This is a genomic window from Pseudomonas sp. NFACC32-1 (assembly GCF_900101215.1).
In the GTDB taxonomy this organism is placed as follows: Bacteria; Pseudomonadota; Gammaproteobacteria; order Pseudomonadales; family Pseudomonadaceae; genus Aquipseudomonas.
Genome location: NZ_FMUL01000001.1, coordinates 459481 through 515888, shown reverse-complemented (window position 1 = coordinate 515888; position 56408 = coordinate 459481). Strand labels below are relative to the sequence as shown.

At 63.1% G+C, this 56408-nt stretch carries 55 protein-coding genes (2 of these 55 only partly in view); 36 read left to right on the top strand and 19 right to left on the bottom strand.

Features of this window, described 5'->3' with window-relative positions:
• Positions 1–645, bottom strand: partial view of a PhzF family phenazine biosynthesis protein gene (locus BLP99_RS02275; protein WP_072388770.1) — the 5' portion only. It extends 201 nt beyond the left edge of the window; 645 of the gene's 846 nt are visible here — the first part of the coding sequence; its start codon is at positions 643–645; its stop codon lies beyond the left edge, outside the window.
• Between the two features lie 8 nt (positions 646–653).
• On the bottom strand, positions 654–1352 hold the full coding sequence (locus BLP99_RS02270) for a glutathione binding-like protein (protein WP_072430567.1): 699 nt from the start codon (positions 1350–1352) through the stop codon (positions 654–656).
• 357 nt (positions 1353–1709) lie between these two features.
• Between BLP99_RS02270 and BLP99_RS02265 the strand changes: the two genes are divergently transcribed.
• Positions 1710–2384 carry a histidine phosphatase family protein gene (locus BLP99_RS02265; RefSeq protein ID WP_072388773.1) on the top strand — a complete coding sequence of 225 codons (675 nt, stop codon included), beginning with the start codon at positions 1710–1712 and terminating at the stop codon, positions 2382–2384.
• A 90-nt stretch (positions 2385–2474) separates the two neighbouring features.
• Complete coding sequence (locus tag BLP99_RS02260) at positions 2475–3527, top strand: permease (RefSeq protein ID WP_072458017.1); 1053 nt, start codon at positions 2475–2477, stop codon at positions 3525–3527.
• Between the two features lie 116 nt (positions 3528–3643).
• On the opposite strand, the gene mnmH is transcribed toward BLP99_RS02260, so the two are convergent.
• Both mnmH and selD read right to left on the bottom strand, forming a co-directional pair.
• Positions 3644–4747 (bottom strand): tRNA 2-selenouridine(34) synthase MnmH, encoded by a 1104-nt coding sequence (mnmH, locus tag BLP99_RS02255; protein ID WP_072388777.1) that lies wholly within the window; start codon positions 4745–4747, stop codon positions 3644–3646.
• Positions 4747–5781, bottom strand: a complete 1035-nt coding sequence (gene selD, locus BLP99_RS02250) for a selenide, water dikinase SelD (protein WP_072388779.1) — start codon at positions 5779–5781, stop codon at positions 4747–4749. Before selD ends, mnmH begins: the two co-directional genes overlap by 1 nt.
• Before the next feature lie 157 nt (positions 5782–5938).
• On the opposite strand from selD, the gene BLP99_RS02245 reads away from it, so the two are divergent.
• A complete protein-coding gene (locus tag BLP99_RS02245; protein ID WP_072430566.1) occupies positions 5939–6223 on the top strand; it encodes a hypothetical protein in 285 nt (94 codons plus the stop codon).
• A 101-nt stretch (positions 6224–6324) separates the two neighbouring features.
• Positions 6325–6912 carry a DcrB/PsbP domain-containing protein gene (locus BLP99_RS02240; RefSeq protein WP_072430412.1) on the top strand — a complete coding sequence of 196 codons (588 nt, stop codon included), beginning with the start codon at positions 6325–6327 and terminating at the stop codon, positions 6910–6912.
• 106 nt (positions 6913–7018) lie between these two features.
• Here BLP99_RS02240 and BLP99_RS02235 read toward each other — a convergent pair whose 3' ends face one another.
• From BLP99_RS02235 to BLP99_RS02220, 4 genes are all read right to left on the bottom strand, one after another.
• Positions 7019–7732, bottom strand: a complete 714-nt coding sequence (locus BLP99_RS02235) for an alpha/beta hydrolase (RefSeq protein WP_072458018.1) — start codon at positions 7730–7732, stop codon at positions 7019–7021.
• A gap of 65 nt (positions 7733–7797) precedes the next feature.
• On the bottom strand, positions 7798–8910 hold the full coding sequence (locus BLP99_RS02230) for a succinylglutamate desuccinylase/aspartoacylase family protein (RefSeq protein WP_072430410.1): 1113 nt from the start codon (positions 8908–8910) through the stop codon (positions 7798–7800).
• Between the two features lie 57 nt (positions 8911–8967).
• Positions 8968–9747 (bottom strand): ABC transporter substrate-binding protein, encoded by a 780-nt coding sequence (locus BLP99_RS02225; RefSeq protein ID WP_072388787.1) that lies wholly within the window; start codon positions 9745–9747, stop codon positions 8968–8970.
• Positions 9748–9995: 248 nt separating this feature from the next.
• On the bottom strand, positions 9996–10430 hold the full coding sequence (locus BLP99_RS02220; protein WP_072430409.1) for a rhodanese-like domain-containing protein: 435 nt from the start codon (positions 10428–10430) through the stop codon (positions 9996–9998).
• Positions 10431–10526: 96 nt separating this feature from the next.
• Between BLP99_RS02220 and ftrA the strand changes: the two genes are divergently transcribed.
• Both ftrA and BLP99_RS02210 read left to right on the top strand, forming a co-directional pair.
• A complete protein-coding gene (gene ftrA, locus BLP99_RS02215; protein ID WP_072388791.1) occupies positions 10527–11486 on the top strand; it encodes a transcriptional regulator FtrA in 960 nt (319 codons plus the stop codon).
• A gap of 350 nt (positions 11487–11836) precedes the next feature.
• A complete protein-coding gene (locus BLP99_RS02210; RefSeq protein WP_143007926.1) occupies positions 11837–12268 on the top strand; it encodes an FAD-dependent oxidoreductase in 432 nt (143 codons plus the stop codon).
• Here BLP99_RS02210 and cobF read toward each other — a convergent pair.
• Positions 12247–13002, bottom strand: a complete 756-nt coding sequence (cobF, locus tag BLP99_RS02205; protein ID WP_072388795.1) for a precorrin-6A synthase (deacetylating) — start codon at positions 13000–13002, stop codon at positions 12247–12249. The genes BLP99_RS02210 and cobF overlap by 22 nt on opposite strands.
• 2 nt (positions 13003–13004) lie before the next feature.
• Positions 13005–13577, bottom strand: a complete 573-nt coding sequence (locus BLP99_RS02200; protein WP_072388797.1) for a histidine phosphatase family protein — start codon at positions 13575–13577, stop codon at positions 13005–13007.
• A 298-nt stretch (positions 13578–13875) separates the two neighbouring features.
• Between BLP99_RS02200 and BLP99_RS02195 the strand changes: the two genes are divergently transcribed.
• The 8 genes from BLP99_RS02195 to BLP99_RS02160 all read left to right on the top strand — a co-directional run bounded on the left by BLP99_RS02195 (position 13876) and on the right by BLP99_RS02160 (position 22207).
• Positions 13876–14733, top strand: a complete 858-nt coding sequence (locus tag BLP99_RS02195; RefSeq protein WP_072458020.1) for a MurR/RpiR family transcriptional regulator — start codon at positions 13876–13878, stop codon at positions 14731–14733.
• 2 nt (positions 14734–14735) lie between these two features.
• Positions 14736–15380 carry a cysteine hydrolase family protein gene (locus BLP99_RS02190; RefSeq protein ID WP_072458021.1) on the top strand — a complete coding sequence of 215 codons (645 nt, stop codon included), beginning with the start codon at positions 14736–14738 and terminating at the stop codon, positions 15378–15380.
• Positions 15377–16729 carry a type I glutamate--ammonia ligase gene (locus tag BLP99_RS02185; protein ID WP_072388803.1) on the top strand — a complete coding sequence of 451 codons (1353 nt, stop codon included), beginning with the start codon at positions 15377–15379 and terminating at the stop codon, positions 16727–16729. The genes BLP99_RS02190 and BLP99_RS02185 overlap by 4 nt, the downstream gene beginning before the upstream one ends.
• Entirely contained in the window at positions 16713–17465 is a 753-nt protein-coding gene (locus BLP99_RS02180) for an N-formylglutamate amidohydrolase (RefSeq protein ID WP_072388805.1), read from the top strand. The genes BLP99_RS02185 and BLP99_RS02180 overlap by 17 nt, the downstream gene beginning before the upstream one ends.
• Positions 17466–17521: 56 nt before the next feature.
• Complete coding sequence (locus tag BLP99_RS02175; RefSeq protein ID WP_072458024.1) at positions 17522–18871, top strand: APC family permease; 1350 nt, start codon at positions 17522–17524, stop codon at positions 18869–18871.
• 130 nt (positions 18872–19001) lie between these two features.
• Positions 19002–20018, top strand: a complete 1017-nt coding sequence (locus tag BLP99_RS02170; RefSeq protein ID WP_072388809.1) for an arginine N-succinyltransferase — start codon at positions 19002–19004, stop codon at positions 20016–20018.
• A 61-nt stretch (positions 20019–20079) separates the two neighbouring features.
• Positions 20080–21114, top strand: a complete 1035-nt coding sequence (gene astA / locus BLP99_RS02165; RefSeq protein ID WP_072388811.1) for an arginine N-succinyltransferase — start codon at positions 20080–20082, stop codon at positions 21112–21114.
• A 223-nt stretch (positions 21115–21337) separates the two neighbouring features.
• Positions 21338–22207, top strand: a complete 870-nt coding sequence (locus tag BLP99_RS02160) for an isocitrate lyase/PEP mutase family protein (protein WP_072388815.1) — start codon at positions 21338–21340, stop codon at positions 22205–22207.
• 225 nt (positions 22208–22432) lie between these two features.
• Here BLP99_RS02160 and BLP99_RS02155 read toward each other — a convergent pair whose 3' ends face one another.
• Entirely contained in the window at positions 22433–23662 is a 1230-nt protein-coding gene (locus tag BLP99_RS02155) for an acyl-CoA dehydrogenase (protein WP_072430405.1), read from the bottom strand.
• A gap of 175 nt (positions 23663–23837) precedes the next feature.
• On the opposite strand from BLP99_RS02155, the gene BLP99_RS02150 reads away from it, so the two are divergent.
• The 3 genes from BLP99_RS02150 to BLP99_RS02140 all read left to right on the top strand — a co-directional run bounded on the left by BLP99_RS02150 (position 23838) and on the right by BLP99_RS02140 (position 26264).
• A complete protein-coding gene (locus BLP99_RS02150; protein WP_072388821.1) occupies positions 23838–24767 on the top strand; it encodes a LysR family transcriptional regulator in 930 nt (309 codons plus the stop codon).
• 132 nt (positions 24768–24899) lie between these two features.
• Positions 24900–25301 (top strand): MerR family transcriptional regulator, encoded by a 402-nt coding sequence (locus BLP99_RS02145; protein ID WP_072388823.1) that lies wholly within the window; start codon positions 24900–24902, stop codon positions 25299–25301.
• 63 nt (positions 25302–25364) lie between these two features.
• Positions 25365–26264 (top strand): hydroxymethylglutaryl-CoA lyase, encoded by a 900-nt coding sequence (locus tag BLP99_RS02140; protein ID WP_072430404.1) that lies wholly within the window; start codon positions 25365–25367, stop codon positions 26262–26264.
• 641 nt (positions 26265–26905) lie between these two features.
• On the opposite strand, the gene BLP99_RS02135 is transcribed toward BLP99_RS02140, so the two are convergent.
• Positions 26906–28603, bottom strand: coding sequence for an AMP-binding protein (locus BLP99_RS02135; RefSeq protein WP_092179594.1), 1698 nt, complete (start codon positions 28601–28603; stop codon positions 26906–26908).
• Positions 28604–28787: 184 nt separating this feature from the next.
• On the opposite strand from BLP99_RS02135, the gene BLP99_RS02130 reads away from it, so the two are divergent.
• The 4 genes from BLP99_RS02130 to BLP99_RS02115 all read left to right on the top strand — a co-directional run bounded on the left by BLP99_RS02130 (position 28788) and on the right by BLP99_RS02115 (position 34440).
• A complete protein-coding gene (locus BLP99_RS02130) occupies positions 28788–29951 on the top strand; it encodes an isovaleryl-CoA dehydrogenase (protein WP_072388829.1) in 1164 nt (387 codons plus the stop codon).
• 90 nt (positions 29952–30041) lie between these two features.
• Positions 30042–31646: a carboxyl transferase domain-containing protein gene (locus BLP99_RS02125; RefSeq protein WP_072430401.1), complete on the top strand. Its 1605-nt coding sequence runs from the start codon at positions 30042–30044 to the stop codon at positions 31644–31646.
• Between the two features lie 14 nt (positions 31647–31660).
• Entirely contained in the window at positions 31661–32494 is an 834-nt protein-coding gene (locus BLP99_RS02120) for a gamma-carboxygeranoyl-CoA hydratase (protein WP_092179592.1), read from the top strand.
• Positions 32491–34440, top strand: a complete 1950-nt coding sequence (locus BLP99_RS02115; RefSeq protein WP_072458031.1) for an acetyl/propionyl/methylcrotonyl-CoA carboxylase subunit alpha — start codon at positions 32491–32493, stop codon at positions 34438–34440. Before BLP99_RS02120 ends, BLP99_RS02115 begins: the two co-directional genes overlap by 4 nt.
• Before the next feature lie 28 nt (positions 34441–34468).
• Here BLP99_RS02115 and BLP99_RS02110 read toward each other — a convergent pair whose 3' ends face one another.
• The gene (locus tag BLP99_RS02110) at positions 34469–35116 is read right to left on the bottom strand and encodes a LexA family protein (RefSeq protein ID WP_092179590.1); all 648 of its coding nucleotides are present in this window, start codon (positions 35114–35116) and stop codon (positions 34469–34471) included.
• Positions 35117–35244: 128 nt separating this feature from the next.
• Here BLP99_RS02110 and BLP99_RS02105 point away from each other — a divergent pair, with 128 nt between their 5' ends.
• Complete coding sequence (locus BLP99_RS02105) at positions 35245–35592, top strand: DUF6124 family protein (RefSeq protein ID WP_072388839.1); 348 nt, start codon at positions 35245–35247, stop codon at positions 35590–35592.
• A 477-nt stretch (positions 35593–36069) separates the two neighbouring features.
• On the top strand, positions 36070–37221 hold the full coding sequence (locus tag BLP99_RS02100) for a M14 family metallopeptidase (RefSeq protein WP_092179588.1): 1152 nt from the start codon (positions 36070–36072) through the stop codon (positions 37219–37221).
• Positions 37222–37288: 67 nt separating this feature from the next.
• Here BLP99_RS02100 and BLP99_RS02095 read toward each other — a convergent pair whose 3' ends face one another.
• Entirely contained in the window at positions 37289–37831 is a 543-nt protein-coding gene (locus BLP99_RS02095; RefSeq protein ID WP_072388845.1) for a cytochrome b, read from the bottom strand.
• Positions 37828–38916 carry a catalase family peroxidase gene (locus BLP99_RS02090; protein WP_092179586.1) on the bottom strand — a complete coding sequence of 363 codons (1089 nt, stop codon included), beginning with the start codon at positions 38914–38916 and terminating at the stop codon, positions 37828–37830. The genes BLP99_RS02095 and BLP99_RS02090 overlap by 4 nt, the downstream gene beginning before the upstream one ends.
• Before the next feature lie 166 nt (positions 38917–39082).
• Between BLP99_RS02090 and BLP99_RS02085 the strand changes: the two genes are divergently transcribed.
• Both BLP99_RS02085 and BLP99_RS02080 read left to right on the top strand, forming a co-directional pair.
• A complete protein-coding gene (locus BLP99_RS02085) occupies positions 39083–39589 on the top strand; it encodes a sigma-70 family RNA polymerase sigma factor (RefSeq protein WP_072388849.1) in 507 nt (168 codons plus the stop codon).
• Entirely contained in the window at positions 39586–40338 is a 753-nt protein-coding gene (locus BLP99_RS02080; RefSeq protein ID WP_092179584.1) for an anti-sigma factor family protein, read from the top strand. The genes BLP99_RS02085 and BLP99_RS02080 overlap by 4 nt, the downstream gene beginning before the upstream one ends.
• A 51-nt stretch (positions 40339–40389) precedes the next feature.
• On the opposite strand, the gene BLP99_RS02075 is transcribed toward BLP99_RS02080, so the two are convergent.
• Positions 40390–41226 (bottom strand): IclR family transcriptional regulator, encoded by an 837-nt coding sequence (locus BLP99_RS02075; RefSeq protein ID WP_072430393.1) that lies wholly within the window; start codon positions 41224–41226, stop codon positions 40390–40392.
• 243 nt (positions 41227–41469) lie between these two features.
• On the opposite strand from BLP99_RS02075, the gene BLP99_RS02070 reads away from it, so the two are divergent.
• From BLP99_RS02070 to BLP99_RS02035, 8 genes are all read left to right on the top strand, one after another.
• A complete protein-coding gene (locus BLP99_RS02070; protein WP_092179582.1) occupies positions 41470–42495 on the top strand; it encodes an ABC transporter ATP-binding protein in 1026 nt (341 codons plus the stop codon).
• Complete coding sequence (locus tag BLP99_RS02065) at positions 42492–43361, top strand: ABC transporter permease (RefSeq protein WP_072388858.1); 870 nt, start codon at positions 42492–42494, stop codon at positions 43359–43361. Before BLP99_RS02070 ends, BLP99_RS02065 begins: the two co-directional genes overlap by 4 nt.
• A gap of 6 nt (positions 43362–43367) precedes the next feature.
• A complete protein-coding gene (locus BLP99_RS02060) occupies positions 43368–44162 on the top strand; it encodes an ABC transporter permease (protein WP_072388860.1) in 795 nt (264 codons plus the stop codon).
• 7 nt (positions 44163–44169) lie between these two features.
• Positions 44170–44460, top strand: coding sequence for a (2Fe-2S)-binding protein (locus tag BLP99_RS02055; RefSeq protein ID WP_072430391.1), 291 nt, complete (start codon positions 44170–44172; stop codon positions 44458–44460).
• 43 nt (positions 44461–44503) lie between these two features.
• A complete protein-coding gene (locus BLP99_RS02050) occupies positions 44504–45859 on the top strand; it encodes an FAD/NAD(P)-dependent oxidoreductase (protein ID WP_092179780.1) in 1356 nt (451 codons plus the stop codon).
• Positions 45856–46971: an NAD(P)/FAD-dependent oxidoreductase gene (locus BLP99_RS02045; protein ID WP_072430389.1), complete on the top strand. Its 1116-nt coding sequence runs from the start codon at positions 45856–45858 to the stop codon at positions 46969–46971. Before BLP99_RS02050 ends, BLP99_RS02045 begins: the two co-directional genes overlap by 4 nt.
• An 18-nt stretch (positions 46972–46989) precedes the next feature.
• A complete protein-coding gene (locus BLP99_RS02040; protein WP_072388867.1) occupies positions 46990–48036 on the top strand; it encodes an ABC transporter substrate-binding protein in 1047 nt (348 codons plus the stop codon).
• 223 nt (positions 48037–48259) lie between these two features.
• Positions 48260–49594, top strand: a complete 1335-nt coding sequence (locus BLP99_RS02035; RefSeq protein ID WP_092179580.1) for a leucine-rich repeat-containing protein kinase family protein — start codon at positions 48260–48262, stop codon at positions 49592–49594.
• A 175-nt stretch (positions 49595–49769) separates the two neighbouring features.
• Here BLP99_RS02035 and BLP99_RS02030 read toward each other — a convergent pair whose 3' ends face one another.
• Complete coding sequence (locus tag BLP99_RS02030) at positions 49770–50474, bottom strand: YebC/PmpR family DNA-binding transcriptional regulator (RefSeq protein WP_072388869.1); 705 nt, start codon at positions 50472–50474, stop codon at positions 49770–49772.
• Positions 50475–50692: 218 nt separating this feature from the next.
• Here BLP99_RS02030 and BLP99_RS02025 point away from each other — a divergent pair, with 218 nt between their 5' ends.
• Positions 50693–52096, top strand: a complete 1404-nt coding sequence (locus tag BLP99_RS02025; RefSeq protein WP_076407215.1) for a type VI secretion system Vgr family protein — start codon at positions 50693–50695, stop codon at positions 52094–52096.
• Positions 52097–52214: 118 nt separating this feature from the next.
• The gene (locus BLP99_RS02020) at positions 52215–52763 is read left to right on the top strand and encodes a cytochrome b (protein WP_072388873.1); all 549 of its coding nucleotides are present in this window, start codon (positions 52215–52217) and stop codon (positions 52761–52763) included.
• A 7-nt stretch (positions 52764–52770) separates the two neighbouring features.
• Here the strand turns inward: BLP99_RS02020 and BLP99_RS02015 are convergent, their stop codons facing one another.
• Positions 52771–53679, bottom strand: coding sequence for a 1-aminocyclopropane-1-carboxylate deaminase/D-cysteine desulfhydrase (locus tag BLP99_RS02015; RefSeq protein WP_072388875.1), 909 nt, complete (start codon positions 53677–53679; stop codon positions 52771–52773).
• Between the two features lie 181 nt (positions 53680–53860).
• Positions 53861–55900, bottom strand: a complete 2040-nt coding sequence (locus BLP99_RS02010; RefSeq protein ID WP_072430384.1) for an oxidoreductase — start codon at positions 55898–55900, stop codon at positions 53861–53863.
• Positions 55901–56290: 390 nt separating this feature from the next.
• On the opposite strand from BLP99_RS02010, the gene BLP99_RS02005 reads away from it, so the two are divergent.
• On the top strand, positions 56291–56408 hold the start of the coding sequence (locus tag BLP99_RS02005; RefSeq protein ID WP_072388879.1) for a carbon-nitrogen hydrolase family protein. 1013 nt of this gene lie beyond the right edge of the window; the window shows 118 of its 1131 coding nt (coding positions 1–118); the start codon lies at positions 56291–56293; its stop codon lies beyond the right edge, outside the window.

The window sequence follows — 56408 nt, the reverse complement described above, 5'->3', positions numbered from 1 at the left end:
CATGCCGTCGCCGGCGATGAAACCACGCACTTCGAATTGCGCAGCGTCGCCGTCCACGGCCCGGTCCCAAGGCGCGATGACCCCCACGGCCAGGTCCAGCAATTGGTGGTAATCCGGCTTGAGCGCCAAGACCTGTCGTCGGTCCTTGAGCATCAGGGCCAGCCAACCGGCGCCATTGTCGACCCACTGCGCGTCGACAATGGCGTCGGCCGTCAAGCCAAGCCCGTTGCGCACCCGCTCGAGCATATCGGCGTCCAGCGGGCCGGACCTGAGCAAGGGCGGCGCCAGGAACGCCAGGCCGTGTTCACTGCGGCGAATCCTGACCAGGCCGACGCCGCACTCTTGCAGGATCTCCTGCCCTTTCGGTACGCCTCCGGCCTGCAGCCAGGCATGGCAACTGCCCAGGGTCGGATGGCCGGCAAAGGGCAATTCGGTGGAGGTGCTGAAGATACGCAACCGGTAATCCGCCGCCGGATGCCGTGGAGCCAGCACAAAGGTGGTTTCGCTGAGGTTGGTCCAGTTGGCAAAGGCGATCATCTGCTCATCGCTGAGTCCATCGCCCCCCAGCACCACGGCCAGCGGGTTGCCCTTGAGCGGCACTTCGCTGAAGACATCCAGCTGCTTGAAATCGAATCGGCGCGTCATCGAGAGGGTCACTCCGGGATCTTCAGGCCGCGCACCACGGCCGGCCGCGCCAGGAAGCGCTCCAGTACCCGCGTTACATTGGGGAAATTCCGGATCCCCACCAGGTCGCCGGCCTCATAGAACCCGATCAGGTTACGCACCCATGGAAACGTCGCGATGTCGGCGATGGTGTAGCGCTCGCCCATGATCCAGTCCCGCCCTTGCAGGCGACCGTCGAGCACCTTGAGCAGGCGCTTGCTTTCCTCGACATAACGGTCGCGAGGCCGCTTGTCCTCATAGTCCTTGCCGGCGAACTTGTTGAAGAAACCCAACTGGCCGAACATCGGCCCGATCCCGCCCATCTGGAACATCAGCCACTGGATCGTCTCATAGCGTGCGGCCGATTCGTGGGCCAGCAACTGGCCACTTTTGTCCGCCAGGTAAATCAGGATCGCCCCGGACTCGAACAACGCCAAGGGCTGGTCTCCCGGCCCATGGGGGTCGAGGATCGCCGGGATCTTGTTGTTGGGGTTCAGAGAAAGGAACTCCGCGGACAACTGATCGTTGTTGCCAAAGTCCACCTTGTGGGGTTCGTAGGGCAGGCCGATCTCCTCCAGCATGATGGAGACCTTGACGCCGTTGGGGGTGGGCAGGGAATAGAGCTGGATCCACTCCGGGTACTGGGGGGGCCATTTCCGGGTGATGGGGAATGGGGTCAGGTTGGGCATGGGGCGCTCCGCAACGAATGGCAAATGCTGGAGCATAATTCAGGATGGTTCGGCAGGCATCAGCGAATCGTTCCTTGGTCGACTCCCTCAGTCGCGGGCCAGATGGGCGCGTCATGGGAATCACATCGGTTCTTCTTATATCCGCAACATCCTGTCGCTAACGTTTGCCCCAATCTCAAGGAAGATGCCGCGGCGCTATCGAACCAAAGGGTTCGAGGAGACTCTGAGCAATGCCCGGAGGATTCGAAGCGGGTATGTACGACAGGGAAAAACAACGCAGGCCCCAGGCTTCTGCGTTGCCAGGGTTTGTCAGCCCGGTTCGCAACCCGATTCGAGACAGCCCAGGACCATGATCCGATGACCCGTCCCTCGCGTTTCGCCCGGCATTTCAAACGCCGCCCATGGCTGCTGTTGCCGACACTGCTGGTCACCTGCGGCCTGGCGCTGTCGCTGGAGTCCAGCGTCAGCAGCGCCCAGCCGGCCGATGGGGTCCAGACCCTGGTATTCCTGCGCCACGCCGAGAAGCCCGCTGGCGGCCTGGGCCAACTCAACTGCCAGGGTCTCAATCGCGCCATTGACCTGGCGACTCTGTTGCCGGAAAGGTTCGGCGAGGCCGACTACGTGTTCGCCGCCAATCCCACCCGCAACGTCGAAGAAGGTGAGCTGGATCATTCCTATAGCTACATTCGGCCGCTGATGACCATCAGCCCCAGCGCCATCAAGCTCGGGCTACCCGTCAACATCGACTATTCGGCCAACGACACCAGTGACCTGGCGAGCGAGCTGATGGCCGACAAATACCACAACGCAACGATCTACACCGCCTGGTCCCATGGCTATCTGCCGGAACTGATCAACAAGGTGGCCGCCAAGGCCATGGGCAGGAAGCACACCATTACCGACGACTGGGCGTCAGGGGACTTCGATTCGTTGTACGTGCTGACCCTGACCTGGCACAACGGCAAGGCGAGCCTGTCCAGCCGCAGCTACAAGCAGGGCCTGGATAACGGGCAGAAGACCTGTCCCACCTGACCTGCCGGCATTTCCTGCAAACCGGGCCGATCACGAAATGGGCACGCTGAGGTATGATGCGCCCACTTTCCAACTCACCGGACTCTCTTCATGTCTCCAATCTCTGCCGCCCCCGACCGGAGCTGGTCGTTCTGGTGGAAACCCGCCCTGTTCCTGCTGGTGGCCTGCGTCGGCCTCTACTACGTCAAGTGGTCGCCTTATTACCTGAAGGCGTTCGTCGCCGCCGACAGCCACAACATCGGCAACTCCATCCTCAACGACGCCCAGACCGCGCCACTGATGGCCGCCCTCGCCTACGCCAAGGTGTATTTCCTGGCCATCTGGAAAGCGGCGGTACTGGCGGTGATCCTCGGTTCCCTGCTGCAGGTCTTGATTCCCCGTGACTGGCTGTTGCGCCTGTTCGGCCAGGCCGGCTTCGCCTCGACCTTGCGCGGCGGGCTGTTCGCCCTGCCCGGCATGATGTGCTCATGCTGCGCCGCACCGGTAGCGGCCAGCATGCGCCGGCAGAACGTCTCGGTGGGCGCGGCGCTGGCTTTCTGGATCGGCAACCCGGTGCTCAACCCTGCCACCCTGGTCTTCATGGGCTTCGTGCTGGGCTGGGGCTTCACGGCCCTGCGCCTCGTGGCGGGCATCGTCCTGGTGTTTGGCGTGTCGATGGTGGCCCAGCGCATCGCACGGCCTGAAGTCCTGCCCGAAGCCGCCGTGGAAGCGGTGGCCGAGGCCCGCACGATCGATGCCCAACCCTTCATGCTCCGCTGGGCCCGGACCCTGTGGCAGTTGTTCTGGAGCACCATTCCGATCTATGTGCTGGCGGTGCTGGTATTGGGCGCGGCGCGGGTCTGGCTGTTCCCCCATGTCGACGGCGCCATGGCCGACAGCCTGGTGTGGCTGATACCGCTGGCCATTGTCGGCACCTTGTTCGTGATCCCGACCGCGGCGGAAATCCCTATCGTCCAGACGATGATGTCCCTGGGCATGGGCACCGGCCCGGCCGTGGCATTGCTGATGACCCTGCCGAGCATCAGCCTGCCGTCGCTGCTGATGCTGCGCAAGGACTTCGACGCCCGCGTGCTGGTGACTGTGGCGCTGCTGACCATACTGGTGGGCATTGTCTTCGGGCTGATCGGGGCGGTGTTGCTCTAACCGGCCCCGCACTGCACTGCGCAATGACCGTGAGGGCCGGTTTGCCTGCCCTCACAGTCGTTCCGGGAGAGGGTTGTCATTCATGCCGGATGGCTTGAACGCATCCTCCGCCGAGCTCAGCCCTGGCGGGACGCCCGCTCACGCAGATATTCCAGCACCGCCGCCTGCTCCCCGGAAAACTCGATCCGCCCGCCCTTCTTCTCCCGCTGGAACACGTACATCGGGTCGTAGTACTCACGCAGCAAGCCTTCGATCCAGCCGCGATGCAGGTCGACGGCACCGCTATCGGCCTGCTCGGCCAGGGCTGCTTCCATGATCGCCATCAAGCGACGATGGCGATCGCCACCCAGGCGCTTGTGGATGTTGTCCAGGCTCGCCAGCAAGCGCTCGGAAAACAACGCAAACCCTTCTTCGCCATGCACGGCGACAAACTCGGCGCTCAAGTCGACGACGTAATCGCGCAGGATCCGCTCGACCCGCCGCTCCACGCTGTCTTCGAGCCAGACCATGGGAACCTGCTGCATGCGCTGGTACAAAGGCAGCGGCAAGGCACAACTGCCCACCATGCGGCTTTCATCTTCCACCACGAACTGGCCAATACCGGCGGCACGTTTTTTCAGCACATCCACCGCCAGGCGGTTCTCGAAATCGATGTTCGAAGGCTGTCCGGTAGCCCGTTTGCCGAAGCTGGAACCCCGGTGATTGGCGTAGCCTTCCAGGTCCAGGCCGTTGCCCAGCTGGTTCAGCACTTCGGTCTTGCCGGTGCCGGTCATGCCCCCCAGCAATACCAGGTCGCATTCGGCAACCGCCTGCTCGACGGTGTCCAGCAGGAAGGTACGCATGGCCTTGTAGCCACCGCCGACCCTGGGATACTCGATACCCGCTTCGTCCTTGAGCCATTGCTGGACGATCTGCGAGCGCAACCCACCACGAAAGCAGTACAGCAGGCCGTCCGGGTGAGCCCGGGCGAACGCCGCCCAGGCCTCGATGCGTTGCGCCTTGATCTCGCCGCTGACCAATTGATGCCCCAGCACAATGGCCGCCTGCTGGCCCTGCTGCTTGTAGCAGGTACCGACACGCTGGCGTTCGTTGTCCGTCATCAGCGGCAGATTGACCACGCCGGGGAACGCGCCTTTGTGGAATTCGATGGGCGCGCGGGTATCCATCATTGGCCGGTCGTTGAGGAAGATATCGCGGTAATCGGTAATGTCACTGGACATCAGGACACCTCGACCGCGTTTGTCTGTCGTTCCACCAGTTCCCCAATCGGCTCCAGTGCCAGGCCCAGCTCTGCGGCCATGGCCAGGAAGGACTCGTTCCCCTCCGGGGTGACGGCGATCAGCAATCCGCCGCTGGTCTGCGGATCGCACAAGACTCGCTTGTGCAACTCCTGGAGTCGACCGATCTTGCTGGCGTAACTGTCATAGTTGCGCAGCGTGCCACCTGGCACGCAGCCCTGGTCCAGGTAGTATTCGACGCCTGGCAGACGCGGTACCGCGTCATAGCGGATGCGCGCCGTCAGCCCGCTGCCGTCAGCCATTTCCACCAGATGTCCGAGCAGGCCGAAACCGGTGACGTCGGTCATCGCCATGACGCCGTCGAGCTTGCCGAAGCGGCTGCCGGGCTTGTTGAGGGTGCACATCCAGTCACGGGCCAGGCCCACGTCGGCGGCCCGCAACTTGCCCTTCTTTTCCGCCGTGGTGAGGATGCCGATGCCCAGGGGCTTGGTCAGGTAGAGCAGGCAGCCAGCGGTGGCGGTGTCGTTGCGCTTCATGTGGCGCTTGCTCACCAGTCCGGTGACGGCAAGGCCGAAGATCGGCTCGGGCGCGTCGATGGAATGACCGCCTGCCAATGGGATTCCCGCCTCGTCACAGACCGAACGACCGCCGCGAATCACTTCCCGGGCGATCTCCGGGGCCAGCACGTTGACTGGCCAGCCGAGAATGGCGATCGCCATCAACGGATCACCGCCCATGGCGTAGATATCGCTGATGGCATTGGTGGCGGCGATGCGACCGAAATCGAACGGATCGTCGACAATCGGCATGAAAAAGTCGGTGGTCGATACCACCCCGCGCTCCTCGTCGATGGCGTAGACCGCAGCATCGTCCCGGGAGGCATTGCCGACCCACAGCCGGGGGTCGAGGTTCTGCGCGCCGCTGCCGGCCAGGATCACTTCCAGCACCTGGGGCGAAATCTTGCAACCGCAACCGGCGCCGTGGCTGTACTGGGTCAGGCGAATAGGCTCGCTCATGGGCATACCTCTTGTCAGTCAAGATGGGCGATTCTACAGCAACGCCGATGCTTCGGTGCTCACGCCGATGGCGCATCCATCGGGCCTTACCGATGGAATTTTCATCGATGCCCGGAATCACTTGAACATCAGTCGCGCATTCAGCCAGGAGATTGCGATGTCCCTGCCCCCTGCAACCGACCACGGCACACACCTGGACTACGGTCTGGACACCTTGTTTGGCCGCGAGACCAAGAGCGTTCATTGCCGTTTCGACGTCAAACGCCTCGATGACGCCGAGCCGCCATGGTTCGCATTGCGCGTGCAACCGCCCCTGCCCGAGGACCTGGAAAAGGCCCAGATCGTCGTGTTCAGTGCCGAAGGTCGAAAGATCAGCGGTATTGTCCGACGCACCGAACGCCTGCCCGACGACTGCCTGCAGCTGGATGTCGAACCTGACTGAAGCGGGCAGTCTCGCTGTAAAGACCCTTGCCGACGCTGGAGTCCGGAGCGAGGCCCGTGGGATGATCGGCGTTCCAACACGCCTCCCTGCGGAGAGTTTCGATGTCGTTGCTGAATAAACACGCAAGCGCCCTGCTGCTGACGGTCCTGGCCAGCCTGATGGCATTGCCGGCCCACTCGGCCCCGCCCAAGGACCCTGGAGACCTGCCCGTGCGGAAGGTCTCGATGCTGGGCGGGAAATTTGCCTTCACCCTGCCCAAGGGATTCGCGGCGACCCCGCTGCCCGCCGGGGAGGCCGCCCAGGGCACCGCCGGGGCCACGGGGACGATGTATAGCAACGCCACCAGCAAGACCGTAGTGATCACGGCCGAAAACACTATTCTCGACGGTGCGAACGTGAAGGACGACGATGGGCCATTCCTCGACAGGACCATGGCCGATTTCGCCGCCCAGCGCACCAAGGCCCTGCCCGATGCCAAGGTCCTGGGCGAAAAAAGCCTGACCCGCAAAGGAACCGGCCTCGGCCTGCGCCAGCTCGATACCAGTGCCACCCAGGGCGGCGGACCGACCCTGGATACCACCTTGCTGGCCGCTTCCGGCACACGCATGGCCGTGGTGCAGATCATCTCCCGGGCCAGGGACAAGGCCGGCCATGAGGCACTGGTCAAGCAGATCGTCGCCGGGAAATGAGTTATCGCCCTGGCCTCGACCAGCATCGAGGCCAAGGGGACCGGGGCTTTCGTGCGATCGTCTCTGGAGCGAAGCGCCCCACGGCGCCTGGATTCAGCCAGGGCGCTCAGGGATTGAGGCGCTCCAGCCAGGCCCGCAGGTCCTGCACCTCCAGGGCGCTGATCGTGTGGCCAACGCCTGGGTAGGCGTGGAATTCGGGCTCCAGGGCCAGGGTCTTGAGGAAGGTGTCGGCCTCGGTACCGTCATGGTAGGGAATGATCGGGTCGGCCGTGCCATGGCCGATGAACACAGCCAATGCCCGTCGCGACTCATCGGGGGTCAATTCGGTCCGCAATCCGGAAAGTACCCTGCCGCCCATCGCGGCAATGCCGCCGACGGCCTCGGGATGCCGCAGGGCGACTTCGTAGCTCATCATAGCGCCCTGGCTGAAGCCCACCAGATAGACTTTGCTGGCGTCGGTGCGATACTTGGCCCGAGCCTTGGCGATGAAATCCAGCAGCATCTGGCCGCTGGCCTTCAAGTCTGACGAATCGCCCTCGTAGGCGCCCTCGCCCTTCTTCGCAAACCACTGGTAGTGGCCAGGTTCCATGACTTTCGGAGCGCGGACCGAGAGGTAGTTGTAGTCCTCGGGCAACTCGTCCTTGAGCTCGAACAGGTCCTGTTCGTTGCTGCCGGAACCGTGCAGGAAGATCACCAGAGGCCGATCCCTGGCCTGTTCATCGACATGAGCCAGGTAATTGAGGGGCAGGTCCGTGTGCAACGAGGGTTGCGCCTGGACCATGGCAGGCAGCAGCAACAACAGGGCGAGGGCTTTGAGCATCGATCTTCCTCCATCGTTTCGATAGCCGCGCGGCAACGACCGCGCGGTGAGGTAGACAGCACTTATCAGTCGTTGATCAGTTTGCCGGTGCGAATCGGTTCAAGCCCGGCCACCTTCGCCTGCCAGATACCCGGTTGGGTATAGCGTCCACGGTCCAGGGCGAACAGCACGCCACAGGTACCGGCCCGTACCGTGGAAACCCGATCAGTCAACGGATCGACCACCTCGAACAACGGATCGCCCCGCTCCACCCATTCACCGGCCTCCCGCAGGAAGCTCACCACACCGTGGTGTGGCGCGAACAGGTACTCGGTGCCTTCGAACGGGAACCCTTCGCAGCACTGCTCCGGCGCGGGCGGCCAGTCGCCACCGATGAAGCCTTGCTCAGCCAGGAAACCGAGAATGGCTTCGCAATTGGCCCGCGCCTGCTCCACTCGGGTATCGCCCATGCCGCCCAGTTCCAGCGTGGTTGCCAGGTTGGCCGCCGGAATCGCGGCGTCGGGATACGCCTTGGCCAGGCGCAGCCAGGGGGTCGAACAGGACTCGTCGAACGAGCTGCCACCGGAATCCTCGCACAACAGCGCCACCCCGGCCTTCAACCGGGCCGCCAGCGAGCGCCATTGCGGCCAGTGTTGCGGCAAGGCGTAGAGGTGAATCGCCGCCTCGAAATCGCAATGCAGGTCCAGGGTGATATCGGCGTCGCAGGCATGGCGCAACAGCAGGCGATGCAACGCCTCGAGTTGCGAAGGAGGCGCCGGCAGTTCATCCAGGACTTGCAACATGGTCTGGCGGATCAGAGTGATGTTGGCAGCCGGATCGTCGCCCAGGCGATCACCGATGCGTTGTGCCACCGGGGCACTGAGCTCCACGAAGGAGCGATTGAAATTCTTGCCGCTGCCCAACTCGAAACGGCCCATGTGGGCGCTTTGCAGATGCTGGTCCAGGCCTATGGGGTTGGCCGCCGGCACCAGCTCGACCACGCCCTTGAGCAGCCCCTGGGCCTCGAGTTCGTTGAGCCGCTGCTTCAGCTCCCAGGCCGTACGCATGCCGGGCAGCTCGTCGGCGTGCAGGCTGGCCTGGATGTAGGCCTTGCGCGGACCATGGCCATAACGAAACACACTGAGCCGGCGCTCGGTGCCCAGGTGGCTCCAGGGCAGGGTATGGTCGATGCGTTGCATGAAATCTCCAGAAAGGTGGCTCACCGGTCGACGGTGGCCACCTTGGTGTCTCTACGATTAATGGCCGTACACATCGAAGGCGAAGTACTTGTCCTGCACCTTCTTGTATGTGCCGTTGGCACGGATCTCGGTGATGGCGGCGTTGAATTTCTCGGCCAGGGCCTTGTCACCCTTGCGCACCGCAATACCGGCACCGCCACCGAAGTACTTGGGATCCTCGTAGGTCGGGCCCACGAAGGCGAAGCCTTTGCCGGCATCGGTCTTCAGGAAACCTTCGTCGAGGTTGACCGAGTCGGCCAGCATGGCGTCGAGGCGCCCGGCCACCATGTCCAGGTTGGCTTCCTGCTGGGAGGTGTAGCGCACCAGGTTGATGCCCGCGGGCACCAGTACGTCAGTGGCGAAACGATCATGGGTGCTGGCGCGCAGCACACCGACTTTCTTGCCCTTGAGCTCGGTCAGCGGGTCCTTGACCTCGGAGCCTTCCTTCATCACGAAGCGCGCCGGGGTATGGTAGTACTTGATGGTGAAGTCGACATTCTTCTTGCGGTCGTCGGTGATGGTCATCGACGACAGCACCGCGTCGATCTTCTTCACCTTGAGCGCCGGGATCAGGCCGTCGAACTCCTGCTCGACCCAGATGCACTTGACCTTCATCTGCTCGCACAACGCATCGCCGATATCCACATCGAAGCCCGCCAGCTTGCCGTCGGCCGTCTTCATCGAAAAGGGTGGGTAGCCGGCTTCGATCCCGAGTCGGATCGGCTTGGCGTCTTCGGCTACGGCCGACAGGGACAATACGGACAGTGCCAGGGCACCGAACATCGCTAGCTTCTTCATTCTTTCTCCTGCGTGCGCTGATTTTATTTTTTGACGGAATTGGCAGTTTCGACGGCATGGCCGGCCACAGCATCAGGTCGGCAAAAACCGAAGAGGCCGGCAGTCTAGAGGGGCACACAGGCGGGGAATTATGTCGAAGCGACAAATAATTACAGAAAGCCCCGGACCTGTTGGAAGGCCCCGGGGTTTACGAAACAACCTACAGGCGCCCTGGCAAGGAAATGGCTCCCTCACCATGGCTCCCAGCGTCAGCAGTCGCAGCCAATCGCCGTTTCCGCCACCCGCTCCACCGAACCGGTCAGGCGGAAACCTTCATCGAGCCAGCCCATGATGCCGCCGATCATTTCCTTGACCGGATAGCCCAGGGTCGCCAGGCGGACCGCTGCCTTGTTGGCGCCGTTGCAATGCGGGCCCGCGCAATACACCACGAACAATGTGTCTTGCGGATACGCCGCCAGCGCCTGGGCAGTGATGGAACGAGTCGGAAGGTTGATCGCCCCGGGTACATGCCCGCGCTCGAAGGCCAGGGGGCCACGTACATCCACCAGCACAAAATCCACCTTGCCGGCCTGCTGGCTGGCATGCACGTCGGAACAATCCGTTTCGAAGGTCAGGCGACGGCTGAAATGCTGCAGGGCAACGTCGGATGGGGCAGCAGGCACTTCACTAACCAGGCTGGTCATCGCAGGTACTCCAGTAGAGGGCTTAGAGAGACTTTATCCGCCTGCAGCTTACCGCTACAGTGGCGTACAAGACACTCTGTGGGAATTTTCCGCCAAATGCATCCCAATCCCGGTCTGGTGGCCATCCTTGCCTACGACGGCCTCTGCACATTTGAATTCGGCATTGCCATCGAGATCTTCGGCCTGGGCAGGCCCGAGTTCGATTTTCCCTGGTACGAACACCGGATCGTTGCCGTCGATGACGGTCCGATGCGGGCCCTGGGCGGCTTCCAGGTCCTGGCCGATGGCGGCATGGAGTTGCTCGAGGCAGCCCGGACCATCGTCGTGCCGGGTTGGCGCAGTCGCAGCGAGCCGCCGTCCGAGGCGTTGCTCGACGCCTTGCGCAAGGCACATGCACGAGGCGCGCGCCTGCTGTCGATCTGCTCCGGGGTGTTCGTACTGGCGGCGGCGGGATTGCTGGACGGATTGGGCGCCACGACCCACTGGCGCTACACCGATGAACTGGCCGAGAGTTTTCCCGCCGTCCTGGTGGACCCGGACGTGCTGTACGTGGATTCGGGCCAGGTCATCACCTCGGCGGGCAGCGCGGCCGGCATCGATGCCTGCCTGCACCTGGTGGCACGGGATTTCGGCGCCCAGATCGCCAATGCGGTGGCGCGCCGCCTGGTCATGTCCCCCCAACGCACCGGCGGCCAGGCACAGTTCATCCCCTCGCCGGTCAGCCGCACGCCGCGCGGCGACCTGTCGGGCATCATGCAGTGGGCCCGCGAGCGCCTCCACGAACCCTTGGGCGTACGCGAACTGGCCAGCCAGGCGGCCATGAGCGAACGGACCTTCCTGCGCCACTTCACCCAGGCCTGCGGCCAGTCACCCAAGGCGTGGTTGCAACATGAACGCCTGGCACGAGCCCGCGAATTGCTGGAAAGCACCGAAGACACCACCGACAACATCGCACAGCTGTGCGGCTACCGCTCGGTGGAGAGTTTTCGCGTGGCGTTTCGCAGTGTCGTCGGAGTGGCGCCTTCGGTCTACCGGGAGCGGTTCGGGCGCGGATGATCGTCCGGGCCTGGCCATGTAACCGCTGTCCCTGCCCTTCGTGACGGGTGCCGACCCGCTGGGCCCGGCACGTCGGCGACAGGATGATTGCGGCTGTTGGAGGCTGTGGCAGATTGTGCCGTGACTCGCCATCAACACGATCTTTCCTGCGATTGCATGAGGCAAGAACGAGACAGTTGCGCAGCGTAGCGCAGGCCCTGGGGGGAGTGATTTCGAGCCGTGCCTTGCCACTGATAGCCATCGTATAGCTGCCATCGAGGCGACGGGTCAGTGCGAAGTCCGGCATGTAGATCACCTCACCGATATTCGGAGCCGGGCGGGTACGCAGCGCGGGGAAAGCCTTCCTGCCGATGTTCATGAAGCGTCTGGGCGCCATGGATGTCGGCATCGGCAAATCTTTCATCCACGGTCCGGAAGGACTGGCCGGCTGGGGCTCGGATAAACCCACTGCGTTCGAGCACATTCGTGTCCTCGATCCCGAGGCCAGGCCGGACGCCGTCGCCGAGATCCTCAAGCGAGTCAGGATGCGGTTCCCGGCCCTGGCGGACATTGAAATGGCCGAGACCTGGGGAGGCTACGTGGACGGTTTTTCGGGTTTCTACCTGGCGGCGGGCTGTTCCGGCATTGCCGCGCCGGTGACGACTGTCCCGTCCGACACAAGCCTGCTGGCCAAGATGAGCGCGGCGCGGTGGATGGCTCAGGCGGATCCAGGCCTATCGGTCGGTTTCGCCCTCGGGCAGGGACTTTCCACGAACCCGCCTCAAGGTTTGCGCAGCAGGTAGGTGTCCATGATCCAGCCATTGGCCTGCCGCGCAGCCTTGCGGGTGCGCTCGATATCGTCGGCCACCTCCCCCAGCCGACCGGCGATGAGGATTTCGTCCGGTGTGCCCACATAGGCGCCCCAATAGATGTACACGTCCGGATCGTTCACCTGGCGATACGCATCCTCGGCATCGAGCATCACCACCCTGCTGCTCGCCTGTCCCGCCTGCCCCGACGCCAACCGGCGTCCGGTGGTGATCTCCAGCGATCCGCCAATGCTGTTCAAGGGAACCTTGTGTCGCGCAGCCAGGGCCTGGACACTGGTGATCCCGGGAATGACCTCGAATTCGAAATCGCAACGCCCCGTATCGAGAATCGCCTGCAGGATACGAACCGTGCTGTCGTACAACCCCGGGTCGCCCCATACCAGGAACCCGCCACACTGCCCATCGGACAGTTCTTCGTCGATCAGTCTTTCGAAAGTCGCCTGCTTGGCACGGTTGAGTTGTTCGACACTGTCCAGGTAGTCCCGGTCGTCGCGTTGGCGTTCAGGACTGTAGGCTTCGACGAAACGATACGTGCGATCCACGATGTAACGCCTACAGATTTCATGCCGCAGATCCATCAGCTTTTGCTTGTCGGCCCCTTTGTCCATGAGAAAGAACACGTCGACCCGGTTCAGGGCTTTCACCGCCTGCATCGTCAGGTAATCCGGATCGCCGGCCCCGATGCCGATGACTGATAACTTCTTCATGCTCAGGACTCCTGCCCAGGGGTCAGGGTGCGTAATCGCCAGACCCCGTTGAAACGCAACTCCAGGGCGGACAACGGTTCGATGTCGATACGGTTGAACGCCGATGCCGGACAGTGCAGTACATTCACCAGGGCCGCGCGGATCACGAACGGATGGGTGACAGCCAGCAGGTGTCCCGGCTCCTCTTCCAGGCTGGCGAGCCAGTCTGCGACACGGCGACACAACCGAGTGACCGACTCACCGCCATGGGGCGCGGCATCGGGATCGTCCAGCCAGCCCTGCAGGCGTTCCGGCTCTGCCTTGAGCAACGCGTCGACCGACAGCCCGCGCCATCGACCCAGGTCACAGTCGGCCAGGGCCTCGACCACCCGGAACTGCGCCCCATACAGCGCGGCTGTCTGGCGGGCGCGCAGTTCCGGTGCGCAGAGCAGTTGCCGGACATGTTCATACCCGCTGCCCGCCTCCGGACGCCTGTCCAGCCAGGCGGCGTCCAGCGGCTCGTCGGTCGCGAAGCACCCGCGTTTCTGGGCGGCGGTGCGCCCATGGCAGATCAAGGTCAGGCGGGTGGCTTGCATGCAGGTTCTCACGCAATCGGGATAGTCGGGAAAGGCCATGCTGGGCCGTCTGTGTGTTCGGCACCTTATATGAAATCAAATATCCGAACCAAAAAGGCGTTATTTCGGACACGAAAAAAAGCTTTGGCTGACACTCCAGCTGAAACCAGCGCGAGGCCCCGTCCTACGGCGTTTTCGCACCATTTTCGAGCATTTTAAACGGAACGTAAAAACCGCTGGACATGTAGCTCCCGCTACATAAATACTATTTTCAGGACTTATGTAAGAAATCCAACACCCATCCACGCAAGGAGCACGGATGCCTCCCCTCAGAGACCTTATTACCGATCCCGGCCTGGTATTGACGCCGTCGGAACGCAAGGTCGTACGTGCCCTGCTCGATCATTATCCACGCAACGGCCTGGGCCCGATGTCGCGTCTGGCCGACCATGCCGGCGTGAGCGACCCGACCATCGTGCGGCTGGTGAAAAAACTCGGGTTCGGCGGTTATGCCGAATTCCAGGATGCGCTGCTGGTGGACATGGACCATCGCCTGCGCTCCCCCCGCACGCTGCTGCAACCCCGGGCCAAACTGCGACAGGGCGATACCTGGAGCCAGTACCTGGCGGCCAGCCACCAGATTCTGGTTGAAACCCAGGCTCTGACCCAACCCGAAGACGTACGCATCCTGGTGCAGTGGCTGCTGGACAGCCGGCATCAGGTGCATTGCTTCGGCGGACGCTTCAGCAGCTTCCTGGCCCACTACCTGCTCACTCACCTGCGCCTGCTTCGTGCCGGCTGTTTTTCCCTCGAGGACAACGCCCAGTTGCCTGACCGGCTGTTCGATGTGCAACGCCAGGACGTGGTGTTGATCTTCGATTATCGTCGCTACCAGGCCCAGGCCTTGCGCGTGGCCAGCGCGGCCAAGGAACGTCATGCCCGGGTCGTGCTGTTCAGCGATATCTACACTTCGCCCTTGCGCGAACTGGCCGACCTGATCATCAGCGCGCCGGTGGAGTCGTCGGTCTCGGCCTTCGACAGCCTCGTGCCGGCCCTGGCCCAGGTCGAGGCGCTGGTCGCCTGCCTGACCCTGCAGTGCCCGGCGCTGGCCGAACGCCTGGAAGGCATCGATGCCCTGCGCGCAGAGTTCAACACGCACCTGTTGGAGGAAAAATAAGGATGTTCTCGCTCCCCCACCGCTCACCCAGGGACCTGCCGTTCACCCGCGACCACACCGCCTTGCTGCTGGTGGATATGCAACGGGCCTGGCTGGAACCGCAATTCGATGCCCACCTGGACACCCCCGAGGCAGACTATTTCATCCGTCGCGCCCGCGAACGGGTGATTCCCAACCAGCAGCGTCTGCTCCAGGGGCTGCGGGCGGCGGGACAGAACGTACTGCATACCCACATCGAAAGCCTCACCACCGACGGTCGCGACCGCTCCCTGGACCACAAGTTATCGGACATGCACTTGCCCAAGGGCAGCCCCGAGGCACAGATCATCGCCGAGCTTGCCCCACTGGAAAACGAGATCGTCTTGCCCAAGACGTCTTCGGGCGTGTTCAACTCCACCAACATCGACTACGTACTGCGCAACCTGCAGACCCGGCACCTGATCGTCGCCGGCATCGTCACCGACCAGTGTGTCGACATGGCCGTACGCGACGCCGCCGACCGTGGCTACCTGGTCACCCTGGTGGAGGATGCCTGCGCCACCTACACCGAACAACGCCACCTGGCCTGCCTGAATGCGATCAAAGGCTACTGCTGGATCGCCGACACCGACACCGTGCTCGGCCGCTTGCAGGAGATGCAGCCGTGAGCCGTCTCGACCGCGCAGCGCCCCTGGCACAGCTTCCCGTCACCACGCTGGTCAGCACCGACCTGATCGGCGTGACCCGAGGCCGCTCGTTCCCCAGCGATGAGCTGCCCCACTACGTCACCGCCGGTTGCGGCTGGGTGCCGGCCAACAGTGCGCTGACCCCCCAGGACATCATCGCATCGGTCAATCCGTGGGGCGCTTATGGCGATCTGCGACTGATTCCGGACCTGCCTAGCCGGGTAACCGTCGACCAGGGGCCCGACGCCCAGGCGCCGGCGCTGGACTACATCCATTGCGACCTGCGGGAAACCGACGGTCGCCCCTGGTCCGCTTGCCCGCGCACGCTGTTGCGCGACGAAGTGGAACGCTACCGGGCCGAGCTCGGCCTGCAGGTACTGGCCGCGTTCGAACATGAATTCAGGCTGGACACCTCCCAGCCCCAACCCGATCGCCTGGCCTTCAGCCTCCAGGCCCAGCGCCAGCAGGCCGGGTTCGCCGGATGGTTGCTCGGCGCATTGCGGGCCGGTGGTGTCGAACCGGAGATGTTCCTGCCCGAATACGGCAAGCATCAGTACGAAATAACCTGCCGCCCCGCCCTTGGCGTCGCCGCGGCCGACCGCGCCGTGAACGTACGGGAGATTACCCGGGAAATCGCCCGGCAGATGGACCTGGCGGTGAGCTTCGCCCCCAAGACGTCGGCCGATGCCGTGTGCAACGGCGTGCACCTGCACCTGAGCCTGCAAGATCTGGACGGCGAGCCGGTGCTCCATGACGCTGCCAGCGCCAACGGTCTTTCCAGCCTCGGTCGACACTGGGCGGCCGGGGTGCTGCATTACCTGCCGGCCCTGTGCGCCTTGACCGCGCCGACCCCGGTGTCCTACGAACGCTTGCAACCGCACCACTGGAGCGCTTCCTACGCGTGCCTGGGACAGCGCAACCGCGAAGCGGCCCTGCGGATCTGCCCGACCGTCAGCCTGGGAGCCAGGCCGGTCGCCAACCAGTACAACCTGGAGTTCCGTGCCATGGACGCCACGGCCTCGCCGCACCTGGCGATGGCGGGGTTATTGATCGCCGGGAGGCTGGGTATCGAACAAGGGTTGGCACTCAATGCCGTCACCGATGAAATACCCGACGATTTGACTGAGGAACAGCGCCGCAGTCGTGGCATTATCGCCCTGCCGACCGACCTGGCCCAGGCCCTGGATTGCCTGCGTAACAGCGGGGCGCTGCTCGAAGCCCTGCCCGGCCCGCTGGTCGAAACCTACTTCGCCCTGAAGGCCGAGGAGCTGGCCTTGACCCAGGCGCTGTCACCTGCCGAGCGTTGTGAGCACTATGCGCGAATCTATTGAGTGTGCCGAATCGGGCCTGTACACCGAGCCAGCCTACCGGTTGCTTCGGGAGAACGCCGAGCACCCACTGATCCTGGTGTGCGAACACGCCAGTCGGTTCATCCCCGGGGCGTTGAACGACCTGGGCCTGGATGAAACGGCCGCCCAGGAACACATTGCCTGGGACATTGGTGCCCTGGCACTGGCCGAATGCCTGTCCGAGACCCTCGGCGCAACCTTGCTGTCGGCCAACTATTCACGGCTGCTGATCGACCTGAACCGCCCGCTGCACGTGCCGGACAGCATTCCAGCCCAGAGCGAGATCTACCAGATTCCCGGCAACCAGTCCCTGGACGAGGCCACGCGTGCCTACCGCCAGCAGTGCCTGTTCCACCCGTTCCATGACCGGTTGCGCTCGTTGATCGACCAGCGCCTGGCCGACCAGCGACCGGTACGGGTGGTGGGCATCCACAGCTTCACCCCGGTGTTCTACGGTCAGCCCCGCAGTCTTGAAGCCGGCGTGCTGTTTGCAGAAGCGGCGGACTACGCCCAGCGCATCGTCGACGGGCTGAGCCGGCATTCGCTGCGGGTGGCGGGGAACCAGCCCTATCGGGTCAGCCCCTTGAGCGACATGACGGTTCCGGTGCATGGCGATGGACGCGGCCTGGATTCGGTGCTGATCGAGGTCCGCAACGATTTGCTGCGCAGCCCCGAAGAAGTACGGGCCTGGAGCGCCTGCCTGGCGCCGTTGCTGTAGAAAACAGCGGCAAGACATCCTGAAAATCCATGATCGGCTGAAAAGGAGAACGGCTTGTGAGTATCGAGGCATTTGGCTACAAACAGGAATTGAAACGCAGCCTGTCACTGACGGACCTGGTGGTGTACGGGATGATTTTCATGATCCCTATCGCGCCGTTCGGCGTGTACGGCTACGTGAACGCGGAGGCGCCGGGGATGGTGCCGCTGGCGTACATCATCGGCATGGTGGCGATGCTGTTCACCGCGCTGAGCTATGGCAGCATGGCCCGGGCCTTTCCGGTGGCCGGCTCCGTCTATTCCTACGCACAACGGGGTCTCAACCCACATGTAGGCTTTATCGCCGGCTGGCTGATGCTGCTGGACTACCTGCTGATTCCCCCGCTGCTGTATGTCTACGCCGCCATGGCGCTGAATCACCTGTACCCGGAGATTCCCAAGGTCGGCTTCATCCTGGCCTTCCTCGTGAGCGCGACCTTCGTCAACCTGCGAGGCATCACCTTCACCGCCCGGATGAACATCATCTTCCTGCTGGCGCAGCTGGTGGTGCTGGGGATTTTCCTGGCCTATGCCTGGAATGCCCTGCACGGTGGCGCGGGTAACGGCCAACTGACCCTGGCGCCGCTGTACAGTCCGGAGCATTTCAACTTCGCCCTGCTGATGCAGGCCGTGTCGATCGCCGTGCTGTCGTTCCTGGGGTTCGACGCCATTTCCACCCTGGCCGAAGAAATCAAGGGCGATCCGGGTCGCAGTGTCGGCAAGGCCGCGATGCTCACGCTGCTGGTCATGGGGGTGATTTTCGTGGTGCAGACCTGGATCGCCACGGACCTGGCGGCCGGCATGGGCTTCAAGTCCGCCGATACCGCTTTCTATGAAATCGCCGAACTGGCCGCCGGCAGCTGGCTGGCCACCATGACGGCCGTCGCCACCGCGCTGTCCTGGGGCGTGGCCGTGGCCATCACCTCCCAAGCCGCGGTGTCGCGCCTGTTGTTCGGCATGGCCCGGGACGGCAAGTTGCCCAAGGTGCTGGCCAAGGTCCATCCAAAACACAACACCCCGTACCTGAGCATCTACCTGGTGGCGGTGCTGTCGCTGCTGATCTGCTACCTGTTCATCAATGCCGTGGATACCCTGACCTCACTGGTCAACTTCGGCGCACTGAGTGGTTTCATGCTGCTGCATGTCACCGTGATCAACCATTACTGGCGTCGCCAGCGGTCCGGGCAAGTGGTCCGCCACCTGATCTGCCCACTGATCGGCTTCTGCATCGTCGCGGCCATCATGTACAACATGGGCGTGGACGCGCAAAAGCTCGGCCTGGTCTGGATCGCAGCGGGCGTCGTCTATCTGTGCCTGCTCAATAAATTCGGCGCCAGCACGGCCCTGCCCGATCCGGCAGGTCATTGAGGTTCAGCGATGATCGCAAGGGGTTGTCGGTCATCGCGCTGCGACAACACAACGGTTACGACGCGTGGACATCGACAGTGATCGTCAAGCCCGGTGCAGATCACCGGGCTCAGGAACAGGAGTGCAATCCATGCTGGCCTTACGTCCAGTTCAACCAAGCGATTTGCCGCAACTGCAGCAACTGGCCCGTGACAGTCTGGTGGGGGTGACGTCGCTTCCAGACGACATCGAGCGCCTGCGAGAAAAAATCCTCGACTCGTGCGCATCGTTCGAGGCTGATGTGCGAGCACCTGGCGGAGAAAACTATTTTTTCGTGTTGCAGGACCTGGTCTCCGGGCGCCTGGTGGGCTGTTCCGAAATCCTCGCCAGCACCGGTTGCAACGAACCGTTCTACAGCCTGCGCAACCGCCCGTTCTCCAGCGAGTCCCGGGAGTTGAACATCCAGCATGGCGTACCGGCACTGTCGCTGTGCCAGGATCTGCAGGGCCAGACGCTGCTGCGCGGTTTCCACATCGACGCCGACCGGGTGCGCACGGCGGAATCGGAGTTGCTGTCCAGGGCCCGCCTGATGTTCATCGCCGCGCATCCGCAACGCTTCGCCGAATCGGTCATCACCGAAATCGTCGGTTACAGCGACGATGACGGCCAGTCGCCATTCTGGGATGCAATCGGCCAGCACTTCTTCGACCTGCCCTACGTCGAAGCCGAACGGTTGTGCGGCCTGCAAAGCCGATCCTTCCTCGCCGAATTGATGCCCCAGTACCCGCTCTATGTGCCGATGCTGCCGCCCGAGGCCCAGGCCTGCATCGGTCGGGTTCATCCCGATGGCCAGGAAGCCTTCGACATCCTGGCGCGCGAAGGCTTCGAGACCAACAGCTATGTAGACCTGTTCGACGGCGGGCCAACCCTGCACGCCCGTATCGCCAACATCCGCTCCATCGCCCGAAGTCGCATGGTCCAGACCTGGAAGAGCTCGCAGATTGACGCCCGGGGCCGCTACCTGGTGAGCAACGACCGCCTTGCAGACTATCGCGCCATCGTGGCCGAGCTGGATGTCGCCGCCGAGGGGCCCGTGGCCCTGACGCCCGACATGCTCGCCGCGCTGGACATCGACGAAGGCGAACGGATCCGGGTGATCACCCTATGAACGTCACGGGAAGTCCTGTCCTGGTCCTGCGCCCAGGCCGACACGACGAAGGAGCCGCATCATGATTGTCCGCCCGGTCGCCATTACCGACCTGCCGTCCTTGCTGGAACTGGCGCGCTGCGCCGGGCCGGGGTTCACCAGCCTGCCGGCCAACGAGGAACGCCTGGCCCACCGCGTACGCTGGGCCCAGCGCACCTTTGCCGGGCAGGTCGAGCGCGCCGACGCCGACTACCTGTTCGTGCTGGAGGACGACGACCGCCAAGTGGTTGGCATCAGCGCCCTGACCGGTGCCGTCGGGCTGCGGGAGCCGTGGTACAACTATCGGGTCGGGGTCACCGTCAGCTCGGCCCCGGAACTGGGCATCCAGCGGCAGATCCCCACCCTGTTTCTCAACAACGAGATGACCGGGCAATCGGAAATCTGCTCCCTGTTCCTGCACCCCGCCCAGCGTCACGGCCATAACGGGCGCCTGCTGTCCCTGGCGCGCCTGTTGTTCGTCGCCGAATTCTCCCAGCTGTTCGGCGAGAAACTCATCGCCGAGCTGCGAGGCCATGCCGACGAGAACGGTTGCTCGCCATTCTGGGACAGCCTGGGACGACACTTCTTCAAGAAAGACTTCAGCTATGCCGATCAGTTGTCCGGCATGGGCAACAAGTCTTTCATTGCCGAGTTGATGCCGCGCCAGCCGCTGTATACCTGCATGCTCACCGAACAGGCACAGGCCGCCATTGGCCGTGCCCATCCGAACACTGAACCGGCCCTGAAGATTCTCGGCGCCGAGGGCTTCAGCCATAAGGGCTACATCGATATCTTCGACGGGGGCCCGGTGATCGAGGCGCCAGTGTCGAAGATCCGCAGCGTGCGTGACAGCCAGTCACTGGCCCTGGCCATCGGCACGCTGGACGAACAGGCACCGGTCTGGCTGATCCACAACCGGCGCCTGGCGAACTGCCGCGTCACCAGCGCCCGGGCCCATCAGCACGGCCACAGCCTGCTGGTCGATCGCCTTACCGTCAAACGCCTGCAGATGCAGCCGGGCGATACGGTGCGCGCCGTGCCGCTGCTCGGTCAGGGACGCCAGGCTGCGGCGGCTTAGCGCGGGCCTGCAACGCTCGCGGCGCAAAACACAAGACATATCACCGTGCAGCGGGATCGTTGTATCTTTCCATCAGCCATCGCCCGCGAACTCACCGTACTTGCACGCAAGGCATAGCCCATGCGCATTCGTCATCCTCCTTGCGCTTGCCACGTGATAGCCTTTGGCTCCTTCGGCGTTGACACTTTTGCTCAAGCCCTTCCATTCCATTGGTGGAACTCATATGTCCAGGCTTTCCCATCAAGATTTACGCCGTAGCTTTCGTCAACTGCTGGCTTCCCGGACCTGCTATCACACCGCCTCGGTGTTCGACCCGATGTCGGCGCGCATCGCCGCCGACCTGGGTTTCGAAGTAGGGATCCTGGGAGGATCGGTCGCGTCGTTGCAAGTATTGGGGGCGCCGGACTTCGCGCTGATCACCCTGAGCGAATTCGCCGAACAGGCCACCCGCATCGGTCGCGTGGCCCAATTGCCGGTCATCGCCGATGCCGACCATGGCTATGGCAACGCCCTGAACGTGATGCGCACCATCATCGAGCTCGAGCGTGCCGGGGTGGCCGCCCTGACGATCGAGGACACGCTGCTGCCGGCCCAGTTCGGGCGCAAGTCCACGGACCTGATCAGCGTCGCCGAGGGCGTCGGCAAGATCCGCGCGGCGCTGGAGGCCCGCGTCGATCCGGAAATGGCGATCATCGCCCGCACCAACGCCGGCATCCTGCCGGTCCAGGAAGTCATCAGCCGTACCCAGCAATATGAACGTGCCGGGGCGGACGGGATCTGCATGGTGGGTGTCCAGGACTTCGATCACCTGGAAAAGATCAGCGAGAACCTGAATGTGCCGCTGATGCTCGTCACCTACGGCAATCCGCTCCTGCGGGACGACAAGCGCCTGGCCGAGCTGGGCGTGCGGGTTACCATCGATGGCCACGGCGCCTACTTCGCCGCGATCAAGGCCACGTACGACAGCCTTCGCGAGCAACGGCAGATCTTCACCCAGGCATCGGACCTCAGCGCCACCGAACTGACCCACACCTACACCCAGCCCGAGGAATATATCCGTTGGGCCGAGGAGTACATGAGCGTCAAGGAGTAAGAAAACGCACTGTCCGGGAAGCGGCCATCGCAAGCTCGCTCCCACAGTAGGTTTGCGGTGCGACACCTGTCTCGCCCCCCACACTCCTTGTGGGAACGAGCTTGCTCGCGATGGCGGTGGTTCAGCTTGCATGCGTGCCGGATGTAGCAACGCCATCGCGAGCACGTTCGCACCCACAGGGGATCTGTGATGAGCGCGATGGCGTTGCCAGGGTGAAGCAGGCCTTCAGCGCCCGCTACGCAACATCTCCTTGGGCACGTATTTGCCTATCTCGAACTTGCCGATGGCCGCGCGGTGGACTTCATCGGGGCCGTCCGCCAGGCGCAGGGTCCGTTGCATGGCGTACATGTAGGCCAGCGGGAAATCGCCGGAAACCCCCGCGCCGCCGTGGATCTGGATCGCACGGTCGATGACCTTCAGGGCGACGTTGGGCGCAACCACCTTGATCTGGGCGATTTCGCTCTTCGCTACTTTGTTGCCGACCGTGTCCATCATGTAGGCCGCCTTCAAGGTCAGCAGGCGAGCCATGTCGATTTCCATCCGCGAGTCGGCGATCTTGTCGATGTTGCCGCCCAGGCGTGCCAACGGCTTGCCGAAGGCGGTACGGCTGACGGCACGCTTGCACATCAATTCCAGTGCCCGCTCGGCCATGCCGATGGACCGCATGCAATGGTGGATGCGCCCGGGGCCGAGGCGCCCCTGGGCAATTTCAAAGCCTCGTCCTTCACCCAACAGGACGTTTTCGTATGGTACCCGCACGTTGTCGAACAGCACTTCGGCATGGCCGTGGGGGGCGTCGTCGTAACCGAACACCGGCAAAGGCCGGACGATCTTGACCCCGGGGGTATCCACCGGCACCAGGATCATCGAATGCTGGGCGTGGCGCGGCGCATCGGGGTTGCTCAGGCCCATGAAGATCAGGATCTTGCAGCGCGGGTCGCAGGCGCCCGAGGTCCACCACTTCTTGCCGTTGATCACCCACTGGTCGCCGTCGCGCTCGGCCCGGGCAGCCATGTTGGTCGCGTCCGAAGAGGCCACATCCGGCTCGGTCATGGCGAAGGCCGACCGGATCTCACCCCGCAGCAGCGGTTCCAGCCAGCGCTGCTTCTGCTCTTCATTGGCGTAACGCACCAGGACTTCCATGTTGCCGGTGTCCGGCGCCGAGCAGTTGAACGGTTCCGGCCCCAGCAGCGAGCGCCCCATGATCTCTGCCAGTGGCGCGTATTCCAGGTTGGTCAGGCCGGCGCCCAGCTCGGACTCGGGCAGGAACAGGTTCCACAGGCCTTCTGCCTTGGCCTTGGCCTTGAGCTCTTCCATGATGGCCGTGGGTTGCCAGCGGTCGCCCTCGGCCACTTGTCGTTCGAACACTGCTTCGGCCGGGTAGACGTAGGCATCCATGAACGCCGTGACGCGTTCACGCAGTTCCTGAACCTTGGGGGAATAGGCAAAATCCATGGGCAGCACCTTCTTGGCAGAGGTTGTTTTAGGTCATGAAATCGATGCTAGTTCAGCTACGAAAATTTACCTAACCTATTCTCGGCGTGTATTAACATTCATCACCGATATATGTTTCACTGATTCGCATCGCCTTCCGGCACCTCACCAAGTCCAAGAACAAGAGTGCAGCGCAATGAATCTGAGCAAGGTCGACCTCAACCTTTTCATCGTCTTCGATGCGATCTACACCGAAGCCAACCTGACCCGCGCCGGGCAGATCGTCGGCATCACCCAGCCGGCAGTGTCCAACGCCCTGGCGCGCCTGCGGGAAACCTTCAACGACCCGCTGTTCGTGCGCACCGCCCAGGGCATGGTGCCCACGCCCATGGCCCAGAACATCATCGGCCCGGTGCGCAATGCCCTGTCGCTGCTGCGGGTGTCGGTACAGGAAAGCCGGATCTTCAACCCGCTCCAGGCGGTCAAGACCTACCGCATCAGCATGACCGACCTGACCGAAGGGGTGATCCTGCCGCCGTTGTTCCAGCGCCTGCGCCGCCTGGCGCCCACGGTGGCCATCGAAAGTTTCCTGTCCAAGCGCCGGGAAACCACCAAGGAACTGGCCGCCGGCCGCCTCGACTTTGCCGTGGACGCGCCGCTCAACACCGACCCTCAAGTGCGTCACGTCAAGCTGATGGAAGACCGTTATGTGTGCGCCATGCGCAAAGGCCACCCCTTGGCGAGCAAGGAAAAACTCAGCCTCGATGACTACCTGGCCCAGACCCACGTGCATATTTCCAGCCGACGCAACGGCCTGGGCTATGTGGACCTGGCCCTCGGCAAGATGGGTATCCAGCGCAAGATTGCCCTGCGCTCCCAGCATTACCTGATGGCCTCGCAGGTGCTGCAGCAGACCGACATGGTCATGACCGTCCCCGAACGCTTTGCGCGTCGCCATGACCTGCACGCCTTCCTGCTACCGGTCAACGACGTGCCGCCGGTGGAGACCCACCTCTACTGGCATGAAAGCACCGACCAGGACCCGGCCAACCGCTGGATGCGCGAACAGATGATCGAGCTGTGCCAGCAGGTGACGGCGCACGAGAAGAAGCTCGACAAAGTCTGAAGGATCAAATGGTGGGAGTGCGCAAGCCCGCTCCCACCGATTCATGCTCCAACGTAGCGCAGCCCCCATGCTTGACGTGAACGTCAACCTGCCATTAGCTTAGCGCCAGCACCTTTCGTTTCGAGCGCGTCCATGAGCAGCCAGACCTACAGCATCTCCGATCTTGCCCGGGAGCTTGATATCACGACCCGAGCAATCCGCTTCTATGAAGAACAGGGCCTGCTGAGCCCTGAGCGACGAGGCCAGGAACGCATCTATTCACCACGGGACAAGGTCAGCCTCAAGCTCATCCTGCGCGGCAAGCGCATCGGGTTTTCCCTGGCCGAATGCCGCGAACTGATCGAACTCTACGACCCTTCCAGCGGTAACCAGAAGCAGTTGAACAGCATGCTGGCGAAAATCGCCGAGCGCCGGGAACAACTCGAACAGCAACTGCTGGACATCGAGCAGATGAAGCTGGAACTCGATACGGCCGAGGAACGCTGCATCCAGGCACTGGAGCAAACGCTCAAGGGACAGGAAGCTGTCCAGTAACGACCCAATAACGACGCCAGCCCCTTTGGGAGCGGGCGCATCCACTACCACAGGTCAATCTCCATGTCCCTTCCCTCCTTTGTACGCTTGATCGAAGTCGGTCCCCGTGACGGCCTGCAGAATGAAGCCCACCCCATCAGTGTCGCTGACAAGGTACGCCTGGTGGATGCCCTCAGTGCCGCTGGCCTGGGTTACATCGAGGTCGGCAGCTTTGTCTCGCCCAAGTGGGTGCCCCAGATGGCCGGCTCCGCCGAAGTGTTCGCGCAAATCCAGCGCAAGCCCGGCGTGACCTATGGCGCCCTGGCACCGAACCTGCGGGGTTTCGAAGACGCTCTGGCGGCCGGCGTGAAGGAAGTGGCGGTGTTCGCGGCTGCGTCCGAGGCGTTCTCGCAGCGCAACATCAACTGCTCCATCAAGCAAAGCCTGGAACGCTTCGCGCCGATCATGGAGGCCGCCGGGCAAAACGGCGTCAGCGTGCGGGGCTACGTGTCCTGTGTGCTGGGCTGCCCGTATGAAGGCGCGGTCAAGCCCGAGCAGGTGGCATGGGTCGCCCGGGAGCTGTATGCGATGGGCTGTTACGAAGTGTCCCTGGGAGACACCATCGGCACCGGTACCGCGGGCGCCACACGCAAGATGTTCGAGGTGGTCGGTGAGCAGGTGCCTCGCGCCAGGCTCGCCGGGCATTTCCACGACACTTACGGTCAGGCCATGGCCAACGTCTACGCCAGCCTGCTGGAAGGCATCGCGGTGTTCGACAGCTCCATTGCCGGCCTCGGTGGCTGCCCCTACGCCAAGGGCGCCAGCGGTAACGTCGCCACCGAGGACGTGCTGTATCTGCTCAATGGCCTGGGCATTGAAACCGGCGTCGACCTGGACGCCTTGATCGCCGCGGGCCGACAGATCTGCAGCGTGCTCGGTCGTCCGACCGGCTCACGGGTCGCCAAGGCCCTCAGTGCACAGTGAAGGTGTTACCGCCCCCCTTTGGGGGACAGCCAAACGAGTAACACGGAAACAATTTGTCAGATCTACACTGCCGCGTTTTTCCCATGAAAATCTTAAACCATTGATTTAAAAGGATTTTAAAAAGTTGGCACGGCACCTGCTTTCTCTCTGGCATAACAAGAATAAAAAAGCGGCAAACCTAATAAAAACAAGACGAAACGACTCTGACATAACAAAAACAACACGGCAGAGACGCAGCTAACAGATTTTTTTGGAGAAGGTGTGCTTTTCAGGGTGCTTCCAGAAGCAACCCGCAACCGGGCAGAGAACAATAAGACTACCCTCAGGTAGGACCCGAATCGGTTGGATCGCTAAGCGAAAAAGCAGATCAGCGCTCAAAAAAATACGTTTGCTCTTGATCCCGGATGGGGATCGCCCAAAACAGCGGTAAAGGGTCACGGTCACCAAAAACAACAACAGGCCGCCCCTCAATAATAAAAAGAGCACGCGACGACAAAATTAAAGGGGAGCTTCGGCTCCCCTTTGTGCTTTGCATCTTCCCTATCTTCCCGCCAGATGCCCGCGATAGCGGAGTGTCAGACAACCCGGTTGTCGACAGATGCACTGCCATCGCAAGCAAGCTCGCTTCCAATGTGTTGCCCCTAGCTCGACTCCCCGCGCAGCTCCTCGATGCTGATCTCGCGCATGCGGAATTTCTGGATCTTGCCGGTCACGGTCATGGGGAATTCCTCGACGAACCTGAAATGACGCGGCACCTTGAAATGGGCGACCCGCTCCTTGCACCAGTCCTGCAACGCCTCGCCGGTGGCACTGTGGCCAGGATGGAACTTGATCCAGGCAACGATTTCTTCACCATAGCGTGGACAAGGGATGCCTATCACCTGCACATCCGCCACGGCCGGGTGGGTGAAGAAGAGCTCTTCCAGCTCGCGGGGGTAAACATTCTCCCCGCCACAGATGATCATATCCTTGTTACGCCCGACAATGCAGACGTACCCTTGCGCGTCCATGGTGGCCAGGTCGCCGGTGTGCATCCAGCCGTCCCGGTCGATGGCCTCGGCGGTTCCCTGGGGATTGTTCCAGTAGCCGAGCATCACGCTGTAGCCACGGGTACACAATTGGCCAATGCTGCCACGGGGCACGATATCGCCGGCGTCGTCTATGATCTTGCTTTCCAGCTGCGGCTGGGTCCGACCCACGGTGGCCACGCGTAGCTCCAGCTCGTCTGAAGGACCGGTCTGCAGCGATACCGGACTGGTTTCCGTCATGCCGTAGGCGATCTGGACTTCGGCCATGTGCATTTCGCCGATGACCCGCCGCATCACTTCGATCGGGCAGGTCGCCCCGGCCATGATGCCGGTGCGCAGGCTGGACAGGTCGAATTCGCCGCGCTGCGGCTGGTCCAGCATGGCGATGAACATGGTCGGTACGCCATACAGCGCGGTGGCCTTTTCCTCGGCCACGGTGCGAAGGGTCAACAGCGGGTCGAAGGCATCGTTGGGGTAGATCATCGTGCTGCCATGGGTCATGCAGCCCAGGTTGCCCATGACCATGCCGAAGCAATGATAGAGCGGCACCGGGATCACCAGCCTGTCGGCGACGCTCAGGCCGAGGCTTTCGCCGACCATGTAGCCATTGTTGAGAATGTTGAAATGACTGAGGGTTGCGCCCTTGGGGAAACCGGTGGTGCCGGAGGTGTATTGGATATTCACCGGCTGATCGAAATGCAGGCTGGCCTGGCGCTCGGCCAATTGACCGGGGGTCACCGCCGCGCCCAGGCCCGACAGTTGCGACCAGGGCAGGAAACCGGAGGGCGGCCGGGCATCGAGGCTGATCACACCTCGCAGATCCGGCAGGCGTTCGCTGCGCAGCTGGCCGATCGATTGCTCTGCCAGCTCAGGCACGAGGGTCTGCAGCATGGCGTGGTAGTCGGAGCGCTTGAACGCCCCGGCGCATACCAGCCACTGGCAGCCGGATTGCTTGAGCACATACTCCAGCTCACCGCTGCGATAGGCAGGATTGATGTTGACCAGGATCACGCCGATTTTCGCGCTGGCGAATTGGCTGATGCACCACTGTGCGCAATTGGGCGCCCAGACACCTAGACGGTCGCCAGCGTTCAGGCCCAGCGCCAGCAAGGCCCTGGCATGCAAATCAACCGCGTCGGCCAGTTGCCGCCAGGTGTAGCGCAGCGACTGATGGCGAACCACCAACGCTTCGCCATCGGGATAGCGGGATGCAGTCTCGTCGAAAGCCTGGCCGATGGTCTGCGCCAGCAGGGCCTCGGCCTGGGAGCCACGGGTGTAGCTGAGCTGCGAATGTGAACCGGGTTGATCCATGACGCCCCCTCTTGTCTTTATTAGTGGGTGAAGCGATGTCCCTTGCTGCAAGCCCTCTTACTCTCGCTCAAGTTGACGTTAACGTAAAGGGTGATTGACAGTCGCCCATCCCAGGCTTACGTTAACGTAAAGGTGAGAGCACTCCCCCGCTCTCCGCACCCTATAAAAAAGCCAAAGGTGTCCCATGAGCTACCCTTCCCTGAATTTTGCCCTCGGCGAAACCATCGACATGCTGCGCGACCAAGTGCAGGCCTTCGTCAGGGCCGAGCTGGCACCGCGAGCGGCGCAGATCGATATCGATAACCTGTTTCCCGCCGACATGTGGCGCAAGTTCGGCGACATGGGTCTGTTGGGCATCACCGTGCCGGAAGCCTACGGTGGCGCCGGCCTGGGTTACCTGGCTCATGTCGTGGCGATGGAAGAGATCAGCCGCGGCTCGGCCTCGGTCGCCCTCTCCTACGGCGCCCACTCCAACCTCTGTGTGAACCAGATCAACCGTAACGGCAATCACGAACAGAAAACCCGCTACCTGCCCAAACTGATCAGCGGCGAACACGTCGGCGCCCTGGCCATGAGCGAACCCAATGCCGGCTCCGACGTGGTGTCCATGAAACTGCGGGCCGACAAACGTGGCGACCGCTATGTGCTCAACGGCAGCAAGACCTGGATCACCAACGGTCCCGATGCCAACACATACGTGATCTACGCCAAGACCGACCTGGAAAAGGGTGCCCACGGCATCACCGCGTTCATCGTCGAGCGCGACTGGAAAGGCTTCAGCCGCAGCAACAAGTTCGACAAGCTCGGCATGCGCGGCTCCAACACGTGCGAGCTTTTTTTCGATGACGTCGAAGTGCCGGAAGAAAACATTCTCGGTGCGCTCAACGGCGGGGTGAAGGTCCTGATGAGCGGCCTCGACTATGAACGCGTGGTGTTGTCCGGCGGCCCCACCGGGATCATGCAGGCGTGCATGGACCTGGTCGTCCCCTACATCCACGACCGCAAGCAGTTCGGCCAGAGCATCGGCGAATTCCAGTTGATCCAGGGCAAGGTGGCCGACATGTACACCCAGCTCAACGCCAGCCGTGCCTACCTCTATGCGGTGGCCCAGGCCTGCGAGCGCGGCGAAACCACTCGCAAGGACGCTGCCGGAGTCATCCTCTATACCGCCGAACGCGCCACGCAAATGGCCCTTGAGGCCATCCAGATCCTGGGCGGCAACGGCTATATCAATGAATTCCCCGCCGGACGCCTGTTGCGTGACGCCAAGCTGTACGAGATCGGCGCCGGCACCAGTGAGATTCGTCGGATGCTGATCGGTCGCGAACTGTTCAACGAAACGAAATGAAATTTCACAAGCTGCAAGCGACAAGCCTTGAGCTGCAAGCGTTCGTGCTCTGGCTTGAAGCTTGAAGCTTGAAGCTGCTACGGAGTAGCCATGATCCTGCATACCCAGCTCAATCCGCGCTCGCCGGAATTCATTGCCAATCGCGACGCCATGCTCGGGCAAGTCGAGGCCCTGCGCGCCCTGCTCGCTCAGGTCCAGCAAGGCGGCGGCGCCAAGGCCCAGGAACGCCATACGTCACGGGGTAAACTGCTGCCTCGCGAACGCATCAATCGGTTGCTGGACCCCGGTTCACCGTTCCTGGAGATCAGCCCCCTCGCCGCCCATGGGGTGTACGGGGAAGATGTGCCCGCCGCCGGTGTGATCGCCGGAATCGGTCGGGTGGAAGGCGTCGAATGCATGATTGTCGCCAACGACGCGACCGTCAAAGGCGGCTCTTATTACCCATTGACAGTCAAGAAACACCTGCGGGCGCAGGCCATCGCCCAGCAGAACCGCCTGCCCTGCATCTACCTGGTGGACTCCGGCGGCGCCAACCTGCCGCGTCAGGACGAAGTGTTTCCGGATCGCGAACATTTCGGACGGATTTTCTTCAACCAGGCCAACATGAGCGCCCAGGGTATCCCGCAGATCGCGGTGGTAATGGGCTCCTGCACCGCCGGGGGAGCCTACGTGCCGGCGATGGCTGACGAGGCGATCATGGTCCGCGAACAGGCGACCATCTTCCTGGCCGGCCCACCGTTGGTAAAAGCCGCCACGGGCGAAGTGGTCAGCGCCGAAGACCTGGGCGGTGCCGACGTGCACTGCAAGGTCTCCGGCGTGGCCGACCATTATGCCGATAACGATGAACACGCCCTGGCACTGGCTCGCCGCAGCGTCGCCAACCTGAACTGGCGCAAGCTGGGCGACATGCACACACACACGTCGATCGCCCCGCTGTATGCCAGCGACGAACTGTACGGGGTGGTGCCGGCCGATGCCAAACAGCCTTTCGATGTCCGGGAAGTCATCGCGCGCCTGGTGGACGGCTCGGTGTTCGACGAGTTCAAGGCGTTGTTCGGTACCACCCTGGTGTGCGGCTTTGCCCATCTGCACGGCTATCCGGTGGCGATCCTGGCCAATAACGGCATCCTGTTTGCCGAGGCCGCGCAAAAAGGCGCCCACTTCATCGAGCTGGCCTGCCAGCGCGGCATTCCCTTGCTGTTCCTGCAGAACATCACCGGCTTCATGGTCGGACAAAAGTACGAAGCCGGCGGCATTGCCAAGCACGGCGCGAAACTGGTCACCGCGGTGGCTTGCGCCCGGGTGCCGAAATTCACCGTGATCATCGGCGGCAGCTTCGGCGCCGGTAACTATGGCATGTGCGGGCGTGCCTACGATCCCCGATTCCTGTGGATGTGGCCGAACGCGCGGATCGGCGTGATGGGGGCCGAGCAGGCAGCCGGTGTGCTGGTGCAGGTCAAGCGGGAGCAGGCCGAGCGCAGCGGCCATCCGTTCAGCGCCGCCCAGGAAGCCGAAATCAAGCAACCGATCCTCGACCAGTACGAAGAACAGGGTCACCCCTATTATTCCAGTGCGCGGCTGTGGGACGACGGTGTCATCGACCCGGCCCAGACCCGCGACGTGCTGGGCCTGGCCTTGTCCGCATCATTGAATGCCCCCATCGAACCGAGCCGCTTCGGCGTGTTCCGGATGTAACCGGGAAAATGTCCATGGATAACTTCAACACCCTCGAACTGCTCACCGACTCGCGCGGCGTCGCCACCTTGTGGCTGAGCCGCGAGTCGAAGAACAACGCATTCAACGCCGAAATGATCCGCGAGCTGATCCTGGCCCTCGACCAGGTCGGCAGCAACCCGGGCCTGCGCTTTTTGCTGATCCGTGGCCGAGGCAAGCACTTCAGCGCTGGCGCCGACCTGGCCTGGATGCAACAGTCGGCCGAGCTCGACTACCACACCAACCTCGACGATGCCCGGGAGCTGTCGGAGTTGATGTACAACCTTGCCAAGTTGAAGATTCCTACGCTGGCGGTCGTCCAGGGCGCGGCGTTCGGCGGTGCCCTGGGCTTGATCAGCGCCTGCGACATGGCCATCGGGGCCGATGACGCGCAGTTCTGCCTGTCGGAAGTGCGCATCGGCCTGGCACCGGCCGTGATCAGCCCGTTCGTGGTGCAAGCCGTTGGCGAACGAGCCGCGCGACGCTACGCCCTCACGGCAGAACGCTTCGGCGGACAACGTGCGAAAGAGATAGGCTTGCTATCGGAAAGCTACCCATCCGAGACCCTGGACGAGCAGGTGGACCGCTGGATCGACAACCTGTTGCTCAACAGCCCGGCAGCCATGCGCGCCAGCAAGGAGCTGCTGCGCGAAGTCGGCAACGGGGCCCTCACCCCGGCCTTGCGGCGCTATACCGAAAATGCAATCGCCCGTATCCGCGTCAGCCCCGAAGGCCAGGAAGGTCTGCGGGCCTTTCTGCAAAAGCGCGCGCCAAACTGGCAAGCCGAGCCGAACCCGACCGCCTCGAAACGTAAGGAGCCGCGTCAATGAGCGTCCCAGTCCTCACTACGCTGCTGGTGGCCAATCGCGGGGAAATCGCCTGCCGCGTGATGCGCACCGCCAAGGCCATGGGGCTGACCACCGTGGCCGTCCACAGCGCAACCGATCGCGACGCTCGCCACAGCCGTGAAGCCGACATCCGTGTCGACCTGGGAGGCAGCAAGGCCGCCGACAGCTATCTGCAGATCGACAAATTGATTGCCGCGGCCCAGGCCAGCGGCGCCCAGGCTATTCATCCGGGCTACGGCTTCCTTTCCGAGAACGCAGGGTTCGCCCGGGCCGTGGAAAACGCCGGGCTGATGTTCCTCGGCCCGCCCGCCTCGGCCATCGATGCCATGGGCAGCAAATCCGCGGCCAAGGCCCTGATGGAAACCGCCGGCGTGCCGTTGGTCCCCGGCTACCATGGCGAAGCCCAGGACCTGGAAACCTTTCGCGATGCCGCCGAACGCATCGGCTACCCGGTGCTGCTCAAGGCCACCGCCGGCGGTGGCGGCAAAGGCATGAAAGTCGTCGAGGACGTCAGCCAACTGACCGAAGCCCTGGCATCGGCGCAGCGGGAAGCGCAATCGTCCTTCGGCGACTCGCGGATGCTGGTGGAGAAATACCTGCTCAAGCCTCGTCATGTGGAAATCCAGGTATTCGCCGACCGGCATGGCAACTGCCTGTACCTCAATGAACGGGATTGCTCGATCCAGCGCCGACACCAGAAGGTGGTGGAAGAAGCCCCCGCTCCCGGCCTGACCCCGCAACTGCGGCGGGCCATGGGCGAAGCCGCCGTGCGTGCGGCCCAGGCGATCGGCTATGTCGGCGCGGGCACCGTGGAGTTCCTGCTGGATTCGCGGGGCGAGTTTTTCTTCATGGAGATGAACACCCGCCTGCAGGTCGAGCACCCGGTCACCGAAGCGATCACTGGGCTGGATCTGGTGGCCTGGCAGATTCGCGTCGCCCAGGGCGAGGCGCTGCCGATCACCCAGGAGCAGGTCCCGTTGCGGGGCCACGCGATCGAAGTACGGCTGTACGCCGAGGATCCGGCCAACGATTTCCTGCCGGCCACCGGGCGCCTGGCCCTTTATCGCGAGTCGAAGGCAGCACCGGGGCGCCGCGTCGACAGTGGCGTAGAGGAAGGCGACGAAATTTCGCCATTCTACGATCCGATGTTGGGCAAGCTGATCGCCTGGGGCGAAGACCGGGAACAGGCGCGGTTGCGGCTCTTGAGCATGCTCGACGAGTTTGCCATCGGTGGCCTGAAGACCAATATCGGTTTCCTGCGGCGCATCCTGGCTCATCCCGCCTTCGCCGCAGCGGAGCTGGATACCGGATTTATCCCACGTTATCAGGCGCAGTTATTGCCGGAACCCGGCGAACTGGATGACGGCTTCTGGCTCGCCGCAGCCCAGGGACTGGCCTTGAGCCTGGTGCCGCGCAGACGATCCGATGACAGCGGCTCGCCCTGGTCCGAGACCACCGGCCTGCGCCTGGGATTGCCAAGGGAAACGACCCTGCATCTGAGCTGCGAAGGCCAGGATCGAGCGATGACGCTGGACGTCCAGGCTGGATCCGTCGAGCTTCGTGGCGAACAACTGATCATCGAGCACGACGGTTTGCGCCGCAGTCACCGAGCCATACGCCAAGGTGACAGCCTGTATCTGCAATGGAAAGGCGACCTGCATCGAGTGGACCTGTACGACCCTCTGGCCGCCGCGGAGGCTAGCCACAGCCACCAGGGCGGCCTGACCGCCCCCATGAACGGCAGCATCGTCCGAGTGCTGGTCAGCCCTGGCCAGGCCGTGGAAGCAGGCACGCAACTGGTGGTGCTGGAAGCCATGAAGATGGAACACAGCATTCGTGCGCCAAAGGCCGGTGTGATCAAGGCGTTGTTTTGCCAGGAAGGCGAAATGGTCAGCGAGGGCAACGCGCTGGTGGCGTTCGAGGAATAGGCATCGGCCCATCCAGGGCCGATCCGGTTCAGAATCTGATGGTGGCCTGCACGACCACACCGATGACGCGGCATTGCTCGGTGTACAGGCTTTTCGGGTAGGTTGGGTTGAGGGGGACCAGGTAACGCTGGCCGCTCTCTTCGATCAGCTTGCGGAAGGTCGCATCGCTGCAGCCGGGTAACTGGGCGACCACCAGCTTGCCCGGCACCGCTTCGATGGCCGGGTCCACCAGGATCGACATGCCTTCGGGGATGCTCAGTCCGGTCGGCGCGGTCATCGCATCGCCCACCACCACCAGCCAGAATGCGTCCCCTTGGGCGTGGTAATCCGTCAGCTCATAGCGCGCCTGGCCGTAGTCGCCAGGCTCCCCGTCGCGAACTTCGCCCATCTGGTGCCAGTCACTCACCGGGTAGCGGAAGTACGGGTTGTACTTCTGCGCCAGGGCCATGCCTTCCGCGGTCGAGGTGTCCGGTTCGCGGATCACCATCGCCACTTCGAGGAACTCCATGCCCAATTCCTGCAGGACCCGGTTCATGTCTTCGACACTGGGCTGCCGACGCTTGGTCAGCCAATGGCCGACGCCGTCTTGAGACATTCCCAAACGTTCTGCGAGCACCACTTGCGTGACGCGCAGCTCCTTCATCTTGGCCTTGACCAACTCTATCCATTTATCCATGAGCGGCACGATACGTGGATGGCTCCGACCGTCAAAACACATATTGTAGTATTTAAATTGCCGTCACAATTACGATCGGTACTATTCTGGATCGAGGATTCCATTCCCCCAAGGAGAACCTCGATACCATGGACATACCCAGCAAAGACGAACCCGGCCGTCCCCTCGACAGCGCTTTCCCCTCGCTACAGGATTGCCCAGCCGCCCAACGGGCGTTGGACTATTACTTGAAACCAGGTGTTACGCAGACCCAGGAGCATCGCTTCTTCGACGTCAATCGCAATGTCAGCGCGGAGGAAGCCCTGGTACACGCCAGCGACCTGCTGCGCTGTGCAGCGGCCACCGCCCACGAGTCTGCCAACCGGCTGGAAGGATCGAGCCGTGACCTGGCCTTTTCGGTGGTGCATATGATTGATCTGGTCAAGGTAATGCTCGACCGGTCACTGGATGGTTACCCCAGCCGTCAGGCGTCCTGACCGGGATGGCGCCACGAGCGCGGCGACAGGAAAATTTTTTCCAATGAACGCAATAAAATCATTTGACTTGCAAATGATAATGATTATTATTGCATCAGCTGGTCGCGAGATCAGTCGATAGATCAGAAGACCTTGGTCGGACTTCTGGAATATCTCCTCATCAGGCTAATCACGGTTTTTGACCCGGCTTTTTGCCGGGTCTTTTTTTGCCGATTTTCGGCTTATGGCTTCAGGCTAATGAAGTCTTTTCGGGTGTCGCTGATTCGATGCCGGCGATGATAGCAAATGAATATTGGTTGACAAGCATCACCCGCCACAGCGGTAAGAACTATCGACAGGCAGCACTTGAGAATCAATTGCAGACTCTCTAAGCTGCTTTTGCGTCCAGGGAGGACGCCCCCTCCTCGCGTGCTGTAAATCGTCCCGGTTTTTCCTTTCTTGTGTAAAGTAACGGCCATAAAAATCCTTTCGGGAATCGTGACCGTGGCTAAATCCTCTTTTGATATCACTGCCAATTTCGACAGCGGCAATATCGAGGTCGTGGACATCAGCAACCCGCTGCAGTCGTTGCTGAAAATCAGGCCCGACACCCGCAGCGCTCATTTCCAATGGTTCCACTTCAAGGCCAGCGGTCTGCACGTCGGCCAGGAGTATTCCTTTCGCCTGCTCAACGCCAGTCAATCGTCCTACAACAACGCATGGACGGGTTATCAGGCCGTCGCCTCCTACGATCACGTCAACTGGTTCCGCATCCCGACCCAGTTTGAAGGCGACGCCCTGCGCTTCCACCTGGAAGCCGAGCAATCCCACGCCTGGTTCGCCTATTTCGAGCCCTACAGCCGAGGCCGGCACGACTGGCTGATCGAGCAGGCGCAGCACAAGGCCGGCACCGAACTACTGGCTGTTGGCAAGAGCATCGAAGGCCGTGATATCCAGCTGCTGCGCAAGGGCAGCGGGGCCGAAGGCCGTCGCAAGATCTGGATGATCGCCCAGCAGCACCCTGGCGAGCACATGGCCGAATGGTTCATGGAAGGCGTGATCGAACGCCTCCAGGACAAGGACGATGCACAACTGAACCGGCTGTTGGCCAAGGCTGATCTCTACCTGGTCCCGAACATGAACCCTGACGGTGCGTTCCACGGCCATCTGCGGACCAACGCCATGGGCCAGGACCTCAACCGCGCCTGGCAGAACGCCAGCCCGGAAGTCAGTCCCGAGGTGTTTTTCGTACAGCAGCAGATGGAAAAATACGGTGTCGATCTGTTTCTCGATGCCCATGGCGATGAGGCCATTCCCCATGTCTTCACCGCCGGCTGCGAAGGTAACCCGGGCTACACGCCACGTATTGCAAGACTCGAAGAGCGTTTCCGCAGCCACCTCAAGCACCAGACCAAGGACTTCCAGACCACCCACGGCTATACCCGCGACGAGCCCGGCCAGGCCAACATGACCTTGGCCTGCAATGCGGTGGGGCAGAAATACGACTGCCTTTCCCTGACCCTGGAGATGCCCTTCAAGGACCACGACGACCATCCGAACCCGCACACGGGCTGGTCCGGCAAGCGTTCGATGCAGCTGGGCAAGGATGTCCTGAGCACCATTGCGGACATGGTCGACGAGCTGCGCTGAGGGGCCGCTCCAGCACCTTCGCAATCCACAGGCGCCGTCGAAACCGACGGCGCCCCGGGAAACGGCCTCAGCGCCGGCCGGATCCGCGCAACATGCTGTCCAACACCTCATCCCGACGGACCCAACCGTGAAACAATGCCGCCGCCAGGTGCACCAACACGGTCAGGAACAGCAGGTACGCCAGGTAGCCATGGGCCTTGCGTAACAGCGCAAAGGTCTGCGCATCCGCCGGCAGGATGGACGGCAAGCGCAGCGAGTCGCTGAGCATCACCGGATCCCCCGCCGCCGAGATCATGCCCCAGCCCAGCAACGGCAAGCCCAGCATCAGCGCATACAGCAGCCCATGCGAAGCTCTGGCCGCCAGTGCCTGCCAGCCCGGCAGGTCGGCCGGAAGCGGCGGCTGCCGGGTAGTAAAGCGCACCACCAGGCGCAGGATCACCAGCAGCAGGATCGCGATGCCCAGCGGCTTGTGCAATTGCAAAAGCCACTCATGACGCTCGGACACCGAAGCCACCATGCCCGCGCCAATGAACAGCATGGCAATGACCATCAAGGCCATCAGCCAGTGAAGCAGCCGGGCCAGTGGTGCGAAGTGACGGGGAGCGTTCATGGGCGGTTCTCCTGGGTGGCGGGCAGTTGGCTCACTTCACTGGTGCGTCGCAGGTAGGAACTGGCGTATGCGGCGGACCGCGCCGCCAGCAACGGGTCTTCGGAACCTTCGATGCCACTGGGCAGGATCAGCGGGTCATAGTTGATGTCGCGGCACTCACCGTTGTCTTGCGCCTGGGTGCGCTCCAGCACCAGCGTGCCGGCATTGAGCACCTTGCGGTCCGCGGGCCAGGCCTTGCTGGCGTCGTTGATCGGATCGCCCGGATTGGCCAGGGTGATCTGCAGTTGCCAGCGCAGGGGGCCGTTGGCAAGACGCTTGCTCAGGTCCTGTTCCAGGAAGTCGGCGCCCTGGGGCGGCGTGGCGTCGGCGGCATCCTGGCTCATCGGCACCACGCCCCAGCGCACCGCCCGGCGTTGCCCTGCCGTGTTGACCAGGTAGAACGCATTGATGCCGTTATAGGTTTCGGTGGCGTAGCTGGCCGACGGTCTCGCGGTCTTGATCCATTGCAGGAACGGCACCGCTTCCGGATGCGCGGCGAAAAACGCCGGCACCGCCGCCGGATTGGGTTTTCCCGTAGCCGGATCGGGCGATTGGGCCTGTTGGAACTGGTAGAACGCCTCGGGCGTGCCCACCGGGAATACCGGCATGCTGTTCATGCCGGTGCGCCATTGCTGGCCGTCGGCCTGGGTGAAACGCAACGCCAGGCTGCGGATCGGCACACTGCCGTCCGGTGCGTACGGGTTGCCGCTGGGCAAGGCGAAACGTCCGACGACCGGCGTGCGCGGCTGCGCGAACACCTGGGCACGGGAATAGGCTCGCGCCTCGCCGCTGCTTTCGAAATAGCCCGCGACACAAACCCCTTTGGAGTGGTTGCGACGAAAGCCGGGATGCATACCGTTGTTCTTTTCCAGCACATTGACCAGCGCCTTGGGCGTCAGGCGCTGTGGATCGAGAGCGCCATTGACATAGGCAAACGCACCAGCCAGTGCGGCCACGATAACGGCGATGCCACTCAGGCGCAGTGTCAGGCTGGCGGCACTCAACGGCGGCCGGCTCGATGAGCGGGGGGAGGAAGGGTCAACCATGACGAAGCTCCAGGGCCCAGGGCCATTTGCAGAAGGACCTGTCAGACGAAGACCCGAAAGGTTTATTCCCACGCCTCGTATTTATTTTTCCGGCGCTGGAATAATCTGGTTCACGGGGCGTCTTGCCTGTCTCGGCGCACTGGCTGCCCAACTGAAGCCACACTCCATGAATGAACTCGATGAACAGTTGCGCGTGCTCATCCCCCGGCTACGGCGCTTTGCCGTGTCGCTGACGCGCAACCCCAGCAATGCCGACGACCTGGTGCAGATGTGCCTGGAACGGGCGCTGGCCAAGTGGAACGACAAGCGTGCCGAAGGCGATTTGCGGGCCTGGCTGTTTGCGATCCTGTATCGGCAGTTTGTCGATGCCCATCGCCGGTCCCGGCGCTATGCGCGCATGCTGGAGTTCTTTACCGGACGCGACGACGCCCAGCCTTCGGCCGAGCGCAGCGTGATCGCCCAGTCGTCTCTGCAGGCGTTCGACCAACTCACCACCGAACAACGGGCGCTGCTGCTATGGGTGTCGGTCGAAGGCTTGAGCTACCAGCAAGTCGCCGACATCCTCGGCGTACCAACCGGCACCGTGATGTCACGCCTGTCCCGCGCCCGTCAGGCCCTGCGCCAACTCAGCGATGGCGAAATTACCCGCCCCCCCCTGCGGATACTCAAATGATCAGCATGCCCCCCACCGACAACGACCTGCACGCCTATGTCGATCGACAACTGAGCGAGGCCGACCAGCGCCTGATGGAAACGTACCTGGCGCACCACCCCGACGTTGCCGCGCGGGTCCGAGCCTGGCAAAGGGACGCGCAACACCTGCGCACGGCCCTGGGCGTCGCCCTGGGACAACCGCCCAATCCGGACCTTGATCCGGCGATGATCCGACAGCGTCTCAAGCAGCGCTCCCGCCGCTACCTGGCCAGCGCAGCGACCTTGCTGCTGGCTCTGGGCATGGGCGGGGTCACTGGCTGGCAGGCCCGGGAAATGACGCTGCTCAGCACGGCAGCCCCCATGGCCGACGCCATGCAGGCATACCGGTTATTTGCCCAGCAGGGCATTCTTCCGGCCGACTACCAGGCCGGCGACGAGCGTGGCATGCAAGGCTGGCTCGACCGCTACTTCACCCAAGCCAATCCCTTGCCCGACCTGTCCGGCGCCGGCTTCAAGCCAGTCAGCGGGCGCTTGCTCAGCACCGAGCAAGGCGCGGCGGCCATGGTGGTCTATCAAGACCCGAGCGGCCAGAAGATCAGCTTCTACGTACGGCCACCAGGCCCGAGAAACTTCCTGCTGCCCCGCGGCAGTCGTCGCGACGGCGAGCTGCAGGCCGAGTACTGGTCCGGGCCGGGCTACAACTATGCGATGGTCATCCCCAGCGATCTGCCGGCGGCGCAGAAGCTCAGGCAGACCCTGGACTTCTGACGCCTCGACCGGCTCCGAAAGCGTCCACAAAAGGGGATCGTCCAGGATTGCCTACCCTTGCCCGAACACCTGTGAAGGCCTGCGCAACAAAGGGTCGAACGGATTGATCCGCGGACCGATCAAGGCCGCCTCGCGCTTGAGCATTTCCACCACCGTCGGCAGGCGGTCCGGTCCCAGCCGGTCGCTGATCGTCGCCACGCTCAAGGCCGCCACGGCCCGGCCGTCACGATCGAGGATCGGCACGGCCACCCCCGCCATCCCTTGCAATACGCCGGTGTTACGTCCGGCATACCCCAGGGTGCGCACGTTCTCTACCTCCGAGCGCAGGAAGACTTCGTCGTACAGGTGGAAATCCTTCAGCCGCGGCAGGTTATAGCGAATGACCGTGTCGCGTTCTTCGGCCGGCAGGAACGCCAGGATCGCCAGGCTGCCCTGCCCCACCCCAAGCGCCACCCGCCCGCCGATATCACCGGTGAAGGTGCGGATCGGAAACGGCCCTTCACTGCGGTCCAGGCAGATCGCATCGAAACCGCAGCGCGCCAGCAGGAACAACGAGTCCCCCAGTGAGGCCGACAGCCGCAACATCGCCGGCCGCGCCAGCTCGCGCAGGTTGCCGGTGTTGCCGGCGCGGGCGGCCAGGGCGAAGAAGTCCAGGCTCAGGCGGTAACGCTTGCTGCGTGCGTCCTGCTCGACCATGCCCTCGTCCATCAGGCTGCGCAGCAGGCGATGGGTCGTGGGCTGGGACAGACCAACGCGCTGGGCCAGTTGCGTGACCCGCTCGCCACCGTCAGCGGTATCGCCCAGGCTGCGTAACACGGCAAACAGCCTGGAAACCATGCCGACCCCGGCCTCGCCCTTCTCATCATTCCGCTCAGTGGAATTTTTCATTCATATTCTCTGCATTTAATTTATTCACCGAATGAAACTGAAAATAGTCATCGTCTCAGTGAAATAGTCCATTGAGCCCATCCTATTCTTCGGCCTACTCTGCGTCCATAAGGGGCGATTCGAACAACAGCGGCAGCCGACCCAGGTCGAGCGCCAACGCACCCCGCGACACCCTTTCGTATCTGCCCATACAAAAAAGCGCGCTGGTTGGCGACGCATAACAAACCCAGGTGGAACGCAGTCATGGCTTTCGTGCAACTTGAAGACTTGAGTAAACGTTACGGCGACATCGACGCCGTGGTCGCCACCAACCTCTCGGTGGAAAAAGGCGAGTTCGTCTCGCTGCTGGGGCCGTCCGGCTGCGGCAAGACCACCACGCTGCAGATGATCGCCGGCTTCGTCGAGGTCAGCAGCGGCCGCATCCTGCTGGACGGTCGCGACATCACCCACGCCAAGCCGGCAAGCCGGGGCCTGGGGGTGGTGTTCCAGAGTTATGCGCTGTTCCCCCACATGACCGCCCGGGACAATGTCGCCTTCGGCCTGCGCATGCGCAAAATCCCCAACGCCGAGCTGCAGCCACGGGTGGATCGGGTGCTCAAACTGGTGCGCCTGGACCGGCATGCCGAGCGCTACCCGCGCGAACTCTCGGGCGGCCAGCGCCAACGCGTGGCATTGGCCCGGGCGCTGGTGATCGAGCCGCCGGTGCTGTTGCTCGACGAGCCGCTGTCCAACCTCGACGCCAACCTGCGCGAAGAAATGCAATTCGAGATTCGCCGCATCCAGCGGGAGGTCGGCATCACCACCTTGATGGTGACCCACGACCAATCCGAAGCGCTGTCCATCAGCGACCGGGTCGTGGTGATGCAGGCCGGGCGCATCACTCAGATCGACGCGCCGTATACCCTCTACGAACACCCACGCACCACCTTCATTTCCGGCTTCGTCGGCAAGGCCAACCTTTTGCCCGGCGCACGGGACAGCGCCGGTGTCATCCAGGCCTGCCCTCTTGGCAACGGGGACCTGACCCTGAGCCTGCGCCCGGAAAAGATCGACCTGTGCCCGGCAGGTACGGGGCGCCTGCAAGGCACCATCGTCAATCGCTTCTTCCTGGGCAGCCAGTGGCTCTACGGTGTCTCGACCAGCCTGGGCGAGTTGTGCGTGGTGCGCCGCAACGATGGCGGCGCTCCCATCACCGAAGGCACGGTCGTCGGCCTTGACTGGGACCCGGCATTGCTGCGCGTGCTGAGTGTGGACGAGGTGCGGGCATGAAGCGCCTGGACGCCATACGCCGGGGCCGCCAGGGTTACCTGATGTCCGCACCGGCCCTGGCCCTGTACCTGGGCTTGCTGGTCATTCCCCTGGGCCTGACGCTGGTGCTGTCGTTCAATGTCTTCGACTATGGCTCGGGCATCGACAGCAACGCCTACACCTTCGAGCACTACGTCAGCCTGCTGGGCGATCCGTACTTCTACGAGATCTTTCTGCGCACTTTCTGGATCAGCGCCCTGACCACGCTGCTGTGCGTGGCGATCGGCGTGCCCGAGGCGTACATCCTCAGCCGCATGGGCGCCCCATGGCGTTCGATTTTCCTGATCCTGATTCTCACGCCGCTGCTGATTTCGGTGGTGGTGCGCGCCTTCGGCTGGAGCCTGCTGCTGGGCGCCGATGGCCTGGTCAACCAGACATTGCTGGCCCTCGGCGGCTCGCCGATGAAGCTGCTCTACACACCGTTCGCCGTGGTCATCGCCCTGGTACACGTGATGTTGCCGTTCATGGTCATTCCGGTCTGGACCTCGTTGCAGAAGCTCGATCCGGCGGCGGAACAGGCCGCGCTGTCCCTGGGCGCCAGCCAGTTCACGGTGATACGCAAGGTGGTGCTGCCGCAGATCATGCCCGGCGTGCTTTCCGGCACCCTGATCGTGTTCGGCCTGGCCGCCAGCTCCTTCGCCATCCCCGGCCTGTTGGGCGGACGTCGCCTGAAGATGGTCGCCACGCTGATCTACGACCAGTACCTGTCGGAGCTCAACTGGCCCATGGGCGCCGCCATCGCCATCGCGCTGCTGTTGCTCAACCTGCTGATCATGCTGTCGTGGAATCGCATGATCGAAGGCCGCTACAAGAAGTCATTGGGGTAATTCGTCATGTCCAGGAACGGTCCTTTCGCCCTGTTGTTTCATAGCCTGGTGGTGGTGTTCATGCTGGCGCCGCTGGTGGTGGTCTGCCTGGTTGCCTTCACTCCGGAGAACACCCTGAGCCTGCCGACCACGGAGTTTTCCCTGCGTTGGTTCCGCGCGGTGTTCGAGCGTGCGGATTTCGTCGATGCGTTCTACAACAGCCTGGTGCTGGCGTTCTGCGCAGCCTCGCTGGCGACGTTGATCGCGGTGCCGGCGGCCCTGGCGATCACCCGCCTCGAGTTTCCCGGCCGGGATTTCTTCAACGGTCTGTTCCTGTCGCCCATCATCATCCCCCATCTGGTACTGGGCGTGGCGCTGTTGCGGCTGTTCGCGCTGATGGGCGTGAACGGCAACTTCACCTGGCTGATCTTCGCCCACGTGCTGGTCATCACGCCCTATGTGCTGCGTCTGGTCCTGGCCTCGGCCATCGGCCTGGATCGCAGCGCCGAACAGGCGGCGCAATCGCTGGGGGCCGGGCGGTTCACGCTGTTTCGGCAGATCACCCTGCCGATGATCCTGCCCGGGGTGGCCGGAGGTTGGTTGCTGGCGTTCATCAACAGTTTCGACGAGGTCACGCTGTCGATCTTCGTCACGTCCCCGGCGACACAGACTTTGCCGGTACGCATGTACGTCTACGCCACCGAGTCCATCGACCCGATGATGGCGGCGGTGTCGGCCCTGGTCATTGCGCTTACCGCGCTGACCATGATTCTGCTCGACCGGGTGTATGGCCTGGACCGGGTCCTGGTAGGCAAACAATGAGGGCGCCATGGCTCTGCTGAAACGACTGGCCGAAGGCGACCGCCCGGCCCTGGACTTTACCCTGGACGGCATGCCGGCGACCGGCCTGCTGGGAGACACCCTGCTGACTGCGGTGCTGACCTGCAGCGACCACTTGCGCGGCAGCGATTTCAGCGCCCAGCCCCGGGCCGGTTTCTGCCTGATGGGCGCATGCCAGGATTGCTGGGTGCGCCTGGGTGACGGCCGCCGCGTGCGGGCCTGCTCCACACTGCTGGAAGCCGGACAGCAGATCACTCGCGAGCCGGGGCGCCAGGTATGAATCCATGTACGTGGCATGGCACTGCCAACTCCCCGAGGTGGTCATGAAACCCATCGCCATCGTCGGCGCCGGCCCGGCCGGGATCCGTGCCGCCCAGACCCTGGTCGCCCATGGCGTCTTTCCGGTCCTGCTGGACGAGGCCGCCCGTGGTGGCGGACAGATCTATCGGCGCCAACCGGCCAATTTCAAACGCTCGCCCGCCGCGCTGTATGGCTTCGAGGCAAACAAGGCCAACGCTCTCCACCAGACCCTCGACGAGCTGCGCGAGCAACTCGACTACCGCCCCGACACCCTGGTGTGGAACGCCGAGGCCGGCCTGCTGGACACCCTGCATGAAGGCCGCGCCGCCCGTCTCGAGTACGCCAGTGTGATCGTCGCGACAGGCGCCACCGACCGGATCCTGCCCGTGCCAGGCTGGACCTTGCCAGGGGTCTACAGCCTGGGCGCGGCCCAGATCGCGTTGAAGTTCCAGGGCTGCGCCATTGGCGAGCGGGTGGTGTTCGCCGGCAGCGGCCCCTTGCTCTACCTGGTGGCTTATCAATACGCCAAGGCCGGTGCCAACGTGATCGCGGTGCTCGACAGCTCGCCCTTCAGTAGCCAGGCTCGGGCCCTGCCCGGCTTGCTGAAGCAGCCCCTCACCCTCGCCAAGGGCCTCTATTACCGCGGCTGGCTGGCCGCCCACGGCATCGCCGTGCACCAGGGCGCGAGCCTGACGCATATCGAGGGCGAACGACGGGTTCGCTCAGTGCGATGGCGTGACACCCAAGGCGAGCAGTCCATCGCTTGCGATGCGCTGGCTTTCGCCCACGGCTTGCGCAGCGAAACCCAACTGGCCGACCTGCTGGGCTGCCAGTTCACCTGGCAACCCCTCAACCGCGCCTGGCTGCCCCAACGAGACCACGCCGGTCGCAGCAGCGTGCCCGGTGTCTACCTGGCCGGTGACGGCGCCGGCATCATGGGTGCCGATGCCGCGGAAATGGCCGGCGAGCGGGCGGCCCTGGCCGCACTGGAAGATCTCGGTTACCGGGTCGATCCGCAGCGATGCGCTCAGCTGGAACAGACCCTGGAACGCATCGGCCATTTCCGACAAGGCCTGGAACGTGCCTTCGCTTTCCCCGAGAACTGGGCCAAGGATGCTGCCGACGAGCTGATGATATGCCGCTGCGAAGAAGTCAGCGCCGGCGACATCCGCAGCGTGGTGGCTGAAGGTCACTGGGAGATCAACCGGGTCAAGGCCCATTGCCGGGTCGGCATGGGCCGTTGCCAGGGCCGCATGTGCGGTGCCGCCGCGGCGGAAATCATCGCCAGCGCAAGCGCCCGCCCCGTCTGTGGGATCGGTCGCCTGCGGGCGCAGGCACCGATCAAGCCGTTGCCCTTTGGCCTGGAGGTCGAGCCGTGATCGACGTAGACGTGATCATCATCGGCGGCGGTATCGTCGGCGCCTCGGCGGCCTTGTTCCTGAGCAAGGCCGGACGCCGGGTGGCGTTGCTGGAGCGCGATTTCTGCGGCGCTCACTCCAGCGGCGTGAATTATGGCGGCGTGCGGCGCCAGGGGCGGCCACTGTCGCAACTGCCGTTGTCGCAACGGGCCCACGAAATCTGGAGCCAGTTGCCGCAGCTGATCGGCATCGACGGTGAATACCAGCGCAGCGGCCACTTGAAACTGGCCCGCAGCGCCGAGGACCTGCGGGCACTGCACGATTATGCCAGCGCCAGCCAGGGCTTCGGCCTCGATCTGCAACTGCTCGATCGCGATGAGCTGCATGCCCGTTTCCCTTGGGTCGGTGCCGTCGCGGTCGGGGCCTCCTTCTGCCCGGAGGATGGTCACGCCAATCCACGGCTGGTGTCCCCCGCCTTCGCCCAGGCCGCTCGCCGGCATGGCGCCCAGGTCCATGAACAATGCGCCGTCGACAGCGTGGAGCACGATGGCCAGCGCTTTACCGTGCGTACCCGGGTGGGCCCGCGGCTCCAGGCTCCCTGGCTGTTGAACTGTGCTGGCGCCTGGGCCAGCCATTTCGCCGCGCAGTTCGGCGAAGCCGTGCCCATGCATGCCGGGCACCCGGCGATGCTGGTCACCGAACCACTGCCCCTGGTGATGGATGCCAGCACTGGGGTGGAAGGCGGCGGGATCTATGCGCGCCAGGTCGCTCGGGGCAATTGCGTGCTGGGCGGCGGCCAGGGTTTCGCCCTGGACGAGGCCCGCGCCCGACCCGGGCAGAACGCGGTGCTCGAAATCCTGCGCCAGGCGGTCGAACTCTACCCGTTCCTGGAGGGTGCCCAGGCCATCCGTACCTGGAGCGGCACCGAAGGTTACCTGCCCGATCGCCAACCGGTGATCGGCCCCAGCAGCACCCAACCCGGCCTGTTGCACGCGTTCGGCTTTGCCGGCGCGGGCTTCCAGATCGGCCCCGCGGTGGGCCAGGCGCTCACCGAAATCATCTGTTGCGGCGCTTCGAACACGTCGCTGGATGCGTTTTCCATCACCCGGTTCCACTCCATCTCCGTTGCTTGATAGAGGAAGGTCGCGCCAATGAATAACGTCAAACGCACTGCACTTCTGGGTATTTCCTGCTTGAGCGCCTTGCTCGGTATCGGCCAGGCACACGCCGAACCGACGCTCTACCTGGGCATGAACGGCGGAACCATGGAGCGGCTCTACGCCGACAAGGTCCTGCCGACGTTCGAGAAGGCCAACAACGTCAAGGTCGTGATCGTGCCCGGCACGTCCGCCGACATCCTGGCGAAGGTACAAGCCAGCAAGGACAATCCACAGATGCATGTCATGTTCCTGGATGACGGCATCATGTACCGCGCCATCGCCATGGGCCTGTGCGACAGACTCGAGGACAACCCGACCCTGGCGCAGATTCCGGCCAAGGGGCGCATCAAGGACCAGGCCGTGGCAGTGAGTCTCGGTGTCACGGGACTTGCCTACAACACGCGGTTGTTCAAGGAAAAAGGCTGGAACGCTCCTACATCCTGGATGGACATGGCCGACCCGCGCTTCAAGGACAAGCTGGTGTTCCAGTCGGTGGCCTCATCGACCTTCGGCCTGCACGGCTTCCTGATGTTCAACCGCATCCAGGGCGGCAATGAAACCGACGTGGAACCGGGCTTCAAGGCCTGGCCGGACACTGTCGGGCGCAACGTGCTGGAATACATCCCCAGCTCGGCGAAGATTTCCGAAATGCTGCAAACCGACGAAGCGGCGCTGTTCCCACTGACGCCTACCCAGGTGACTGCCCTCAAGCTCAAGGGCATGCCGGTCGAATACGCACAACCGAAGGAAGGCGCGGTAGTGCTCAACGTGGCCGAATGCGCCATCGCCCGCAACACCCAGCCTGAACTGGCGCAGAAACTCGCCGCCTTCCTGCTGACGCCCGAAGCCCAGGCCATCGCCCTGGAAGAAGGCGACCAGATCCCGTCCAACCCCAACACCCCGACCACCGACAAGACTCGCGGCCAGGTGGAGGCGATGAAGCAATACCTGGAAACCGCCATTGCCGTGGATTGGGACCAGGTCAACGAACAGCGTCCGGCCTGGAATGCGCGGTGGAACCGCAGCATCGAACGCTAGGGCTTGCCTGAAAAGACGCCAGGCGACGACCGTCACCCAGGCGCTTTTTTTGTACAACGCGAGGGGTAAACCGTGGCGCAGCAAGCGCTGTCCTGAAGCCTGGCATAAGGTGTGTCAGACTGTTCGGGTTGTGGCGTTGGGTTGCCTTGCAGCCCCTCGCCACAAGGTTCTGTGTCGGGCCCGATGGCTGCAGACTCCTTTCCTGATCGACAGCGAATTTTCCATGGACACCCTCGCCCAACTCCGCGCCGGCCAACTGTCGGGGACCACCCGATTGAAACTGGCATGTGGCCTGACGAAATTCCCCCGGGAAATCTTCGAGCTGGCCGACTCCCTAGAGATCCTCGACCTCAGCGGCAATCAGCTCGATACATTGCCCGACGACTTGCATCGGCTGAGCCGATTGCGCGTGCTGTTCTGCTCGGACAACCGCTTCACTGAACTGCCCGAATGCCTGGGCCGCTGCGCCGCCCTGACCATGGTCGGCTTCAAGGCCAACCGCATCGAACGTGTCACGGGGGCAGCCCTGCCGCCGCTGTTGCGCTGGCTGATCCTGACCGACAACCGCATCAGTCGATTGCCGGATGAACTGGGGCGACGCCCCCATCTGCAGAAACTCATGCTGGCCGGCAACCGATTGCAGCAGCTACCGCAAAGCCTGGGGCAATGCCAGCGACTCGAACTGCTGCGCGTCGCCGCCAACCGCCTGGTGGAGTTGCCGCAATGGCTGTCGACATTGCCCAGCCTCAGCTGGCTGGCCTACGCCGGCAATCCGCTGGAGCCCCAGGCCAATGCCGCCCCGTTGAACGCCACGCCCGCCATCGACTGGTCGCAACTGGCTCTGCGACAGCGGCTGGGGGAAGGCGCCTCGGGGGTGATCCACCGGGCCCGATGGCAACCGCCGGGCCAGGCGGCCAGGGAGGTTGCGGTGAAACTCTATAAAGGCGAAATGACCAGCGATGGCTCGCCATTGCACGAAATGCACGCCTGCATCACCGCCGGCAGGCATCCGAACCTGATCGAGGTACTGGGTCAGGTGGCCGGTCATCCCCAGGGGCAGGCCGGGCTGGTGATGGCCCTGGTGGGGCCCAGCTATCGCAACCTGGCCGGACTGCCCAGCCTGGCCTCCTGCACTCGCGATGTATATGCCGATGAACTGCGCTTGAGTCTGCCCGTAGCGTTGCGCATCGCCCACGGCATCGCCTCGGTGGGGGCGCATCTCCATTGCCAAGGGCTCACCCATGGTGATCTGTACGGACACAACATTCTATTCAATGACCAAGGCGACTGCCTGTTGGGAGATTTCGGCGCAGCGTCGTTCCACGGCACCCCGGACAGCGCACAGACCCGGGCATTGCAACGTATCGAAGTGCGGGCCTTTGGGATTCTGCTGGGGGAACTGCTGGAGCGGGTCGAACCCGGCGTCGTGGAGCTTGGAACACTGGAAGAATTGAAGGCGCGCTGTTGTCAGCCGCAGGTACTGGCTCGGCCGGGGTTTGATGAGATTGAGGGTTTGCTTAGCGAACTCAAGCGAATTGATCACTCCCATACCCACTGAGCTCACCCATCCTGGTGGCGAGGGGATTTATCCCCGTCGGGGCGGGAAGCGGCCCCGATGCAAACGACCTGACGCACCGCGATGTCGGGTTTTAGGGCTGCTTCGCAGCCCAACGGGGATAAATCCCCTCGCCACGGGGTGCCTGTGTTTCACAACACAGAGGCTGACCTTCGTCTCAGCCGGCCAGACCGACGAACATGTCCTGCACGTCGTCATGGTTGTCGAGGCCCTCCAGGAAGGCTTCGACTTCGGCCATCTGTTCGTCGGTCAGGCCGCTGACCGGGTTCTTGGGCTGGTAGCCCAGCTTGGCGGACAGCACGGTGAAGCCTTGCTCCGGCAACGCCTTCTGTACGGCGTCAAGGTCGGTCGGATCGGTGATGAACAGGGTCGCGCCCTCTTCGCCCGGCTCGAAATCCTGGGCACCGGCCTCGATGGCGGCCATTTCCGGATCGGCGTCCGGGGTGTCCGGCGTGGCCTCGATCATGCCTACATGGTTGAAATCCCATGCCACCGAACCTGAAGCGCCCAGTTGGCCCTTGCGGAAGGCGACGCGGATCTCGGCAACGGTGCGGTTGATGTTGTCGGTCACGCACTCGACGATCAGCGGCACCTGATGCGGCGCGAACCCTTCGTAGGTGACGCGGTGGTATTGCACGGTTTCGCCGAGCTGTCCGGAGCCCTTCTTGATGGCTCGCTCCAGGGTCTCGCGGGGCATGGAGGCCTTCTTGGCCTGTTCGACCACCAGTCGCAGGTGGGCATTGGTGGCGACATCGGCGCCGTTTCGCGCGGCAATACTGATTTCCTTCACCAGTTTGCCGAAGATCTTGCCCTTGGCGTTGGCAGCCGCTTCTTTGTGTTTAACCTTCCACTGTGCGCCCATTACTCACTCTCTTGTCTGACGCGCCGAGACATCTGCCGGCCGGCGCTGTGGCGCAAGTTTATACGGCCTAAACCGGCTGATCGACCAAAAAATGCAGCCGGGGAATCGACATTTCCGCAACGTAGCGTAGGGAATTTCTGAAACTGCGCTTCGCCCCCTCCGTTTTGCCCAAGGGTTTCGTACCCTCGTTGCCTCCTCTTCTCCAAGTAAGCACCGCAATGCGCAACGACACGGAAAGCCCCTTCAGCCTGACGCTCACGCAAAGCGACTTGCGCCTGCAAGTGCTGCGGTTCAGTGGTCGGGAAGCCCTCAACCGGCCGTATCGCTTCGACCTCGAACTGATCGGCCTGGCCCCGCCGATCAGCCCCGACACGCTACTGGGGCAACCGGCCTTCCTGCGCCTGGACGGCTCGTCCGGGGTGCATGGGATCGTGCACGATGTCGGCCTCAGCGCCCCTGCCGCGCACCGTATCGGCTATCGCCTGACGCTGGTTCCTTGTCTCCAGAACCTGGAACAAGGTCCGCAACGACGGGTTTTCCATCGCCTCAGCGTCGTGCAGATCCTGCAGCGCTTGCTGGAAGACCACGCATTGCCCGCCCATGGTTACCGCTTCGAGCTGCCCCATGGGCAGTATCCGTGCCGCCCCTTTTGTATCCAGTACGAGGAAAGCGACCTGGCACTGCTGCAACGGCTGTGCGAGGAAGAAGGCATCCACTACCACTTCGAACACACGCCCTACGGTCACGTCGCAGTATTTGCGGAAGATCCAAAAAGCTTTCCTACGCGATCTGTCGAATTATCCCTGCGTGCCGATGCTGGCGGCCAACAGACCATCGAGCACCTGTACCAGCATCACCGTTCCACACCGTCTGCCCCGACCTACCGTTTCAGCGACCGGGCGACGCCCCACGCCGCCACCGATGCGGCCAATCATGCCTTCGACGCTGCTGATCGCGAGGCGCTGCGGGGCAATCCAGCGCTGGCTCACGCCCACCAGGCCGGGCGCCGGAGCCTGGAGCGGCTGCGCTGCCGGCAGCGGGAGATCCACGGCCATAGCGCCCAACCCGCGCTGCGCAGCGGTCATGTCGTGCAAATCGACGGACACCCGGTCTCCACCTTCAACGATCAATGGCTGATCACCGAAATCGAACATCGCGGACGGCAATCCTCGATTCTCGAGGCGAACCCGTCGGCCGCACCGTCGGTCCGGGACTACCGAAACCGCTTCTCGGCCATCCCCTGGTCTACGGTGTACAGGCCGGCACTCGATCACCCCAGGCCCTGCATTCCCGGTTATCACATTGCGTATGTGCTTGGTCCTTCCGGCCAGCCGGCCCCGTTCGACGAGCATGGCCAGGTCCGGGTCAGCCTCTGGAACCCTCAGCAGGAAGGCATCGCCCTGCCGGTATCGCGGCAGATATTGAACGGCCACAGCGTACTCATCGCCGGCAGCGAAGTGCTGGTGAGCTTTCTCGATGGCGATCCCGACCGACCGGTGCTGTGCCCTGGAGCGATGGACAATGGCGGGCGCGTCGTCGCGCCATCATTGCCATCGTCGCACAACCGGGATTCACGGTTGCTGTTCGACTGGCTGCTCAACCCACCCGACACGACACCGTGATACATGCCCTGGGGTGGGCAAAAATTGACCTGGCACAAGCAAACCCGGCGAAACGGGCTTACAGTAAGCGCAACGCCGCCCAAGACGGCGCTCCCCCCTGATTGCCGGAGAGACTGCAATGCCCTGGAAAAGCTCCGAAAGCCGCTACAGTACCGCCACGGTCACCTTGCACTGGCTGATGCTGGTGTTGCTGGCGGTGGTATATGCCTGCATCGAATTGCGCGGGATCTTCCCCAAGGGCAGTGGCGGTCGAACCCTGATCAAGGAAGCGCACTTCATGCTGGGCCTGACGGTTTTCCTGCTGGTCTGGCTGCGCCTGTTCGCCCGCAGCATCGGCAAGGCACCGGCCATCTTTCCGGCTTCGCCTGCCTGGCAGACCGTCCTGGCGCGGCTGATGCATTGGGCGCTGTACCTGTTCATGATCGCCATGCCGCTACTGGGCTGGCTGATCACCAGCGCCGAGGGACATCAGGTGATGTTCTATGGGTTCGATCTGCCGTTGCTCGTCGACCAGGACAAGGATTTCGCCAAACGCCTCGAGGGCTGGCATGTGCTGGGCGGGACCATCGGCTATTGGTTGATCGGCCTGCACGCCCTGGCAGGGCTGTATCACCACTACATCGTGCGCGATAACACACTGCTGCGAATGATGCCCAAGCGCGGCTGACCCACCCTCATTCGAATCCCCGGCGACCCTGCAGGCCGCCGGTATGGACGAAAACCAGGCGAGTGCCCGGTGCGAACTGCCCGGCTTCGACCCTGGTCTTGAGCATCATCAGTGCCTTGCCGGTGTACAACGGCTCCAGTTCGATTGCCCGGGTGTCCGCGACGAAGGCGCTGAGCTCGGCATCGACCCGGGCGAAACCACCCCGGCTGCCGTCATGCAATTCATAAGGCAGATCGGCGAATCCTGCTTCTTTCAAGAGACTGGACACCTGCAACGCCACGCCGTGGTCCGGCGGCACCGCGAGCACACCATGGACCGTATGTTCCCCCGCCTCGGCCAGGACCAACCCCGCCAATGACGTCCCGGTGCCGCATGCCAGCCACCAACCATGATAGTCCGCCCATCCCAGCCTTGGCAGTTGCTCACGGACACTGGCCACCCAGGCCATGCAGCCTTGCGCGCCGGGCAATCCTGAACCGCCCTCGGGGACCGGGTATAGCTGCGGATAACGCGCCCGCCACGGCGTCCAGAAATCCACCGCGTGCCGTTCACGGTATCCACCGTAGCCCAGCCAGTGCAGCTCCATGCCGAACGCCATGAGATCAAGCACCGTGGGCGTTTGTCGGGGATGACCGCGCAACAGGCCGACCGTGGGGAAGTCGAAGCGTTTGCCGGCCGCGGCCAGGGCATGCAGATGGTTGGAGTAGGCGCCCCCCAGGCTCATGATGCCCTCGGCACCCACCTCATGGGCCGAGTGCAGATGATGAAGCAGCTTGAACCACTTGTTACCGCTGATCAGCGGATCGATCCGGTCCAGGCGCAGCACCGCCACCTCGACACCGGCACGGGCGAGCCAATCCAGATGAAGGGGTTCGAGTCGAGGTCGAGGATGCCAGTCGAGAGCGCCAAGCAGCATTGAAGCAAGCCGGATAGGAACGAACCGGCATCTTAACAGCTCGGTCGTCGATGACCGTCCACTTCCTGACGCCCCTTTTGGGGGCGGGCTTGCCCGTGAAGAAGCCGGCACGTTCAACAGGTCGGCAAACCCATCCACCTTTCGCGGGCAAGCCCGTTCGGAGTGAACGGGCGATCTTTTCCTACAGCTGCGCCGCCAGCCGCGAGCCCTGGTTGATTGCCCGTTTGGCATCCAGTTCCGCCGCCACGTCGGCGCCACCGATGAGGTGGACGGTCTGACCCGCCGCTTCCAGGCCTTCCTGCAGTTCGCGCAGCGGGTCCTGGCCGGCACAGATGACAATGTTGTCCACTGCCAGCACCTGGGGCTCGCCAGCGTCACCGATGCGGATGTGCAGACCTTCGTCGTCGATCTTCAGGTACTGGACACTGTTGAGCATCTGCACCTGCTTGTTCTTCAGGCCGGTGCGGTGAATCCAGCCGGTGGTCTTGCCCAGGCCATCGCCGACCTTGGAGGTCTTGCGCTGCAACAGGAATACTTGCCGCGCCGGCGCATGGGGCTCGGCCTTGATCCCGGCGACGCCGCCCCGTGCCTCGAGACGGCTGTCGATGCCCCACTCCTTCCAGAACGCTTCCCGATCCTGGCTGGTGGCAACGCCCTGGTGAACCAGAAACTCCGAAACGTCAAAACCGATGCCACCGGCCCCGATGACCGCCACGCTGCGGCCCACCGGCTTGCGCTCCAGGATCACATCCAGGTAGCTCAGGACCTTGGCGTGCTCCACCCCCGGAATCGCCGGTACTCGCGGCGCGATGCCGGTGGCGAGGATGATCTCGTCATAACCACCCGCCACCAGTTGCGCCACATCCACCCGGGTGTTGAGGCACAGTTCGACGTTGGTGGTCTGCAACTTGCGATTGAAATAACGCAGGGTCTCGTAGAACTCTTCCTTGCCCGGGACGCGTTTGGCAATGTTGAACTGCCCACCGATTTCGCTGGCCGAATCGAACAGCGTCACCTGGTGCCCTCGCTCGGCCGCTACGGTGGCCGCAGACAAGCCGGCCGGACCGGCCCCCACCACCGCGATTTTCTTCACCTGGGTCGCCGGCAGGTAGTTGAGCTCGGTTTCATGGCATGCCCGCGGGTTCACCAGGCAACTGGTGAGCTTGCCGCCAAAGGTATGGTCGAGGCAGGCCTGGTTGCAGCCGATGCAGGTGTTGATTTCATCCGCACGGCCGGCGGCGGCCTTGTTGACGAAAGCCGGATCCGCCAGGAATGGTCGCGCCATGGAGACCATGTCGGCGTCGCCTTCGGCCAGGATCCGCTCGGCCACTTCCGGCGTGTTGATACGGTTGGTGGTGATCAGCGGGATGCTCACCGAACCGCGCAGCTTGGCCGTGACCTTGCTGAACGCGGCCCGCGGTACCTTGGTGGCGATGGTGGGGATCCGCGCTTCGTGCCAGCCGATCCCCGTATTGATGATCGTCGCCCCTGCCTGTTCGATGGCCCTGGCCAACTGGACGATTTCCTCCCAGCTGCTACCGCCTTCCACCAGGTCGAGCATCGACAGGCGGAAAATGATGATGAAATCCGGACCTACCGCCTCGCGTACCCGACGCACGATTTCCACGGGCAAGCGCATGCGGTTTTCATAACTGCCACCCCAGCGATCGGTGCGGTGATTGGTGTGGGCCGCCAGGAACTGGTTAATGAAATAACCTTCGGAGCCCATGATTTCGACACCGTCGTATTCCGCCTGGCGGGCCAATACCGAGCAGGTCACGAAATCGCTGATCTGTTTCTCGATGCCCTCTTCGTCCAGCTCCTTGGGCTTGAATGGATTGATCGGCGCCTGGATCGCACTCGGCGCCACTTGCCGAGGGCTGTAGGCATAGCGGCCGGCATGGAGAATCTGCATGCAGATCTTGCCGCCGGCCTCATGGACGGCCCGGGTGACGATGCGGTGCTTGAGGGCTTCCTCCTCGGTGGTCAGCTTGGCCGCCCCCGAGTAAACGCCGCCCTCGTCGTTCGGCGCGATACCACCGGTGACCATCAGTCCCACCCCTCCAAGGGCACGCTCGGCAAAATAGGCCGCCATGCGCTCGAAACCACCGGGCTTTTCTTCAAGGCCGGTGTGCATCGACCCCATCAGGGTGCGGTTGCGCAGCGTGGTAAAACCCAAGTCCAGCGGGGCGAGCAGGTGCGGGTAATGAGAGGCTGTCATCGGTCACTCCACAACGGGCAAAATCACGGAAAAAATGCGGAGACTCTGGTGGCCTCCATCTGTCATGCCCGACAGCCTAAGAGCCACGGCGCAACGGCTCAATGACCGTAACTGACAACTTGATGATCCAAATGTGCAGCACCCCATCCCATCACTTACCACCCGCCGACCCGCTGCCGTAGCGCCCCTTCTCCCCCGAACACCTGCGATCCTGCTTGCGCGAGCCAGTTCGCGATGGCCAGGGATCCGTGTCGGTCACCTTGCGCCCTCGCATGGCGGACAGGTGCTTCCCGGATTGCACGCATCCTTTTGCTAATCCCTTGTTTTACCGTACCCTGCCCGTGACACTTCAAGCATCACGAACCGCACAAGGCCGTTGACTGTTCCCCCATGCGCAAACTTTTGTACCTGTTGTTTTCACTGGCCTCGATTGCCGCCCTGGTCACCTACGCGCTGTGGACGGCGGATCGTCCGGCGGGCCATTACCTGTCGGACCTGCGCATCAACC

Coding starts and splice junctions, on each gene's coding strand:
- BLP99_RS02270 (WP_072430567.1), bottom strand. CDS start 1,352: ATGCCCAACCTGACCCCATTCCCCATCACCCGGAAATGGCCCCCCCAG.
- BLP99_RS02265 (WP_072388773.1), top strand. CDS start 1,710: ATGACCCGTCCCTCGCGTTTCGCCCGGCATTTCAAACGCCGCCCATGG.
- BLP99_RS02260 (WP_072458017.1), top strand. CDS start 2,475: ATGTCTCCAATCTCTGCCGCCCCCGACCGGAGCTGGTCGTTCTGGTGG.
- mnmH (WP_072388777.1), bottom strand. CDS start 4,747: ATGTCCAGTGACATTACCGATTACCGCGATATCTTCCTCAACGACCGG.
- selD (WP_072388779.1), bottom strand. CDS start 5,781: ATGAGCGAGCCTATTCGCCTGACCCAGTACAGCCACGGCGCCGGTTGC.
- BLP99_RS02245 (WP_072430566.1), top strand. CDS start 5,939: ATGTCCCTGCCCCCTGCAACCGACCACGGCACACACCTGGACTACGGT.
- BLP99_RS02240 (WP_072430412.1), top strand. CDS start 6,325: ATGTCGTTGCTGAATAAACACGCAAGCGCCCTGCTGCTGACGGTCCTG.
- BLP99_RS02235 (WP_072458018.1), bottom strand. CDS start 7,732: ATGCTCAAAGCCCTCGCCCTGTTGTTGCTGCTGCCTGCCATGGTCCAG.
- BLP99_RS02230 (WP_072430410.1), bottom strand. CDS start 8,910: ATGCAACGCATCGACCATACCCTGCCCTGGAGCCACCTGGGCACCGAG.
- BLP99_RS02225 (WP_072388787.1), bottom strand. CDS start 9,747: ATGAAGAAGCTAGCGATGTTCGGTGCCCTGGCACTGTCCGTATTGTCC.
- BLP99_RS02220 (WP_072430409.1), bottom strand. CDS start 10,430: ATGACCAGCCTGGTTAGTGAAGTGCCTGCTGCCCCATCCGACGTTGCC.
- ftrA (WP_072388791.1), top strand. CDS start 10,527: ATGCATCCCAATCCCGGTCTGGTGGCCATCCTTGCCTACGACGGCCTC.
- BLP99_RS02210 (WP_143007926.1), top strand. CDS start 11,837: ATGTTCATGAAGCGTCTGGGCGCCATGGATGTCGGCATCGGCAAATCT.
- cobF (WP_072388795.1), bottom strand. CDS start 13,002: ATGAAGAAGTTATCAGTCATCGGCATCGGGGCCGGCGATCCGGATTAC.
- BLP99_RS02200 (WP_072388797.1), bottom strand. CDS start 13,577: ATGCAAGCCACCCGCCTGACCTTGATCTGCCATGGGCGCACCGCCGCC.
- BLP99_RS02195 (WP_072458020.1), top strand. CDS start 13,876: ATGCCTCCCCTCAGAGACCTTATTACCGATCCCGGCCTGGTATTGACG.
- BLP99_RS02190 (WP_072458021.1), top strand. CDS start 14,736: ATGTTCTCGCTCCCCCACCGCTCACCCAGGGACCTGCCGTTCACCCGC.
- BLP99_RS02180 (WP_072388805.1), top strand. CDS start 16,713: ATGCGCGAATCTATTGAGTGTGCCGAATCGGGCCTGTACACCGAGCCA.
- BLP99_RS02170 (WP_072388809.1), top strand. CDS start 19,002: ATGCTGGCCTTACGTCCAGTTCAACCAAGCGATTTGCCGCAACTGCAG.
- astA (WP_072388811.1), top strand. CDS start 20,080: ATGATTGTCCGCCCGGTCGCCATTACCGACCTGCCGTCCTTGCTGGAA.
- BLP99_RS02160 (WP_072388815.1), top strand. CDS start 21,338: ATGTCCAGGCTTTCCCATCAAGATTTACGCCGTAGCTTTCGTCAACTG.
- BLP99_RS02155 (WP_072430405.1), bottom strand. CDS start 23,662: ATGGATTTTGCCTATTCCCCCAAGGTTCAGGAACTGCGTGAACGCGTC.
- BLP99_RS02150 (WP_072388821.1), top strand. CDS start 23,838: ATGAATCTGAGCAAGGTCGACCTCAACCTTTTCATCGTCTTCGATGCG.
- BLP99_RS02145 (WP_072388823.1), top strand. CDS start 24,900: ATGAGCAGCCAGACCTACAGCATCTCCGATCTTGCCCGGGAGCTTGAT.
- BLP99_RS02140 (WP_072430404.1), top strand. CDS start 25,365: ATGTCCCTTCCCTCCTTTGTACGCTTGATCGAAGTCGGTCCCCGTGAC.
- BLP99_RS02135 (WP_092179594.1), bottom strand. CDS start 28,603: ATGGATCAACCCGGTTCACATTCGCAGCTCAGCTACACCCGTGGCTCC.
- BLP99_RS02130 (WP_072388829.1), top strand. CDS start 28,788: ATGAGCTACCCTTCCCTGAATTTTGCCCTCGGCGAAACCATCGACATG.
- BLP99_RS02125 (WP_072430401.1), top strand. CDS start 30,042: ATGATCCTGCATACCCAGCTCAATCCGCGCTCGCCGGAATTCATTGCC.
- BLP99_RS02120 (WP_092179592.1), top strand. CDS start 31,661: ATGGATAACTTCAACACCCTCGAACTGCTCACCGACTCGCGCGGCGTC.
- BLP99_RS02115 (WP_072458031.1), top strand. CDS start 32,491: ATGAGCGTCCCAGTCCTCACTACGCTGCTGGTGGCCAATCGCGGGGAA.
- BLP99_RS02110 (WP_092179590.1), bottom strand. CDS start 35,116: ATGGATAAATGGATAGAGTTGGTCAAGGCCAAGATGAAGGAGCTGCGC.
- BLP99_RS02105 (WP_072388839.1), top strand. CDS start 35,245: ATGGACATACCCAGCAAAGACGAACCCGGCCGTCCCCTCGACAGCGCT.
- BLP99_RS02095 (WP_072388845.1), bottom strand. CDS start 37,831: ATGAACGCTCCCCGTCACTTCGCACCACTGGCCCGGCTGCTTCACTGG.
- BLP99_RS02090 (WP_092179586.1), bottom strand. CDS start 38,916: ATGGTTGACCCTTCCTCCCCCCGCTCATCGAGCCGGCCGCCGTTGAGT.
- BLP99_RS02085 (WP_072388849.1), top strand. CDS start 39,083: ATGAATGAACTCGATGAACAGTTGCGCGTGCTCATCCCCCGGCTACGG.
- BLP99_RS02080 (WP_092179584.1), top strand. CDS start 39,586: ATGATCAGCATGCCCCCCACCGACAACGACCTGCACGCCTATGTCGAT.
- BLP99_RS02075 (WP_072430393.1), bottom strand. CDS start 41,226: ATGAAAAATTCCACTGAGCGGAATGATGAGAAGGGCGAGGCCGGGGTC.
- BLP99_RS02070 (WP_092179582.1), top strand. CDS start 41,470: ATGGCTTTCGTGCAACTTGAAGACTTGAGTAAACGTTACGGCGACATC.
- BLP99_RS02065 (WP_072388858.1), top strand. CDS start 42,492: ATGAAGCGCCTGGACGCCATACGCCGGGGCCGCCAGGGTTACCTGATG.
- BLP99_RS02060 (WP_072388860.1), top strand. CDS start 43,368: ATGTCCAGGAACGGTCCTTTCGCCCTGTTGTTTCATAGCCTGGTGGTG.
- BLP99_RS02055 (WP_072430391.1), top strand. CDS start 44,170: ATGGCTCTGCTGAAACGACTGGCCGAAGGCGACCGCCCGGCCCTGGAC.
- BLP99_RS02050 (WP_092179780.1), top strand. CDS start 44,504: ATGAAACCCATCGCCATCGTCGGCGCCGGCCCGGCCGGGATCCGTGCC.
- BLP99_RS02040 (WP_072388867.1), top strand. CDS start 46,990: ATGAATAACGTCAAACGCACTGCACTTCTGGGTATTTCCTGCTTGAGC.
- BLP99_RS02035 (WP_092179580.1), top strand. CDS start 48,260: ATGGACACCCTCGCCCAACTCCGCGCCGGCCAACTGTCGGGGACCACC.
- BLP99_RS02030 (WP_072388869.1), bottom strand. CDS start 50,474: ATGGGCGCACAGTGGAAGGTTAAACACAAAGAAGCGGCTGCCAACGCC.
- BLP99_RS02025 (WP_076407215.1), top strand. CDS start 50,693: ATGCGCAACGACACGGAAAGCCCCTTCAGCCTGACGCTCACGCAAAGC.
- BLP99_RS02020 (WP_072388873.1), top strand. CDS start 52,215: ATGCCCTGGAAAAGCTCCGAAAGCCGCTACAGTACCGCCACGGTCACC.
- BLP99_RS02015 (WP_072388875.1), bottom strand. CDS start 53,679: ATGCTGCTTGGCGCTCTCGACTGGCATCCTCGACCTCGACTCGAACCC.
- BLP99_RS02010 (WP_072430384.1), bottom strand. CDS start 55,900: ATGACAGCCTCTCATTACCCGCACCTGCTCGCCCCGCTGGACTTGGGT.